This window comes from Pseudomonas sp. dw_612 (assembly GCF_018449725.1).
In the GTDB taxonomy this organism is placed as follows: Bacteria; Pseudomonadota; Gammaproteobacteria; order Pseudomonadales; family Pseudomonadaceae; genus Aquipseudomonas.
Map to the genome: position 1 here is coordinate 459569 of NZ_JAAVVC010000001.1, position 57671 is coordinate 517239.

Genomic DNA, 57671 nt, shown 5'->3' on the forward strand with positions numbered 1-57671 from the left:
CCGGCGTCCACGAATGGGAAAAGGAGATGAACAAGGCAGACGCCAGGTTCGGCCCGATCTTCGCCAAGTTCGCCGCCATGCCGGTGGAAGAAGTGGCCAAGGACCCGCAAGCGCTGAAAATGGGCGGTCGCCTGTTTGCCTCCAATTGCGCGGTGTGCCACGGCTCGGATGCCAAGGGTGCTTTTGGATTTCCGAATCTGGCGGACAGTGATTGGCGCTGGGGCGGCGATGCCGACATGATCAAAACCACGATCATGGGCGGGCGCATGGCAGCGATGCCGGCCTGGGGCGAAATCCTCGGCGAAGCTGGCGTGAAGAACGTCGCCGCGTACGTGCGTCACGATCTGGCCGGCCTGCCACTGCCTGCCGACAGCAACGCCGACGTGCAAGCCGGACAGCAACTGTTCAGCACCACCTGCGTAGCCTGTCATGGGGCAAACGGCCACGGCACTGAAGCCATGGGCGCGCCGAACCTGACGCACCCGGCCGGATTTATCTACGGTTCAAGCCTGGCGCAACTGCAACAAACCATACGTCATGGCCGCCAGGGCCATATGCCGGCGCAGAACGAATTGCTCGGCAACGATAAGGTGCAACTGCTCGCCGCCTACGTCTACAGCCTTTCGAAGGGTGCGGAGCAGTTGAGCGGCAAGCTTCAAGCTACAAGCGACAAGTAACGGCAAAAACAAAAGCTGCAAGCGGCGAGTTCCAACTTGCGGCTTGCAGCTTGCGACTTGAAGCTGCGTCCCTGCTGCTTCTTTTTGTCGCACCCTCATTTAGTCTCCCTTTCGAATCCCCTGATTCGGGTCTACGCTTGCTCGATGCGGACTGGCAACGAGCCGGTTCCAGGTCGACCTTTAGCCGATGTGTTCGACGAATCTGCTCGATGACAGGCCGCAAAGGCTGGTAGATACCGGCTGTCGTGCAAATTGCCTTCTGTCACCCGAACCTTGCGTTTGAACACACCCCGTTACAACTGACCTGAACCCCTCGCCTTTTTCATTCGCTGCGACATTTTGTCCGGGGGCATTTTTGTCCTTACGCGGCGCATGGAAAGGCCGCAGAATCAGCTTCTGAAAGCATTGACCCAGGTCATGGTGCGTTGCAATGCCCCCCTGCTTTCTACATACTTGCGGCCGATTTTTATCCTAATAAAACACCCAAACCGTGGAACCTTAGAATGAGCACAGCAATCAGTCCGACTGCTTATAACTATAAGGTAGTCCGCCAGTTCGCCATCATGACGGTGGTCTGGGGGATCCTTGGCATGGGGCTTGGTGTCTTCATCGCCTCACAGCTTGTATGGCCGGAATTGAACTTCGGTCTGCCGTGGACGACTTTTGGACGCTTACGCCCGCTGCACACCAACCTGGTGATTTTCGCCTTCGGTGGTTGTGCACTGTTTGCCACTTCTTATTACGTCGTGCAGCGAACCTGCCAAACGCGACTGATTTCCGACAGCCTCGCCGCCTTCCACTTCTGGGGTTGGCAAGCGGTGATCATCGGCGCCATCGTTACCTTGCCGCTGGGTTACACCACCACCAAGGAATACGCCGAACTGGAATGGCCCCTGGCTATTCTGCTGGCCATTGTCTGGGTCGTTTACGGTCTGGTGTTCTTCGGCACCATCGTCAAGCGCAAGACCAAGCACATCTATGTCGGTAACTGGTTCTACGGCGCGTTCATCGTCGTGACCGCGATGTTGCACATCGTCAACCACATGTCGCTGCCGGTCAGCCTGTTCAAGTCCTACTCGGCTTACTCGGGTGCGACGGACGCAATGATCCAGTGGTGGTACGGCCACAACGCGGTGGGTTTCTTCCTGACCACCGGCTTCCTGGGGATGATGTACTACTTCGTTCCGAAGCAGGCCGAGCGTCCGATCTACTCCTATCGCCTGTCCATCGTGCACTTCTGGGCGCTGATCACCCTGTACATCTGGGCCGGTCCGCACCACTTGCACTACACCGCACTGCCGGACTGGGCTCAGTCCCTGGGCATGGCGATGTCGATCATCCTGCTCGCGCCAAGCTGGGGCGGCATGATCAACGGCATGATGACCCTGTCGGGCGCCTGGCATAAGCTGCGCACCGACCCGATCCTGCGCTTCCTCGTGGTGTCGCTGGCGTTCTACGGCATGTCGACCTTCGAAGGCCCGATGATGGCCATCAAGACCGTCAACTCGCTGTCGCACTACACCGACTGGACCATCGGCCACGTACACGCCGGCGCGCTCGGCTGGGTAGCGATGATCTCGATCGGCGCGATCTACCACATGATCCCGAAACTGTTCGGTCGCGCGCAGATGCACAGCATCGGCCTGATCAACACGCACTTCTGGCTCGCGACCATCGGTACCGTTCTGTACATCGCATCGATGTGGGTCAACGGCATCACCCAGGGCCTGATGTGGCGCGCAATCAACGACGACGGCACCCTCACCTACTCGTTCGTAGAAGCGCTGCAAGCCAGCCACCCTGGTTTCATCGTTCGCGCCCTGGGCGGTGCGTTCTTTGCCAGCGGCATGCTGTTCATGGCCTACAACGTATTCCGTACCGTACGCGCCTCGAACCCGGTTGAAGCCGAAGCCGCCGCTCAGATTGCCGTAGTTGGAGCTCACTGATGAAGCATGAAGCAGTCGAGAAGAACATTGGCCTGCTGGCCTTCTTCATGGTCATCGCCGTCAGCATCGGCGGCCTGACCCAGATCGTTCCGCTGTTTTTCCAGGACGTCACCAACAAGCCGGTCGAAGGCATGAAGCCTCGTCCCGCGCTTGAAGTCGAAGGACGCGACGTCTTTATCGCCAACGGCTGTGTCGGCTGCCACTCGCAGATGATCCGCCCGTTCCGTGCTGAAACCGAACGCTACGGCCACTACTCGGTCGCCGGTGAAAGCGTCTGGGACCACCCGTTCCTGTGGGGTTCCAAGCGTACCGGTCCGGACCTGGCCCGTGTCGGCGGTCGTTACTCCGATGACTGGCAGCGTGCGCACTTGTACAACCCGCGCAACGTGGTGCCTGAGTCGAAAATGCCGGCCTACCCGTTCCTCGTGGAAAACAAGCTCGACGGCAAAGACACCGCCAAGAAACTGGAAGTCTTGCGCACGCTCGGCGTCCCTTACACCGACGAAGACATCGCCGGCGCCAAGGATGCTGTGAAGGGCAAAACCGAAATGGACGCGCTGGTGGCCTATCTGCAAGGCCTGGGCACCATCATCAAAAGCAAACGGTGATTTAGATGGATATCGGGATGATTCGTGGCCTGGGCACCGTTGTCGTGATGGTGGCCTTCATCGGTCTGGCGTTGTGGGTGTTCAGCCCCAAGCGCAAGTCGGAGTTTGAAGACGCGACCTTGCTGCCTTTCGCGGATGATCCCGAAGCCATCAAGCACGTCGAGCAAGCTTCTAGGAGTAACAAAGAATGACTACGTTCTGGAGTCTGTACGTCACAGTCCTCAGTCTGGGTACTATCTTCGCCCTGACCTGGCTGCTGCTGTCCACCCGCAAGGGCCAGCGCAGCGAAGCCACCGAAGAGACTGTTGGCCACTCCTTCGACGGGATCGAGGAGTACGACAACCCACTGCCAAAATGGTGGTTCATGCTGTTCGTGGGCACCATCATCTTCGCGCTGGGCTACCTGGTGCTGTATCCAGGCCTGGGTAACTGGAAAGGCCTGCTGCCGGGCTACAACTACCTCGATAACGACAAGCAGACCGCGTTCGCCAACGGCCAGACCGGCTGGACCGGTGTGCACGAGTGGGAAAAGGAAATGGCCAAGTCGGACGCCAAGTTCGGCCCGATCTTCGCCAAGTTCGCGTCCATGCCAATCGAAGAAGTCGCCAAGGACCCGCAAGCCCTGAAGATGGGTGGCCGTCTGTTCGCCTCCAACTGCTCGGTCTGCCACGGTTCCGACGCCAAGGGCGCTTATGGCTTCCCGAACCTGACCGACGCCGACTGGCGCTGGGGCGGCGAGCCGGAAACCATCAAGACCACCATCATGGGCGGCCGTCACGCGGTCATGCCGGCGTGGGCTGAAGTGATTGGCGAGCAAGGCGTGGCAGACGTTGCCTCGTTCGTGCTGACCAACCTCGATGGCCGCAAACTGCCGGAAGGCACCAAGGCCGACCCGGTTGCCGGGCAGAAACTGTTCGCCGCCAACTGCGCGGTGTGCCACGGTCCGGAAGGCAAAGGCACCCCGGCAATGGGCGCGCCTAACCTGACCCACCCGGCGGCGTTCATCTACGGTTCGAGCTTCGCTCAACTGCAGCAGACCATCCGTTACGGCCGTCAGGGCCAGATGCCTGCGCAAGAACAGCTGCAAGGCAACGACAAGGTTCACCTGCTGGCCGCTTACGTCTACAGCCTGTCTCACGGTGAGAAGGCTCCGGCGGCGGATGCCCAGTAAGGCAAACGCTTGAAGCAATAAAAACGGCCCCGCCAATGTGAATTGGCGGGGCCGTTTTGTTTATGGCTCCTCATGTCCATGGCGACCAGAGGTAGTGGCTCTCTTCCCTCAAGGCTTGCGAGACCGGCTATTGAGTAGTAACGTTTCTACAAAGCACTTTCAAGAGGGGGCCGCCATGATGGCCATCACCACGATTTCCAGCCGTGAATTCAACCAGGACACAAGCAGTGCCAAAAAAGCCACACGTCAGGGCCCGGTAATCATCACCGACCGTGGCAAGCCTGCTCACGTACTGCTAAGCATTGAGGAGTACCAAAAACTGACCGGTACCAACGCCAATATTGTCGACCTGCTCGTCATGCCAGAAGCAGCAGACATCGACTTTGAAACCGAGCGTGCCGTGATCACTCATCGACCTGTGGACCTGTCTTGATGTTTCTACTCGACACCAATGTGATTTCTGAACTGCGTAAACCCCAGGCTGACGCTAACGTTGTCGCCTGGGCCAAAAGTGTCATCGCACCACGCCTGTTTATTTCGGCGATTACCTTGAAAGAACTGGAGACGGGAATTCTTCGAATAGAGCGTCGTGATCCTGCTCAGGCCAAGGTATTGCGCACTTGGCTAACGCACCACGTCATACCGGCCTTCGATACCAGAATTCTTTCAGTTGATGCCACCGTGGCACTGCGCTGTGCCAGCTTGCACGTTCCGGATCGAGCAAATGAAAGCGACGCCTTGATCGCTGCCACAGCGCTTGTTCATGGCCTGACCGTAGTCACCCGAAACGTCGGTGATTTTCAATCCAGCGGCGTCGCGTTGATCAATCCATGGGATGAATGAACTCGCTGCACGGGCAAAACCGTCCATAATTCACAAGTCAATTGATTCAAGTCATTACACCATCAATTGATTTCCCCCAACGCGACCAAAGGTCGCACCCTTGAGTTAGAGCGACAGGCGTATCATTGCGCCACTGCAACACCTCTTTTTGACCGCGGTCGGCACGTACTGACCGAGGCATTTTTCCACTGCCGTGGGATGCAATGATGAGCAATCAGATTCCGGTACACGACGTTACCCCGCCTGCCAAGAACGCGAACAACAGCGTCGACCTCTACGCCTCTCGAGAAAAGATCTACACCCGCGCCTTCACCGGCCTGTTCCGCAACCTGCGGATGATGGGCGGGGCCGGTTTGTTCCTGCTGTATTTCGGCACGGTATGGCTGAACTGGGGTGGCCACCAGGCCGTCTGGTGGAACCTGCCGGAACGTAAATTCTTCATTTTTGGCGCAACCTTCTGGCCCCAGGATTTCATCCTGCTCTCGGGCCTGCTGATCATCAGCGCCTTCGGCCTGTTCTTCATTACCGTGTACGCCGGGCGCGTGTGGTGCGGCTATACCTGTCCGCAAAGTGTCTGGACCTGGATTTTCATGTGGTGCGAAAAGGTCACCGAAGGCGACCGCAACCAGCGCATCAAGCTCGACAAGACGCCGATGAGCGCCAACAAATTCCTGCGCAAGTTCAGCAAACACAGCCTGTGGCTGCTGATCGGCTTCGTCACCGGCATGACCTTCGTCGGGTACTTCTCGCCCATCCGCGAACTGACCATCGATTTCTTCACCGGCGAGGCCGATGGCTGGTCGTATTTTTGGGTCGGTTTCTTCACCCTCGCCACCTATGGCAATGCCGGCTGGTTGCGCGAGCAGGTGTGCATCTACATGTGTCCGTATGCGCGCTTCCAGAGCGTGATGTTCGACAAGGACACCCTGATCGTTTCCTACGACCCGCGCCGTGGCGAATCCCGTGGCCCGCGCAAGAAAGGCGTGGACTACAAGGCCCAGGGCCTGGGCGATTGCATCGACTGCACCATGTGCGTCCAGGTCTGCCCGACCGGCATCGACATCCGCGACGGCCTGCAAATCGAGTGCATTGGCTGCGCCGCGTGCATTGATGCCTGCGACAGCATCATGGACAAGATGGACTACCCGCGCGGCCTGATCAGCTACACCACCGAACACAACCTGTCCGGCCAGAAAACCCATAAACTGCGCCCGCGCCTGATCGGCTATGCCGTGGTGCTGCTGACCATGATCGGCTTGCTGGTGACCGCGTTCTTCATGCGGTCGCTGGTGGGGTTCGATGTCAGCAAGGACCGCGTGCTGTACCGCGAGAACGCCGAAGGCCGGATCGAGAACGTCTACAGCCTGAAGATCATGAACAAGGACCAGCGCGACCACACTTACCTGCTGGAAGCCAGCGGCCTGCCGGACCTCAAGCTGCAAGGCAAGCGCGAGATCAAAGTCGCCGCCGGGGAAATTTTCAGCCAGCCGGTGGAACTGTCCAGCGCGCCGGAGCAATTGCCATCGAGCACCAATGAGGTGAAATTCACCCTCAAGGATGCCGATGACGACAGCGTCCACGTTGAAGCCAAGAGCCGATTCATCGGCCCACAAATTCGTTGAGAGAAGTGATCATGCCCGCAGCAACTGCCGCAAGCCCCTGGTACAAGCATCTTTGGCCGTGGATCATCATCGGGATTCTCGCCTGTTCGGTGACCCTGACCCTGTCCATGGTGACCATCGCCGTGAACAACCCGGATAACCTGGTCAACGACAACTACTACGAGGCCGGCAAAGGCATCAACCGTTCCCTGGACCGTGAGTTGCTGGCCCAGACCCTGCAACTTCGCGCCAGCGTGCATCTGGATGAGCTGACCGGTGAAGTCGACCTGCGCCTGAGCGGCAACAGCCAGCCCAAGACCGTCGAACTGAACCTGATCTCGCCGACCCAGCCGGAGAAGGACCGCAAGATCACCCTGACCCGCAGCGAAACCGAACAGGGCCGCTACATCGGCCAGATGAGCGACAAGGTCGAAGGCCGTCGTTTTGTCGAATTGCTGGGCGTGCAGGATGACAAGACCTGGCGCATGTTCGAAGAAGAACAAGTCAGCCACGACAAGGACCTGCTGCTGGGCGATGAGCCGCTGCAAGGTGCGGAAGACCTGAAGAGACCGTAAATCCTGCAAACCTGTAGGACCCGTAGGACCCGTAGGAGCTGTCGAGTGAAACGAGGCTGCGATCTTTTGATCTTGCTTTTAAAAACAACATCAAAAGATCGCAGCCTCGTTTCACTCGACAGCTCCTACGGTCCTACGGGGATGAGGCCATCCCGGAAGACATAGATTCACATCATGACCACCCCAACCCCCTGCTACCACTGCGCCCTGCCCGTCCCGGCCGGCAGCCGCTTCACCGCCGTCGTCCTCGGTGAAACCCGCGAGCTGTGCTGCCCGGGTTGCCAGGCGGTGGCCGAAGCCATTGTGGCCGGCGGATTGGAAAGCTATTACCAGCATCGCAGCGAAGCCTCAGCCAACCCCGAATCCTTGCCCGTGCAACTGGTGGACGAACTGGCGCTGTACGACCGCGCCGACGTCCAGCAACCCTTCGTCCGCCACGAAGGCGAACTCGCTGAAACCACGCTGCTCATGGAAGGCATCAGTTGCGCCGCGTGCGGCTGGCTGATCGAGAAACACCTGCGCGGCTTGCCGGCGGTGGCCGAAGCGCGGCTGAACCTGTCCAACCATCGCCTGCACGTGCGCTGGGCTGACGCCCGACTGCCGCTGAGCAAACTGCTCAGTGAACTGCGCCACATCGGCTACGTCGCCCACCCTTATCAGGCCGACCGCGCCAGTGAACAACTGGCCAGCGAAAATCGCCTGGCTCTGCGCCAACTCGGCGTCGCCGGGCTGCTGTGGTTTCAGGCGATGATGGCGACCATGGCCACCTGGCCGGAATTCAATATCGACCTCAGCCCGGAACTGCACACCATCCTGCGCTGGGTCGCGCTGTTCCTGACCACCCCCATCGTGTTCTACAGCTGCGCGCCGTTCTTCAAAGGCGCGATGCGCGACCTGCGCACCCGGCACCTGACCATGGATGTTTCGGTGTCGCTGGCGATCGGCAGCGCTTATCTCGCCGGAATCTGGACGTCGATCACCGGCGTCGGCGAGCTGTATTTCGACGCCGTCGGCATGTTCGCGCTGTTCCTGCTGGCCGGGCGCTACCTGGAACGCCGCGCCCGGGAACGTACCGCCGCCGCGACCGCGCAATTGGTGAATCTGTTGCCCGCCTCGTGCCTGCGTCTGAGCGCCGACGGCCAGAGCGAGCGCATCCTGCTCAGCGAATTGCGCGTCGGCGATCAGGTGCTGGTGCACCCCGGCGCCGTTCTTCCAGCCGATGGCAAGATCCTCGACGGCCAGTCGAGCATCGACGAATCCCTGCTCACCGGCGAGTACCTGCCGCAACCGCGCACCATGGGCGATGCCGTCACCGCCGGGACCTTGAACGTGGAAGGCGCATTGACCGTGGAAGTGCTGGCGCTGGGTCACGACACGCGACTCTCCGCCATCGTCCGCCTGCTGGATCGCGCCCAGGCGGAAAAACCGCGCCTGGCGGAAATCGCCGACCGCGCCGCCCAATGGTTCCTGCTGCTGTCGCTGATCGCGGCCGCCGCCATCGGCCTGTTGTGGTGGGAGCTGGATTCATCGCGAGCGTTCTGGATCGTGCTGGCGATGCTCGTGGCGACCTGCCCGTGCGCCTTGTCCCTGGCCACGCCGACCGCACTGACCGCCGCCACCGGCACGCTGCACAAACTCGGCTTGTTGCTGACTCGCGGCCATGTACTGGAAGGCCTGAATCAGATCGACACGGTGATTTTCGACAAGACCGGCACACTGACGGAGGGTCGGCTGGCCCTGCGTTCGATTCGCCCGCTCGGCGCACTCGGCAGCGATGAATGCCTGGGGCTCGCGGCGGCTTTGGAAAACCGTTCCGAACACCCGATCGCCCGGGCGTTTGGCCGCGCACCCTTGGCCGCCGAAGAAGTGCTCAGTACACCGGGGTTGGGGCTTGAAGGCTTGGTCGGCGAACAACGCCTGCGCATTGGCCAGCCGGGTTTTGTCTGCGAACTCAGTGGCGCCAGCGTGCCGCTGATGCCGAATGAAGCCGGGCAATGGCTGCTGCTCGGCGATAGCTTCGGGCCGCTGGCGTGGTTTGTTCTCGACGACCGCTTGCGCGCCGACGCCCCCGCTCTGCTCGCGGCGTGCAAGGCGCGGGGCTGGCGAACGTTGTTGCTGTCCGGCGACAGCTCGCCGATGGTTGCCAGCGTCGCCGCTGAATTGGGTATCGACGAAGCACGTGGCGGCTTGCGGCCCGATGACAAGTTGCAAGTGCTGCAACAGTTGCACAAGGAAGGCCGCAAGGTGTTGATGCTCGGCGACGGGGTCAACGATGTGCCGGTGTTGGCCGCGGCCGACATCAGCGTGGCCATGGGTTCGGCCACGGACCTGGCGAAAACCAGCGCCGACGCGGTGCTGCTGTCCAACCGCCTCGACGCCCTAGTGCAAGCCTTCAGCCTGGCGCGGCGCACCCGTCGGGTAATCATCGAGAACCTGCTGTGGGCCGGGCTGTACAATGGCCTCATGTTGCCGTTCGCCGCCCTTGGCTGGATCACTCCGGTATGGGCCGCGGTCGGCATGTCGATCAGTTCGTTGACCGTGGTGCTGAACGCCCTGCGCCTGACTCGCATGCCGAGCACGCCCAAGGCCCGCGCCACACCAGAAACCCGCCCGCTGCCGGCCTGAGCCGCGCGGGCATGGAGTCTTCCCATGCCAGCTCTTTACGTGATGATCCCGGCGGCCTTGCTGATCGTGGCCATCGCCGTCTACATCTTCTTCTGGGCGGTCGATAGCGGTCAGTACGACGATCTCGACGGCCCGGCCCACAGTATTCTGTTCGACGACCAGGACCCGAACCACACCGCTGCGGTCGATGAAGCCAGTGGTCATCCGGCCAAGCCGGACGACAAGGCGCCACCCCATGCTTGAACTGGCGCCACTGCTGGTGTCTGCGCTGATCCTCGGCCTGCTCGGCGGCGGGCATTGCCTGGGCATGTGCGGCGGCTTGATGGGCGCGCTGACCCTGGCGATTCCCAAAGAACAACGCAGCCGCCGCTTCCGCTTGTTGCTGGCGTATAACCTGGGGCGAATCCTCAGCTACGCCACCGCGGGCCTGTTGATCGGGCTCGCCGGCTGGGCCGTGGCCAACAGCCCGGCGGCGATGTTCATGCGCATCATCGCCGGGTTGCTGTTGATCAGCATGGGCCTGTACCTGGCCGGCTGGTGGAGCGGCCTGACCCGCATCGAAAGTCTCGGTCGCGGCCTGTGGCGGCATATCCAGCCGATTGCCAACAAACTGCTGCCGGTCTCGAGCCTACCTCGCGCCCTGCTGCTGGGCGCACTCTGGGGCTGGTTGCCGTGCGGGCTGGTTTACAGCACGTTGTTGTGGGCGGCGAGCCAGGGCAATGCGGTCGATAGTGCGTTGTTGATGTTGGCGTTCGGGCTGGGGACCTGGCCGGTTTTATTGGCTACGGGCCTGGCGGCGGAACGGGTCACCGCATTGTTGCGCAAGCGCAGTGTGCGCATGAGTGGCGGGTTGCTGGTGATTCTGTTCGGGATCTGGACATTGCCGGGGCCGCACCAGCATTGGTTGATGGGCCATTAGATCGCAGCCCTGTAGCAGCTGCCGAGCCTGCGAGGCTGCGTTCGGCGGCGAAGCCGTCGTAAACCCTGAGTCCCAGATATTCCTGATACACCGCACTGCATGATTTCACGACGGCTTCGCCGCCGAACGCAGCCTCGCAGGCTCGGCAGCTGCTACAGGGTGATGTCTGGCAATGACACCGTTGATGCAAATCAAGATGCCCCAACGCCGCACCCCATAGACTCGCAGCCACTGCAAGCCTATCCGGGGGAATGCCCGCATGCTCGACGCCATTCGTTGGGACACCGATCTGATTCGCCGTTACGACCTGTCGGGGCCGCGCTATACCTCGTACCCGACCGCCGTTCAATTCACCAGCCAGGTCGGCACCTTCGACCTGTTCCATGCCCTGCGCGACAGCCGCAAAGCGCTGCGGCCACTGTCGTTGTATGTGCACGTGCCGTTCTGCGCGAACATTTGCTACTACTGCGCCTGCAACAAAGTCATCACCAAGGACCGTGGTCGCGCACTCCCCTACTTGCAGCGTCTGGAGCAGGAGATCCAATTGATCGCCTGTCACCTGGACCCGGCGCAGAAAGTCGAGCAACTGCACTTCGGCGGCGGCACCCCGACCTTTCTCAGCCACGACGAACTGCGTCAGTTGATGGCCCAGTTGCGCAAGCATTTCAATCTGCTGGACGACGATTCCGGCGACTACGGCATCGAAATCGATCCCCGAGAAGCCGACTGGTCAACCATGGGCCTGCTGCGCGAGCTGGGTTTCAACCGGGTCAGCATCGGCCTGCAAGACCTCGACCCCGCCGTGCAACGCGCAGTCAATCGCCTGCAAAGCCTGGAAGAAACCCGCGCCGTGATCGACGCCGCGCGGACCTTGCAGTTTCGCTCGATCAACATCGACCTGATTTACGGTTTGCCGCGCCAGACCCCGGAAAACTTCGCCCGCACGGTGGATGAGGTCATTGCCCTGCAACCGGACCGGCTCTCGGTATTCAACTACGCGCACCTGCCGGAACGCTTCATGCCGCAACGCCGGATCAACAGCAACGAGTTGCCAACCCCGGCGCAGAAGCTGGAGATGCTCCAGGGCACCATCGAACAGTTGACCAAGGCTGGCTACCGCTATATCGGCATGGACCACTTCGCCCTGCCCGACGACGAACTGGCGATTGCCCAGGAAGAAGCAACCCTGCAACGCAACTTTCAGGGCTACACCACCCACGGCCACTGCGATTTGATTGGTCTCGGGGTGTCGGCGATCAGCCAGATCGGCGACCTGTACTGCCAGAACACCAGTGATTTGAACCTGTATCAAAACACCCTGGCCTCAGCGCAATTGGCGACCAACCGTGGGCTGCTGTGCAACGCCGATGACCGCTTGCGGCGAGCGGTGATTCAGCAATTGATCTGTCATTTCACTCTGGAATTCGCCGGGATCGAACAGGCGTTCAATATCGATTTCCGTGGCTACTTCGCCGAACTGTGGCCGCAGTTGCAGGCAATGGCCAAGGACGGCCTGATCGAACTGGACAGCGAGCGGATCACTGTTTTACCGGCCGGACGCTTGCTGGTGCGCTCGGTGTGCATGGTGTTCGATGCCTATCTGGAACAACAGAATCGGCAGCGGTTTTCCCGAGTGATTTAGGGGGCGTTCTCCATTAGTTTCCACGCCGCGTTGTCGCCTTAAAGCGGGCCAGGCAAGGCGCAGGCCGCTGGGAATGGTTGTTCCCTTTCCAAGGCCTGCAACGCAGCATGGCCCGCTTTAAGGCACAACCCGAAGGGCCGGGTCTGCTGTTGTGCAGGGCTGCGTTGCTCGAAGCTAATTTGGAATGACCAAACCACGCTTCTCGCGCCTCGCCCTGCACAACAGCAGACCCGGCGCGGCGCGGAAACTAATGGAGAACGCCCCCTAAGACTTCATGACCAGCGACGCCGCTTTGAGAATTTGCTCCGGCGTCAGACCCGATTGTTTCATCGCTTTGCTGAGGGCGTTGTTGGCAACGATCAGACCACCATTGAGGTTGTTGATGAACGCTTGCAAGGCGCCGAGCTTGGCCTTTATTTCTTCCGGGCTCAGCCGTTTATCTTTCATCACGGCCTGCATCTCGGCGAGCTTTTCGGCGATCTGCTGCTGCAACTTGCGAATCATCTTCAGGATCTGCTGAATGTTTTCCGGCAAACCACTTTCTTCGATATCGCTGTTTTCGCCTTTGGCCCCGGCGGCTTTTTCGATGCCGGCGCCAGACAGCGAGACTTTGATGCCTTCGACTTTAGTCGGGGTATCGACACGCTGCGTGACATCCGCGTCATCGACCGACGCAGGTTTCGAAATGTCGAGCAACGACGACAAGCCGCTGTTACCGGGGTTCAGCGTGCCAATGGCGGACATGAATGCGGTTCCTTGCAGGCGATCAGTTGACAGGTTATCGGCCACCCGGACCCTGGCTTTACAAGTCTGCGGCAAAATCGCCGTGCGCTGGCCTGAATGTCCTCCCGTGAGTTACCCTTACGTCTTATGTGTGTTTTTCCCACAAGGATTGAAGAAATGTCCGAGCCAGTAAAGCTGCGCGCTCACAGTCAGGCCCATTGCAAGGATTGCAGCCTGGCCCCCCTCTGCTTACCACTTTCTCTGAATCTGGAAGACATGGATGCGCTGGACGAAATCGTTAAACGTGGACGCCCGCTGAAAAAAGGCGAATTCCTGTTCCGCCAGGGCGACACGTTCGATTCCGTTTATGCAGTACGCTCCGGCGCCCTGAAGACGTTCAGCCTCAGCGATGGCGGCGAAGAACAGCTCACTGGTTTCCACCTGCCGAGCGAACTGGTCGGTCTGTCGGGCATGGACACCGAAAAACACCCGGTGTCGGCGCAAGCGCTGGAGACGACGTCGGTCTGCGAAATCCCTTTCGAACGTCTCGACGAACTGGCCCTGCAACTGCCGCAACTGCGCCGTCAGTTGATGCGTGTCATGAGCCGCGAGATTCGTGACGATCAGCAAATGATGTTGCTGCTGTCGAAGAAAACCGCCGACGAGCGCATCGCCACGTTTCTGGTCAACCTGTCTGCACGCTTCCGTGCGCGCGGCTTCTCGGCCAACCAGTTCCGCCTGAGCATGTCGCGCAACGAAATCGGCAACTACCTGGGCCTGGCGGTGGAAACCGTGTCCCGGGTGTTCACGCGCTTCCAGCAAAACGAGCTGATCGCCGCCGAGGGCAAGGAAATTCATATTCTCGACCCGATCCAGCTCTGTGCCCTGGCCGGCGGCTCCCTCGACTGACTCGTGCAATTGCGGCTGAGCGAAACGGTTCAGCCGCCGTTATACTGCGACGTTTGCAGCCCTGCCAGGACAACTCGACGATGGTCTTCGACTCCTTCGACATCAAATCCCTGATCCGCCCCGTGATCGACTTCCCCAAGCCGGGCGTGATCTTTCGCGACATCACCCCGTTGTTCCAATCGCCCACAGCCCTGCGCCTGGTGATGGACACCTTCGCCCATCGTTACGTCGAGGCCGACTTCACCCACATCGGCGCGATGGACGCCCGTGGCTTCCTGATCGGCTCGGTGTTGGCGTATCAGTTGAACAAGCCGCTGGTGCTGTTTCGCAAGCAAGGCAAACTGCCGGCGGACGTGCTGGCCGAGGGTTACGCAACCGAGTACGGCGAAGCCTTCCTCGAAGTGCATGCCGACAGCCTGTGCGAGGGCGATTCGGTGGTGATGTTCGATGATTTGATCGCCACCGGCGGCACGCTGATCGCGGCGGCGAATCTGATCCGGCGCATGGGTGCGCGGGTGCATGAAGCGGCGGCGATCATTGATCTGCCGGAGCTGGGTGGCTCGCAGCGGTTGGAAGACATGGGCATTCCGACGTTTTGCCTGACGCAGTTTGCGTTGTCGGAACAGTAGTTAGCGCCTGCACTGACGCCTTCGCGAGCAAGCCCGCTCCCACAGTGGATCTCCTGCGTACACAAATACTGTGAACGGCATTGATCACCTGTGGGAGCGGGCTTGCTCGCGAAGACGTCAGCCGCAACACCGCAGGAATCAAAGCCCCATCTGCTTACTGATAATCTCGTTCATCACTTCCCGCGTCCCGCCACCAATCGACAGAATCCGGTTATCCCGATACAACCGCTCCACCAGACTCTCGCGCATATAGCCCAATCCCCCCAGGATCTGCACTGCATCGGTGGTGATGCGATCCGCCGTGTCAGTGGCAAAATTCTTGGCCATGGAAATCTCCTTGATCACACTCTGCCCCGCCGCCATTTTCGCGGCTTGGCGGTAAGTGAACTCCCGTGACACCTCCAGCGCCGTGGCCATTTCGGCGAGGCGATGCTTGAGCACCTGAAACTTGCCGATCGGTTTACCGAAGGCCTCGCGCTGACGCGCCCATTTCAGGCTTTCTTCAAGGGCCAGCTGCGCGGTCATGTTGGCCATCAGCGCCAGGGCCAGGCGTTCGCTCTGGAAGTTGCCCATGATGCAGGCAAAGCCCATGTTCTCGGCGCCGATCAGATTTCCTACAGGTACCAGGCAATTGTCGAAGAACAACTCAGCGGTGTCCGACGCCCACCAGCCCATTTTCTTTAGCTGCCGACCGACGCTGAAACCGGGCGTGTCCTTCTCGATCAACAACAGGCTGATGCCGCCAAACCCCGGCTCACCGGTGCGCACCGCCACGGTGTAGACATCCGCACGCACGCCGCTGGTGATAAAGGTTTTGCTGCCATTGACCCGATAGAAGTCACCGTCGCGCACGGCGCGGGTTTGCAGGTTGGCTACATCCGAACCGCCGCTGGGCTCGGTGATGGCCAGGGCGCTGATCTTCTCGCCGGCCAATACCTGCGGCACCACCCGGTCGCGGACCTCGGGCCGGGCCCACTTGAGGATCGGTGGCAGGCCGATGTCCAGGGAACCGAGGCCCGCCACCACACCGCCGGAGCCACAGCGCATCAGTTCTTCACTGGCGGCGACCTTGGCAAATAGATCACCTTCATGGCTACCGCCCAAGGCTTCGGGGTAACCGATCCCCAGGATGCCGGCGGCACCGGCCTTAAGGTAGAGCTCACGGGGAAAGCTTTCGGCTTCTTCCCACTCATCAATGCCCGGCAGGATCTCGCGCTCGACGAAACGCCTGACGCTGTCGCGGACCAATTGGTGGCTGGGATCGAAGTATTCCTGAAAGGCAGGCATCGGCGAACTCCACTGAAGGGTTCAGCGAAGTTAACCGAGCGCTTGCTTGGTTTTCAACAAAGAATTTCAAGATCAAAAGATCGCAGCCTTCGGCAGCTCCTACAGGGTGTACGTCATCCCAATGTAGGAGCTGCCGAAGGCTGCGATCTTTCGTTGTTATTACAAAGCAATCGGCTTACGCCCCGCAAACGAATGCGCCAACGTCCCGCCATCCACCAATTCCAGCTCGCCACCCAACGGCACGCCATGGGCGATTCGCGAAGCGACCAAACCCTTGTTGCTGAGCAACTGGGCGATGTAATGCGCGGTGGCTTCACCTTCCACGGTCGGGTTGGTGGCCAAGATAACTTCGGTAAACGTGCCCGCTTCTTCGATCCGCGCAAGCAATTGCGGAATGCCGATAGCCTCTGGCCCAAGGCCGTCGAGTGGCGACAAATGGCCCTTGAGCACGAAGTAGCGACCCCGGAAACCGGTCTGCTCCACCGCATAGACGTCCATCGGACCTTCCACCACGCACAGCAAGGTGTCGTCGCGCCGGGTGTCGGCGCATTGTGGGCAGAGGTCGTCTTCGGTCAGCGTGCGGCACAAGCGGCAGTGACCGACCCCTTCCATCGCCTGGCTCAAGGCCAAGGCCAGACGCGAGCCGCCGCTGCGATCGCGTTCGAGCAATTGCAACGCCATGCGCTGGGCGGTTTTCTGACCCACGCCCGGCAACGTTCGCAGGGCATCGATCAGTTGGCGAATCAGAGGGCTGAAGCTCATGGGGAAAAGTCCGACAAAACAACGAGACGCGGTTTATACCCGCGCCTCTGGCCAGCGTCAAATACTCAGTCCTGGGCGACCCGCACCACCAGTTTGCCGAAGTTGCGTCCTTCCAGCAGACCGATGAACGCCTCGGGCGCCTGCTCCAGGCCATCGACGATGTCTTCGCGGAACTTCACCTTGCCCTCACGCACCCACGGCGCCATGGCACTGACGAATTCCGGCTGACGATCACCGTAGTCATCGAACACGATAAAGCCCTGGATACGCACGCGCTTGGTCAGCAAGGTGCGCTGCAATTGCGGCAGGCGATCCGGGCCGCTCGGGGCTTCATGGGCGTTGTAACCGGCAATCAGGCCACAGAGCGGAATCCGCGCTTTCGGGTTGAGCAACGGAATGATCGCGTCGAAGACCTTGCCGCCGACATTCTCGTAATAGATGTCGACGCCTTTGGGACAGGCCAACGCCAGGTCATTGGCGAAGCTTTCGCTTTTGTGATCGACGCAGGCGTCGAAGCCCAACTCGTCGACCACGTAGCGGCACTTCTCGGCACCACCGGCCACGCCGACTACCCGCAAGCCTTTGATCTTCGCGACCTGGCCGACCACCGAACCCACGGCACCGGACGCGGCGGCAACCACCAGGGTTTCACCGGACTTGGGCTGGCCGATGTCCATCAGGCCCATATAAGCGGTCATGCCCGGCATGCCCAGCACGCCCAACGCCATTGATGGGCTCGGCAGCCCGGACGGAATCGGGATGATGTTGCGACCATCGCTGATGCTGTGACTCTGCCAGCCTGTGGAGCCGACCACCCAGTCACCTTCATGGAATTTCGGATTCAGTGAACGCTCGACGCGACTGACCGCGCCACCGGTCATCACTTCGTCGATTTCTACCGGCGCGGCGTAGGACGGCGCGTCACTCATGCGACCGCGCATGTAGGGATCGAGGGACAGGTAAAGGGTCTTGAGCAACACCTGACCGTCGGCCAGGTCCGGTAACGCGACGCGCTCCAGGCGGAAATTCTCCGGGGTCGGCGCGCCCACCGGGCGGGACACCAGGACGATACGTTGGTTGAGGATCAATGCTTGTGGCATGTGAGCGTCTCCTTTGATCGATGAATGTCGCACGTATAGGGAGCAGACCGTTGCGGGCTGGGCGCGTTCGATGTTTATTCAGTGGGACCGAGTCGATTTCTTCGCGAGCAAGCCCGCCCCCACATTTGGAATGCGGTTACCTGTGGGAGCGGGCTTGCTCGCGAAGGCGCCCTCCCAAGCAATACATCTTCAACAGCCAGAAACAAAAATGCCAGGCGCAATGCCTGGCATTTTTTTGTAGCCCATCCGACGCGCCTTGGCGAATCAGAACGGCAGTTTCATACCCGGTGGCAGTTGCATGCCAGCGGTCACGCTGCCCATTTTGTCCTGGCTGTTGGCTTCGATCTTGCGCACGGCATCGTTGACGGCGGCGGCGAATACGGCCTCCAGCATCTCTTTGTCGTCTTCGCTCAGGCCTTCCACCAGGCTTGGGTCGATGGTCACGCGCTTGACGTCGTGACGACCGGTCATTACCACGGTGACCATATCGCCGCCGGCCTTACCGGTGACTTCGGCGTTGGCCAGTTCTTCCTGCATCTTGGCCATTTTTTCCTGCATCTGCTGCGCCTGCTTCATCAGGCCGGCCATGCCACCTTTCATCATGGTAATCACCTCAAAGTACTTGGATAAAAACAGTGTCCGGCGAATGTCGCCGAACGCCTTCAGTTATTAGCCCTGACTGACCAGGGCTTCGACAGGTTCAATAGTATCGTTACGGATCACCGCACCGAACTGCTCCATCATCTGCTGGATGAACGGATCACCGTGGATCGATTCCTCGGCCTCGCGCTGGCGGTTCACACGGCGGCGCGACGCAGCCTGGGCCGGGGTTTCCTGCTCGGGCTTGATCAGCTCCATGCTCAGGTTCAGCGTACGCCCGTGAAACTGGTTGAGCGCATCGTTAAGACGACGTTGCTGGGTCGCATTGAACAAGGCGCTGTGGGCCGGGTCCAGGTGCAACAACCAATTGTCGCCATCGACAGCGATCAGTGTGCAGTTGGCGGCAATGCTGCCGGTCATGCCGGAGATCGGCAGCTTCGGGAACAGCTCCAGCCATTGCAGCGCCAGACCGGTGGCCGGCATCGCGGCCGGTTCTGGTTCGGGCTCCGGCGTCGGCTCGGCGGTGTGTTCGCTGGCCAGTTCGTCGAGGTAGCTGTAGGCCGAGTCGATGTCCGGCTCGATGTAATCCTCGTCCAGCGGCGGCTCGTCATCGTCGCTACCCGGCGTGGCGGCAGCGACCTCGGCCACGGACGGTTCCGGGATCGGCGCAGCGGCCCATTCCGGCGCGTCCGGCACCACGCTGTCCGGCGTAGGGGTCGGCATCGGTGGCAATTCGGGTTGTTCGCTGGTGGTTTCCAGCACCGGCTCGACCGCTGGCTGCTGAACGACTTCCGGTTCAACCGGGTCATTCCACGGCAGGTCGACGACGGCCTCGACCGCTACCGCCTCAACCACAGGCTCGGGCACGACTACAGGCGCGACCGGTTCAGGTTCAGGCGCTGGAACCGGCGCAACTTGTACCGCAACCGGCGCCGCGACAACAGGTGCAACTGCCGCAGGAGCTACCGGCGCGACTTTAGGCGCGGTAGCCACTGAATTTGCGGAATCAACTGTGGCCTGGCTGATCCCCACTGGCTTTAGCGGTTGCCTCGGGGCGTCCGCCGTGTCCGCCGGACGGAACGCAAGCATGCGCAGCAGGACCATTTCAAAACCACCGCGCGGGTCCGGTGCCAGCGGCAAATCGCGGCGCCCGATCAGGCCCATCTGGTAATAAAACTGCACGTCTTCGGCCGGCAAGGCCTGGGCCAGAGCCAACACTCGATCACGGTCGCCGTGACCGTTGTCGACACCTTCAGGCAAGGCCTGGGCGATGGCTACACGGTGCAGCACGTTGAGAATTTCCGAGAGCACGCCGTTCCAGTCCGGGCCTTGTTCGGCCAAATGACGGACGGCTTCGAGCAACGCCTTGGCGTCGCCTTCGATCAGCGAATGCAGGACATCGAATACCTGGCCATGATCCAGCGTGCCGAGCATTGCCCGCACGTCGGCAGCCATGACCTTGCCTTCACCGAAGGCGATGGCCTGGTCGGTGAGGCTCATGGCGTCACGCATCGAACCATCGGCGGCGCGACCGAGCAACCACAGTGCATCGTCTTCGAACGGCACTTGTTCGACACCCAGCACGTGGGTCAAATGCTCGACCACCCGTTCCGGGGTCATGTTCTTCAGGGAGAACTGCAGGCACCGGGAAAGAATCGTTGCCGGAAGTTTCTGCGGATCGGTGGTCGCCAGGATGAACTTGACGTAGGGCGGCGGCTCTTCGAGGGTTTTGAGCAGCGCATTGAAGGAATGGCTGGAGAGCATGTGCACTTCGTCGATCAGGTAGACCTTGAAACGCCCACGGCTCGGGGCGTACTGCACGTTGTCGAGCAGCTCGCGAGTGTCCTCGACCTTGGTCCGGCTCGCGGCGTCGATCTCGATCAGGTCGACAAAGCGCCCTTCATCGATCTCGCGGCACACCGAGCACTCGCCGCAGGGCGTTGAAGTGATACCTGTTTCACAGTTCAGGCATTTGGCGATGATTCGTGCGATGGTGGTCTTGCCAACGCCACGGGTACCGGTAAACAGGTAGGCGTGGTGCAGCCGCTGGCTGTCCAAGGCATTGATCAGAGCCTTGAGCACATGGGTCTGGCCGACCATTTCGCGGAACGAGCGCGGACGCCATTTACGTGCAAGAACCTGATAACTCATCGAAAACCGTCGCAACTAAGGAACAGAAGCGGCTAATGCTAGCGGAGCAGGCCTGAAATTGCATCCGGTGTGCTCGTCTAATCTGACTAAGCTGCAATTTGGGGGGCTATTTTCGGCTCGGGTTTCATCAGTACCGGAGCGTTTATGCGGTTGGCCTTGGGGGCATTGTTGTGGATCAGCCTGAATGTCGCTGCCAGCGATGCGCCGGTGCGCTTCGTGATGGCCGACAGTTGGGCCATGCCGATGGTGCAACTGGAGCGGGGTCGCCCGACCCAAGGCATCCTCTACGACATCATGCTCAGCCTCGCCACTCAGGTCGGCGTGCCGGCCGAGTTTCATGTGCTGCCCCGGGCGCGGGTGCAGAACGCCATGGAGCACGGCGAAGTCGATGTGCGCTGCTATGCCGCACAATCATGGCTACCGAATCAGTCCGGCGATTACATCTGGAGCATTCCACTGTTTCTGCAGCGCGACCTGCTGGTCAGCCGCCAAGATGCACCCGCGTCAGTGGTCCCGGCCAGCCTGAAACATGAATCCATCGGCACGGTGCTCGGCTATATCTACCCGACCCTGCAACCGCTGTTCGATAGCGGCCAGATACAACGCGAAGACGCGCGAAATCAGGAACAGGTGCTGGATAAACTGCTGGTCGGACGCTATCGCTACGCCGTCACTAATCAGTGGACCCTGGACTGGTTCAACCAGCGCCTGATGCCGGGTCGGCAGTTGCAGGCGGTGGCCGTGTTGCAGGAGCAAAATGTTGGCTGCTACGTGCGCAACGACCCGAACGTGCCGGTGCAGCGCATTTTGCGCACGTTGTTGCGGATGAAAATGTCGGGGGAGATTGATGACATTATCGGGCTGTACACGGGCGCGGGGCCGGATACACCTTGAGCCATTCTCCTGATCAACGCTGAAACCCTGTGGGAGCGGGCTTGCTCGCGAATGCGGTGTATCAGTCAACAACATTGCTGAATGACACACCGCATTCGCGAGCAAGCCTGCCCCCACAAGGGGATGGGTGGTAATTACAAAAACTCAGCCAACCTGATCCAACTCTCGCCACTCCACCGGTGCAACAAACCCGGCGACCCAATCCGGCACCTCGGCCGGCGGCATTGGCCTGGCGATGAAATAGCCCTGGGCCACTTCACACCCCAGTTCCAGCAGCAATCGACCGTGCTCGACACTCTCCAGCCCTTCGGCAATCACCTGCCGGCCAAACGCCCGGGCCAGACCAATCACCGCGGTGGTCAGGGCCAAATCGTCACGATCGTGAAGAATGTCGCGGACAAAGGATTTATCAATCTTGATCGTTTGCGTGCGCAGGCGCTTGAGGTAGCTCAGCGACGAATAACCCGTACCGAAATCCCCCAGTGAAAACTGCACCCCGAGCGCCTGACAGGCCTGCAAACAGGCGCTGACATGCTGGATGTTCTCGACGGCCACCGACTCGACGATCTCCAGGTCCAGCAGTTGCGGGGCGACCTGGGCATGCCGGGCGAGCACCTGCCTGAGCCGCTCGACGAAATCCGCGCGCTGGAAATGTCGCGCCGCGATATTAATGCTGATCGGCCAGCCCTGCCCCGCCTGCTGCCAGCGGTGCAACTGCGACAAGACCTGATCCATCACCCATTCGCCGATATCGATGATCAGGTCGGTTTCCTCCACCAACGGCAGGAAATCCCGTGGCGGCACCAGGCCGTTTTGCGGATGCTGCCAACGCAACAACGCCTCGAAACCGACCACCTCGCCACGGCGCATGTTCACCTTGGGTTGGAAATACAGGCGCAATTCGCCAGCGGCCAACGCCTGACGGACGCGCTCAACTGTCTGGTGCGTGACCTTGACCTCTTGATCCCGGGACACATCGAACAGATGAAAACGATTACGCCCGCGCTGCTTGGCCACGTACATCGCCTGATCGGCATGGCGCAACAGGGTTTCGGCATCTTCGTGATCGTAGGGGAACAGCGTCACGCCAATACTGGCGAACACATTGACGTCCTTGCCATGCAGCGAATACGGCGCCGAGATCGCGCCCAGCACTCGATTCAGTGCCGCGCGCAGTTCCGGCAGATCCCGCACGTAACGCAACACCAGCACAAACTCGTCGCCGGCCAGCCGTGCCACCACATCTTCGCCCCGCACAATCGCGCGCAAGCGCTTGGCCACTTCTACGAGCAACAGATCGCCACTGGCGTGGCCATAACCGTCGTTGACGGCTTTAAAGCCATCGAGGTCGAGCATGCACACCGCCAGCGGAATGTTTTCCTGGCGGGAGAACTCCAGCGCCTGGTCCAGCAGGTCCGAAAGGAATGCGCGATTGGGTAGACCGGTCAGCACGTCATGCCCGACCCGCCATTGCAGGGAATGCAGTAACTGGCGTTTTTCGCTGATGTCGAAACGAATCGACAGGTAGCGGTCAACCCGCCCCGTGGCGTCATTAAGTACGGGCACCATGGTGCTCTCGACCCAATACAGGCTGCCATCCTTGGCGCGGTTGCAGATCTCGCCTTTCCACACACTGCCCAGAGCGATGGTGCGCCAGAGGTTGGCGAAGAAGTCAGCAGAGTGCAGGCCGGAATTCAGCAGGCGATGGTTCTGCCCGATCAGTTCCTCGCGGCTGTAGCCGGAAATAGCACAAAACTGATCATTGACGTACGTGATGCGGCCACTCAGATCCGTTTCGGAAAAGATAGCGGCAGCATCCACGGCCCTGCGGTATTTCTCATCCATGAGTCAGGCTCGCTGTCGCTAGCGGTGGTACCGCTCGACCAGCACACAATGCCCGGAAGAGATGTTTTGAGACGGACTGCGCAGAGACACGTGGTTACTCCATGACAGCATTTGATGGCCCCGGGACAGTCGAAGATCAACTAGGCTCAAAGGCCTCGGTGAAATTGGAAACAGTGATCCAGGCAACATTTTGCAAGGCATTCGAGCCACCCGTGGCGTCTCCCCACACCGACACTGGAACGCAATGCTGGCTGTTCCATATCGCCTTAACTTCTGAAAGCAGGTCACCAAATGCCCCCTCTGAGTGGCGATTCTACGAAATGCATCACATTTTGCAAAGCAAGGTGATGGATCATGCAGTTGTCTAATGCAAAAATCTATCGTTAAGTTCTTGATTCTAAATGGGAATTGAGCGATGCAAATTTCAAGTTTGGGTCCGGCCATCCGACGCTATCGCAAGGTCGCGGGGCTTACTCAGGCTGAACTCGGCGAAAAAACCGGTTTTGACCCCAAAACCATCAGCCGCTTCGAAACCGGCACCTATACCCCCAGCGTGGAAGCGTTGTTCCTGCTTGCCGATGTGCTGGGCGTGAAGCTGAAAGCGTTTTTCGCCGATATGGGCGATGAAGACGAACAGCGGGCGTACCTGTTCAGCGTCATACATAAAGCCACCTCAAAGGATCTGGGAAAGCTGATCGCAGCGGTTGACCAGGCCTTGTCCAAGCCTTAGTGCCAGTAATGAAAAAGGCAGATTTGTCGACATCGATAAATCTGCCTTTTCTGCGTCCTGGCGCCTGAAAAACCCGCGCTTTGAGCGTTGAAGGGCGTGCATCGATAGTGGCCATCCGATATTCTCCGCACGAAATTAATTCAAAATGTAAGGGAATACGATGAAACACCTCCGCCCGATCCTCATGGCAGCACTGCTGTGCGCGCTTCACACCCCCGTACAAGCTGCCAGCAATCCTCCGGCGGCACCCGCTGAAGCCGCTCAAGTACAGCAAACACCCGAACAGTTTCTCGCCACCCTCAAAAAACAGCACGGCACCATCACCCTGCCCTCAGGCATTGCCACGCTGAAACTCAACGACGAGTTTTATTACCTGGACCCGAATGACACCGAACGCTTGCTGACCGACGGCTGGGGTAACCCGCCCGGCCACAAGACCCTGGGCATGATCATTCCAAAAGCCGTGAACCCACTGACCGCGAGCGGCTGGGGCGTGATCGTCAGCTACAAGGACGACGGGCATATTTCCGACGAAGATGCGGCAAAAATCGACTATGCCGACCTGCTCAAGCAAATGCAGGAAGAGGATGAGGAAGACAACAAGGAGCGTCAGAAGCAGGGCTATGCCGGCCTGCACCTGCTGGGCTGGGCCGAGCAGCCGCACTACGATGAAACCACCCACAAAATGTACTGGGCCCGGGAATTGAAAGCCGACGATGCCGAAGACAGCACGTTGAACTACAGCATTCGCGTGCTGGGCCGCAAAGGCGTCCTGGAACTGAACGCCGTCGCCGCCATGGCTGACCTGCCGGTGATCAAGCAGGAACTGCCGAAAGTCATCGCCTTCACCAACTTCACCGACGGCAACCTCTACACCGACTACAGCCCCGGCACCGACAAACTGGCCTCTTATGGCCTGGCGGCACTGGTGGGCGGTGGTCTGGCGGCCAAGGCCGGGTTGTTTGCCAAGATCGGCATTTTCCTGCTGGCCGCGAAGAAGTTCTTGATCGTAGGGTTGGTGGTGATCGCAGGGTTTGTGCGCAAGTTGTTCAGTCGCAACAAAGGCTAAGACCATTACCTGTCTGTGCTGCCGGGTGACACTGGCAGCGCAGCATCCACAAACGCCAGACATGACAAAACCGCCGCATCAAACGCAGCAGAGAAACAAAATTCAAGGTTTTTAAAACGAGATGCATCGGAGGGTACTGCGCGCTCAACTCATCGAATCCAAAGAGAGGAGCGTTATGGAGGCAACCCCACCAGCCACACCCCGGCACACAATGTTCCCGCTGTGGCTGCTTCCTTCCGGATCTGACCAGGTTCACGGGTAATCGTTGCGGAGGGACCGATGGAGTCACCATAACGACATTCACCTGACGGCGAACGGCGCCATTGTACCTATCTGAGTCGAAGTTACAACCGTTCGATTCAGATTAAAAATATGAATCAGGTCAAGGACATGCACCGACCCTGAAAAGCCGGGCCTATTGCGCCAACACCTCATCCGCCCTGCCGCCCTCCTGCTGGATCACCAGGTGGATAAAGTGCAGCTTGGCAATCACCGCGGGCGGCAGGACGAACGGATAGAAATCCGGTTGCCCCATGCTGCGCGACAATTCGTTGAGCATGCCCGCCAGTTCAATCCACGCATTGACGAACGACAGGAACGCCGCGCCGCCGGGATGCTGCGGGTCGTAGAGGGTGCTGGAGGGAAATGGCTGGTAATCGAAATCCATTTCCCGGGCACTCATGCCAAAGCCCAGGGCGGTGTCCACCGCGTCCATCATGTGCAGGTAGTGCGCCCAGGTTTCGGCCCAGTCTTCCCACGGGTGCATGGTCGCGTAGGCACTGACGAAATGTTGCGGCCAGTCCAGCGGCGCGCCTTGCTGATAATGCCGCTCAAGGGCGTCGGCGTAGCTGACGCGTTCGTCGCCGAACAGCCCCCGGAACGGTTCCAGCCAATGGCTGTTGGCGATCAATCGATCCCAGTAGTAATGCCCGACTTCGTGGCGAAAATGCCCGAGTAATGTGCGATACGGCTCGTGCATCTGCACCCGGATCTGCTCGCGGTGCGCGTCGTCGGCTTCCTTGATATCGAGGGTGATCAGGCCATTGGCGTGACCGGTGGTGGGCGGCTTGCCTTCGAGGTCGACGCCAATGAAATCGAAGGCCAGGCCGGTTTCTTCGTTCACCGTTTTGGGGATCACCTGCAAACCGAGGCTGACCAGTTGCGCGACCAGTCGCCGCTTGGCCGTTTCGACCTTGCGCCAGCGTTCAGGATTTTCGGGGATCGAGAGATCAGGAATGGTGTGGTTCAGGCTGCACGCAATGCACAACGCATCGTGGTCGTTGGCGGGGAGCAGCCAGTTACACGCAGCCGGGGAATCGAGATTGGCGCAGCGGCGAAACACACCGGCCTCGGGGTCGGCGTCGAGCAGCCAGGTGTCCGCTTGCAGACCGGGTTGCAGCGATGACAAGCGACTCTGTTCCGGCTGATAGCCCAGCGCGGCGGAGCAGGCCAGGCACTGGCTATTGCGAAAGAACAGCGACTGCCCACAACGGCAATGCCAGACCTTGCTGTTGCGCGAGCTCTCGCCGATGAAGGGCGCGGCGATGCGGGAACTGAGCTGTTCGAAGAAACGGTACATGGCGAACTCTCCCTGAGGGGTGCCAAGACTAGATCATTTCAGCCTCGCGATCGTTCCGGTTTTTTGCGCAATGGCCGACATCGCTTTCGCGAGCAAGCCCGCTCCCACAGGATTGCGCGGACCTTGTGGGAGCGGGCTTGCTCGCGAAAGGCGTCACACCGGAATGTCATACTTGCGCAGAAACTCGACAAACGCCTCTTCATCCAGCACTTCCACCCCCAGTTCATTAGCCTTGGCCAATTTGGAACCCGCCCCCGGCCCTGCCACTACGCAATGGGTCTTGGCCGACACCGAACCGGCCACTTTGGCGCCAAGGCTTTCAAGCTTCTCCTTGGCCACATCGCGGCTCATCAACTCAAGCGAACCGGTCAGCACCCAGGCCTGCCCGGCCAGCGGCAGGCCTTCGACGACTTTCTTTTCGCTCTTCCAGTGCATGCCAAAATCACGCAATTGCTTCTCGGCGGCCTCGGCAATCTGCCGATTCTCTGCAACCGCAAAAAACTCGCGAACCGAATTCGCCTGTTTCTCCGGCAATGCCTGACGCATGTCCAGCCAGTCAGCGTTGAACACGCCTTCCAGCGACCCAAACTTGTCCGCAAGCTTCTGCGCCCCGCCCGGCCCTACCGATGGAATGTGCAACTTGTCGAGGAAACCACCGAGCGTAGTACTGGCGGAAAACTCGGCACCCAGTTCGCCCTGATCCTGAATCTGCAAACCGTGCTTGAGCAGTTCTGCAATCACCTGCCGGTTATGCGCATCTGCAAAGAAGCTGTGAATCTCATACGCCACTTCCAGCCCGACATCCGGCAAGTACGTCAAGACTTGCGGCAACGCCTGTTGCACCCGCTCCAGCGAGCCCAGGGAGCGCGCCAGCACCTTGGCTGTCTCTTCGCCGACATCGGGAATGCCGAGGGCGTAGATGAAGCGTGCCAGGCTCGGCTGCCTGCTGTCTTCGATGGCGCTGAGCAGTTTTTTACTCGATAGCTCGGCAAAGCCTTCCAGATCGACAATGTCTTCGAACTTCAGGGCATACAGATCCGCCGGTGAACTCACCAGGCCTTCGTCGACCAGTTGCTCGACGCTCTTGTCGCCCAGGCCTTCGATGTCCATGGCGCGACGGGAGACAAAGTGGATGATCGCCTGCTTCAGTTGTGCGCCACAGGCCAGACGCCCGACGCAGCGATATACCGCGCCTTCGCTGATGGTCTCGCGCCCTTTGCTGCGCTTGACCAGTTGCGTGCGCTCCACATGCGAGCCGCACACCGGGCACTGTTCGGGAATCTGCACTGCCCGGGCATTTTCCGGACGACGTTCAAGGACCACCTGCACCACTTGCGGAATCACATCGCCTGCGCGGCGGATGATCACGGTGTCGCCGATCATCAAGCCCAGACGCGCGACTTCATCCATGTTGTGCAACGTCGCGTTGGCCACGGTCACCCCGGCCACCTTGACCGGTTTCAAGCGTGCGACCGGCGTCACGGCGCCGGTACGGCCGACCTGGAATTCCACGTCGAGCAATTCGGTGAGTTCTTCCATCGCCGGGAATTTGTGGGCAATCGCCCAACGCGGCTCGCGGGCGCGGAACCCCAGTTCACGCTGCGAGGCAATGCTGTTGACCTTGAACACCACACCATCGATTTCATAGCCCAGCGCATTGCGGCGCTCGCCGATGTCGCGGTAGTAATCCAGGCATTCGTCGATGCCGTGGGCCAGTTTCAGCTCATGACTGATCGGCATGCCCCAGACCTGCAACTGTTTGAGATTGCCGATGTGGGTGTCGGCAATGTCCGCCGAAATCTGGCCGATGCCGTAGCAGCAGAATTCCAGTGGGCGGTTGGCGGTGATCTTCGAATCCAGCTGACGCAAGCTGCCGGCCGCCGCGTTACGCGGGTTGGCGAACGTCTTGCCGCCGACTTCCAGTTGCGTGGCGTTGAGCCGTTCGAAACCAGCCTTGGACATGAACACTTCGCCGCGCACTTCCAGGGTCGCCGGCCAGCCGGTGCCGTGCAGCTTGAGCGGAATGTTGCGCACAGTGCGCACGTTGACGCTGATGTCTTCGCCAGTGGTGCCGTCGCCGCGCGTGGCGCCACGTACCAGCACGCCGTCCTGATAAAGCAGGCTGACCGCTAGGCCATCGAGTTTCGGTTCGCAGCTGTATTCCACGGCCGCGCCGCCAGCGAACAGGTCGCCGGCCGGCAGGTCGAGGTCTTCGGTCACGCGGCGATCGAACTCGCGCATGTCGGTTTCTTCGAAGGCGTTGCCGAGGCTGAGCATCGGCACTTCGTGGCGCACCTGAGTGAACGCCGACAGGGCTGCGCTGCCGACGCGCTGGGTCGGCGAGTCGCTGGTGATCAGTTCGGGATTGGCCGCTTCGAGGGCCTTGAGCTCATGGAACAACCGATCGTACTCGGCGTCCGGAATGCTTGGCTCGTCCATCACGTGGTAGCGATAGTTGTGCTGATCCAGCTCAGCGCGCAGCTCTAGAATGCGGGTTTTGGCGGCAGTCATGGGTGTTCTCTCATAAAGCAAAAGAGCAGCCGAGGCTGCTCTATCTGTACAAATCATTGTAGGAGCATGGCTTGCCCGCGATGGCGTCCTTGAGATTGCCATCGCGAGCAAGCTTTGCTCCTACAGGGTGTAGGAGACGCGGCGCGATCTCCCACACATCGCCAGTTAACGTTTCTGGGTCAGGGCGCGACGCTCGAATTCAACGATGCGCTGACGGTAGTGCTCAATCGTCTGGGCGGTCAGCACGCTGCGCTGATCATCCTTCAGCTCGCCGTTCAATTCCTGGGACAGTTTGCGCGCTGCGGCCACCATCACGTCGAAGGCTTGCTTCGGATGACGCGGGCCTGGCAGGCCGAGGAAGAAGCTCACCGCCGGGGTGCTGAAATGGTCGATGTCGTCCAGATCGAAGATGCCCGGCTTGACCGCGTTGGCCATGGAGAACAGCACTTCACCGTTACCCGCCATGCTTTCGTGGCGGTGGAAAATATCCATCTCGCCGAAACGCAGGCCGCTTTCCAGAATGTTCTGCAACAACGCCGGGCCCTTGAAGCCGGCAGCGTCGCGGCAGATCACGCTGATCACCAGCACTTCTTCGGCTTGCGGTTGTTCTTTGTCGCTGACCGACGGCGAAGCCTTGGTGTCATCCGGGAAATCGTCGTCGCGGCTGCTGAAGCTCGGGCCGCCGTCCAGGTCCAGGCTGAGGTTCATGTCGCCCTGGGAAGGCTCGCCATGGCCACGCTTGCCGCGCTTGGAGCCCGACTCACGGGGTTCCCGGGCCGGCATGCTCACCGACGGCAGATCGTGCTCGTCCAGTTGCGGCTCTTTATGCGTGTCCAGCACCCGAGGCGGGCCCAACAGCTCGGCGCTGGTGTCCTCGTCCGGCAGGTTGGACAGACTTCGATCAAGACGGAATTTCAGTTTTCCCTTGCCGCCGCGCATGCGGCGCCAGCCATCGAAAAGAATACCGGCAATGACAATAATGCCGATGACGATCAGCCACTCGCGCAGACCGATTTCCATGTAATCCCGTGCCTCTATAAAAAATGCTGAAAAATAAGGGGTTTACAACGTGCAAACCGCTTTAAAACGTGGCGCCAACTCTATGTTCTGACAGGCGTTTTGCCCACGTATACGAAAAATTGACATTAAACTAGCACGACCAAAGGCTTCGCAGCTACAAGCTTTAAGCTCCAAGCCGCAAGCCGTGTCAACTTGCAGCTTAAAGCTTGCAACTTGCGGCTGGCCGCTAGGCCTCCACCATCGCCATCGCTTCCTCGACATCCACTGCCACCAAACGTGAGCAACCCGGTTCGTGCATCGTCACCCCCATCAGTTGATCGGCCATTTCCATGGCGATCTTGTTGTGGGTGATGTAGATGAACTGCACCGTCTGCGACATCTCCTTGACCAGCCGTGCGTAGCGTCCAACGTTAGCGTCATCCAGTGGCGCGTCAACTTCATCGAGCATGCAGAACGGCGCCGGGTTCAACTTGAAGATCGCAAAAACCAGGGCCAATGCGGTCAGGGCTTTTTCGCCACCGGAGAGCAAATGGATGGTGCTGTTCTTCTTTCCTGGCGGCCGCGCCATGATCGTTACCCCTGTATCGAGTAGATCTTCGCCCGTCAGTTCCAAATACGCGCTGCCGCCACCGAAAACTTTTGGGAAAAGTGCCTGAATTCCGGCATTGATCTGATCAAAGGTATCTTTGAAGCGGTTTCGCGTTTCTTTGTCGATCTTGCGAATCACGTTTTCCAACGTATCCAGCGCTTCCACCAGATCGTCGTTCTGGGCATCCAGATAACGTTTACGCTCGGATTGTTGCGTGTATTCGTCGATGGCCGCGAGGTTGATCGCGCCGAGACGCGCAATGCGCGCAGCAATGCGCTCCAGTTCTTCCTCAGCCTCTTTCTCGTTGGCCTCGGCCACCAGAGTCGCGATCACGCCGTGGAGGTCGTAGCCGTCTTCCAGCAACTGATCTTCCAGGGTCTTGCGCCGCACGGTCAGGGCTTGCCATTCCATGCGCTGATGTTCGAGCTGGCCGCGGATCAATTGCGATTGTTGCTCGGCCTGATTGCGCCGCTTCTCGGCATCGCGCAATTCCCGGTCGGCATCTTCCATGGCCGTTTGCGCGGTCTTGAGTTCTTCGTCGACGGTCATGCGCTTGTCGAGCAACTCTTCGAGTTTCAGGCGCAGCTCTTCCAGCGGTGCCTCGCCCTCCTCCAGATTGAGACTGAGTTGCTCGCGCTTCTCGGTCAGGCGTTCGGACTGCATTTCCAGCCGCTCAAGTGCCTGACGAGTCGAATCATGTTGCGCCTTGAGCGAACCCAGACGCACCGCCAATTGATGCGCATGATCCTTGTGCTGCCGGGCTTCCTGACGCACCCGGTCGAGGCGTTCGCGCAAGCTGTCGCGCTGGGCCAGCAGCAACTCGCGCTGCTCGGTGTCGAGGGCCATGCTGTCGAGGGCTTCCTGCAATTGCAGGCGCGCCTCGCCGATGTTTTCGTGCTCCAGCGCCCGTTGCTCGCTCAGCTCAGTCAGTTCTTCATCGAGACGGGTACGGCGCAGGGTCAGTTGTTCGGCCTTGGCTTTACCGGCGGACAACTGCGCTTTCAATTCACCTTGCTGACGCGCCTCGTCTTGCAGCAGACGGCGCAAATGTTCGCGACCGTTTTCCTGCTGACGCTGTTGCGCCCTGAGATTTTGAAGCTGGGTTTCCAGGGTTTCGACCGTGGCTTCGCGCTCTTCCCGCTCAAGGCCCAGTTGCTGGATTTCCTGACCACGGGCGAGCACGCCACTTTCCGCTTCACTGGCGCGACGCACGCGTAAAAAGTGTCGCCCGACCCAGTAGCCGTCGCGGCTGATCAGGCTTTCACCGGCGGCCAATTGGCCACGCAAGGCCAAGGCCTGCTCAAGACTGTCCACCGGTTTGACCTGCCCCAGCCATGGCGACAAATCGATCTGCGCCTCGACCTTGTCGAGCAAACTCCCGGCCACCCGCACGCCATCGCTGGCAGGGCTGAGCAAGCGCAAATCGCCCTGGGCAAATCCGGCCAGATCGAAATCGCTGAAGTCATCCACCAGCACCGCTTGCAGGTCAGCGCCGAGCACGGTTTCCACCGCCAGCTCCCAACCCGCTTCAACCTTCAGGCCTTCGGCCAGGCGCGGACGCTCTGCCAGATTCTGTTCACGCAACCATTCGGCAGTGCCGGTGCCCGGATCGAGCGCGGCTTGCTGCAAGGCTTCCAGCGACGCGAGACGACCATTAAGGCGCTGCAAATCGCCCTGGGCTTGTTGCTGCGCCGTCAACGCGTGCTGCAATTCCTGACGCAGTTGTTCAAGCTTTTCGACCTGAGCTTGTTCACTGGTCTGCAAATCCTCAAGCGTCGCTTCGGATTCAGCGAGCTGCTCGCTGAGCGCCATGATCGCCGCATCTTCCGGGTCGGCCGAGAGCAACGCGCGCTCCTCGCCCAAACGCTTCTGGCGATCGGCCAAGCGTTCCATGCTGGTTTCCAGCTGCTGGATGCGCGACTGCTGCACTTCGGACTGACGCCGGGGCTCGGCGGCGGTGAGGTTGAAGGTGTCCCACTGCTCCTGCCACGCGTGCATGGTGGTTTCGGACTCTTCCAGCGCGGCGGCGGCTTCTTCAGCGGCGGCGCTGGTGACTTCCTGCTCTGGCGTGAGCATGTCCAGCTCTTCGCCGAGGGTCAGCAGCAAGGTGCGGTCGTGGCCTAGGTGCGACTCGGTTTCCAGGCGGGCGCGCTCGGCTTCCTTCAAATCGTCCTGCAACTGGCGCAAACGCTGCTGGCCGTGCTGGATGCTCTGCTCGACCCGGGCGATGTCGCCGCCGACCGAATAGAAGCGCCCCTGCACCAGATTGAAGCGCTCGGACAGGTCATGGTGACCGTCACGCAGACGTTCAATCGCCGCATCGGCATTGCGTTGTTCGGCAACCAGGGCTTCGAAAGTGATTTCCTGATTGCCAATGATCGCTTCGCGCTGCCCGACCTGCTCGTTCAACGCCTGCCAGCGCAGCGCCGACAACTGGGCCTTGAGCTGACGCTCCTCGCCCTTGTATTCCTGATACTTCTTCGCCGACTCGGCCTGGCGATGCAAGCGCTCGAGTTGACGCTCAAGCTCTTCGCGCAAGTCAGTCAGGCGGGCCAGGTTTTCGTGGGTGCGGCGGATACGGTTTTCAGTCTCGCGCCGGCGCTCCTTGTACTTGGAGATCCCCGCCGCTTCTTCAATAAAGTTACGCAGGTCTTCAGGCTTGGCTTCGATCAGCTTGGAGATCATGCCCTGCTCGATGATCGAGTAGCTGCGCGGGCCCAGGCCGGTGCCGAGGAAGATGTCAGTGATGTCGCGGCGACGGCATTTGGTGCCGTTGAGGTAATAGCTGTTCTGGCTGTCGCGGGTGACTTTGCGGCGAATCGAGATTTCCGCGTAAGCCGCGTATTCGCCGACCAGGGTGCCGTCGGAGTTGTCGAACACCAGCTCGATGCTCGCCTGGCTCACCGGTTTGCGGCTGGTGGAGCCGTTGAAGATGACGTCGGTCATCGACTCGCCGCGCAAGTTTTTGGCCGAGCTCTCGCCCATCACCCAACGCACGGCATCGATAATGTTCGACTTGCCGCAACCATTGGGCCCGACCACCGCCGCCATGTTACTGGGGAAGTTCACCGTGGTCGGGTCGACGAAGGATTTGAACCCCGCCAGTTTGATGCACTTGAGCCGCACGCTTAAGCGACCGTCAGGGCGGAAACCACCAGATCACAGCTGCGCTGGGCATACGCCGTCAGCACCACGCGAATCTGCGGGAAATCACGGGCGATCACCGCTGCGAGCAAGCGCTCGAACAGCTCCAGAAATTCGCTCATCTCGGCCTTGCGCTGTTCCAGGGCGAGGAAATACGCGCGGCTCATGGCCGGCTGCAGATTCTCGACGGTTTCCTGCAAGTACGGGTTGTTGGCGAATGGGTACGCGGCGCGCATCACGCTGAAGCTGTCGTCGACGAACGTGCGGATGTCCTGGCGCTCGTAGCTGCCGACCAGACGCTGCTGGATCTGCACGAACGGCGCGAGGTCGGCCTGGGCTTGCCAACCGTTGGCCACAGCATTGCCGAGCAAGATGTACAACTCGCTCATCAGCGTGCACAGGCTCTGGACCTTGTGCGCGGTGAGTTCGGTCACGTGGGCACCCCGTCGCGGCAGGATCGCGATCAGGTGGCGGCGCTCGAGGATCAGCAACGCCTCACGGACCGAACCGCGGCTGACATTGAGGGCCAGCGTGACCTTCTGTTCCTGAATGCGCTCTCCCGGCTTCATTTCGCCGCGAATGATGCGTTCGGCGAGGTGGTGAGCGATTTGCTCGGCGAGGCTGTCCGGCGCCTTGAACGTCATGGTTGTCCTTCAAACTCTTCGATCTGCACAAGCGGCGCAGTGTAGCGCAATTGGTACGTCATGGCGGAGTGCCCACCCGGCGGTTTTTGGCACGAATCAAGCAAAAAGCAAGCTATCGAGTCAGGGTCAATACTGTTGAAACGCGTTGTTGATCGCCAAAACCGGCTTTCCTGACCTTTAAGTCAGAAAATCATTGACCGAAAAGTCAGACCTGATAAATTCGGTTCCATCGGTTAACAACAATAATGAGTCTGCGAGGCCTTCCGTGATCCAGTTTTTACTAAACCAGGAACTCCGTAGCGAGCACGCCCTGGACCCGAACCTGACCGTGCTCAATTACTTGCGCGACCATGTGGGCAAACCCGGTACCAAAGAAGGCTGCGCCAGCGGCGACTGCGGCGCGTGCACCGTGGTGGTCGGCGAGTTGCAAACGGATGACGACGGCCGCGAACACATTCGCTATCGCAGCCTCAATTCGTGCCTGACGTTCGTGTCGTCGCTGCACGGCAAACAACTGATCAGCGTTGAAGATCTCAAGCACAAGGGCGAACTGCACAGCGTGCAGAAAGCCATGATCGAGTGCCACGGCTCGCAATGCGGCTTCTGCACCCCGGGCTTCGTGATGTCGTTGTTCGCGCTGCAAAAGAACAGCGACGCACCCGACTCGCATAAAGCCCACGAAGCGCTGGCCGGCAACCTCTGCCGTTGCACCGGCTATCGGCCGATACTGCAAGCCGCCGAGCAGTCCTGCTGCGGCAAGCAACCGGATCAGTTCGACGCCCGCGAGGCCGACACCATCGCCCGCCTGAAAGCCATCGCCCCCACCGACATCGGCGAACTCAACAGTGGCGACAAGCGCTGCCTGGTACCCCTGACCGTCGCCGATCTGGCTGACCTCTACGACGCTTATCCACAGGCCCGCCTGCTGGCCGGCGGCACCGATCTCGCGCTGGAAGTCACGCAGTTCCACCGCACCTTGCCGGTGATGATCTACGTCGGCAACGTTGCCGAGATGAAGCGCATCGAAACCTTTGACGACCGCATCGAAATCGGCGCGGCCACCGCACTCTCCGACTGCTACGAAGCGCTGAATGCCGAGTACCCGGACTTCGGCGAACTGCTGCACCGTTTCGCGTCGCTGCAAATCCGCAATCAGGGCACCCTCGGCGGCAATATCGGTAACGCTTCGCCGATTGGTGACTCGCCACCGCTGCTGATTGCGCTCGGCGCGCAGGTTGTGTTGTGCAAGGGTGAAACCCGCCGCACGCTGAACCTCGACGACTACTTCATCGATTACAAAGTGACGGCGCGTCAGGAAAGCGAGTTCATCGAAAAGATCATCGTGCCGCGTGCCAGCGCCGAACAATTGTTCCGTGCATACAAGGTTTCCAAACGACTGGACGACGACATCTCCGCCGTCTGCGCCGCATTCAATCTGCGCGTGGAAAACGGTGTCATCACCGACGCCCGCATCGCTTTCGGCGGCATGGCCGCGATCCCGAAACGCGCCGCCCATTGCGAAACCGTGCTGATCGGCGCGCCGTTCAATAGCGCGCTGGTCGAGCGCGCCTGCGCCGCCCTCGCCGAAGATTTCACGCCGCTCTCGGACTTCCGCGCCAGCAAGGAATATCGCCTGCTCAGCGCGCAAAACCTGCTGCGCAAATACTTCATCGAACTGCAAACGCCGCACATCGAGACTCGGGTGACCGCTTATGTCTAATCATCACGCCGTAGAGAAGACCCAAGCCGAACTGGCTGAACTGTTCGCCAAGGACCTGACCACCGGTGTCGGCCGCAGCGTCAAGCACGACAGCGCCGCCAAACACGTGTCCGGTGAAGCGCAGTACATAGATGACCGGTTGGAATTCCCTAACCAGTTGCACGTTTACGCACGCCTGTCGGACCGCGCCCACGCGAAAATCATCAGCATCGACACCCAGCCCTGCTACGCCTTCGAAGGCGTGCGCATCGCCATCACCCACAAAGACGTGCCGGGTCTGAAAGACATCGGTCCGCTGCTGCCGGGTGATCCGCTGCTGGCCATCGATGACGTGCAATTCGTCGGGCAACCGGTGCTCGCCGTGGCGGCGAAAGACCTGGAAACCGCGCGCAAAGCCGCGATGGCCGCGATCATCGAATATGAAGATCTCGAACCGGTACTGGATGTGGTTGAAGCATTAAGAAAGCGCCACTTTGTACTCGACAGCCACACCCATCAGCGTGGCGATTCGGCCGGTGCATTGGCGACTGCCGAACACCGCATCCAGGGCACGCTGCACATTGGCGGCCAGGAACACTTCTACCTCGAAACCCAGATCTCTTCGGTGATGCCGACCGAAGACGGCGGGATGATCGTCTACTGCTCCACGCAAAACCCCACCGAAGTGCAGAAACTGGTCGCTGAAGTGCTCGACGTGTCGATGAACAAAATCGTGGTCGACATGCGCCGCATGGGCGGTGGTTTCGGCGGCAAGGAAACCCAGGCCGCGAGCCCGGCGTGCCTGTGTGCAGTTATTGCGCACCTGACCGGCCAGCCGACCAAAATGCGCCTGCCCCGGGTCGAAGACATGCTGATGACCGGCAAGCGTCACCCGTTTTACGTCGAGTACGACGTCGGCTTTGACAGCACCGGCCGCCTGCACGGTATCGCGCTGGAACTGGCCGGTAACTGTGGTTGCTCGCCAGACCTGTCGGCGTCGATTGTCGACCGTGCAATGTTCCACGCCGACAACTCTTATTACCTGGGCGACGCGACCATCAACGGTCACCGCTGCAAGACCAACACCGCGTCGAACACCGCTTACCGTGGCTTCGGCGGCCCGCAAGGCATGGTCGCCATCGAAGAAGTGATGGACGCCATCGCCCGGCATCTGGCCCTCGATCCGCTGGCCGTGCGCAAGGCCAACTACTACGGCAAGACCGAGCGCAACGTCACCCACTACTACCAGACCGTCGAGCACAACATGCTCGAGGAAATGACCGCCGAACTGGAAGAAAGCAGCCAGTACGCCGAGCGCCGCGAAGCGATCCGTCGCTACAACGCCAACAGCCCGATCCTGAAAAAAGGCCTGGCGCTGACCCCGGTGAAATTCGGTATTTCGTTCACCGCGAGCTTCCTCAACCAGGCCGGTGCGCTGGTGCACGTCTACACCGACGGCAGCATCCATTTGAACCACGGCGGCACCGAGATGGGCCAGGGCCTGAACACCAAAGTCGCGCAGGTCGTGGCCGAAGTGTTCCAGGTGGAAATGGACCGTGTGCAGATCACCGCGACCAACACCGACAAGGTACCAAACACCTCGCCGACCGCAGCTTCGAGCGGCGCCGACCTTAACGGTAAAGCCGCGCAGAACGCTGCGGAAATCATCAAGCAACGGCTCGTCGAATTCGCCGCGCGCCACTACAAAGTCAGCGAAGAAGACGTGGAGTTCCACAACGGCCACGTGCGGGTTCGCGATCACATCCTGACCTTCGAAGCGCTGATCCAGCAGGCGTATTTCGCCCAGGTTTCGTTGTCGAGCACCGGGTTCTACAAGACCCCGAAAATCTTCTACGACCGCAGCCAGGCCCGGGGACGTCCGTTCTACTACTACGCCTTTGGCGCGGCGTGCTGCGAAGTGATTGTCGACACCCTGACCGGCGAATACAAAATGCTGCGCACCGACATCCTTCACGACGTCGGCGCCTCGCTGAACCCGGCGATCGACATCGGTCAGGTCGAGGGCGGTTTCATTCAGGGCATGGGTTGGCTGACCATGGAAGAACTGGTGTGGAACAACAAAGGCAAACTGATGACCAACGGCCCCGCCAGCTACAAGATCCCGGCGGTTGCCGACATGCCGCTGGACCTGCGGGTGAAGCTGGTGGAAAACCGCAAGAACCCGGAAGACACGGTGTTCCATTCCAAGGCCGTGGGCGAGCCGCCGTTCATGCTCGGTATCGCGTCGTGGTGTGCAATTAAGGATGCGGTGGCGAGCCTCGGTGACTACAAGCATCAACCGAAGATCGATGCGCCGGCGACGCCGGAGCGGGTGTTGTGGGGGTGCGAGCAGATGCGCCAGTTGAAGGTGGCGAAGGCTGTCGAGGCTGAGCCGGAGTTGGCTTCGCTCTAAGACCGAGGCGCGGCCATTCGCGAGCAAGCCCGCTCCCACAGGGGAACGCATTCCAAATGTGGGAGCGGGCTTGCTCGCGAAGATGGCCGAACAGACAACACAGATGTCGAGGTGAAACATGTACAACTGGATCGACGCCCTCGCCGACCTGCAATCCCAGGGTGAACCCTGCGTGTTGGTGACCATCATCGAAGAGCTCGGCTCGACGCCGCGCAATGCCGGTTCGAAAATGGTCATCAGCGCAAGCCAGACCTTCGACACCATCGGTGGCGGGCATCTGGAATACAAGGCCATGCAGATCGGCCGCGAGATGCTCGCCAGCGGCAAGCAAGACACGCACCTGGAGCGCTTCAGCCTCGGCGCCAGCCTCGGCCAGTGCTGTGGCGGCGTGACCGTGTTGCTGTTCGAACCGATGGGCCAGGTCCAGGCGCAGATTGCCGTGTTCGGCGCCGGCCATGTCGGCCGGGCGCTGGTGCCGCTGCTCGCCAGCCTGCCCTGCCGGGTGCGCTGGATCGATTCGCGGGAAGCGGAGTTCCCGGACCAGATCCCCCACGGCGTGCGTAAAATCGTCGCCGAAGAACCGGTGGATGAAATCGACAACCTGCCCGCCGGCAGCTACTGCATCGTCATGACCCACAACCATCAACTCGACCTCGAACTCACCGCCGCGATCCTCAAGCGCAACGATTTCACCTACTTCGGCCTGATCGGTTCGAAGACCAAACGGGTGAAGTTCGAACATCGCCTGCGTGATCGTGGATTCGACAGCGACGTGCTGCAACGCATGCGTTGCCCGATGGGCATCGGCGAAGTCAAAGGCAAGTTGCCTGTGGAAATCGCCATCTCCATCGCCGGCGAAATCATCGCCACCTATAACGCGAATTTCGGCCAGCAGACCGCCAGCGCCGGATCATCGATTGCCAAACTGCTGCCTGCTTCTCGCCGCAGCCAAGCCTCTAATTGATAAGCCTAGAAACCGAGAACCCACATGCCTTTGACTCGCAAAGCCTACCGCGCCGCCATCCTGCACAGCATCGCCGACCCCGCCGAAGTCGGCATCGAAGCCTCTTATGAGTATTTCGAGGACGGCCTGCTGGTGGTCGAGAACGGCCAGATCAGCGCCATCGGCCACGCCAGCGAACTGTTGGCGACCCTGCCGGCGGACATCGAGATCACGCATTACCAGGATGCGCTGATCACTCCGGGCCTGATCGATACCCACATCCACTTGCCGCAAACCGGCATGGTCGGGGCCTACGGCGAGCAGTTGCTGGATTGGCTCAACACGTACACCTTCCCCTGCGAAAGCCAGTTCGCCGACAAGGCCCACGCCGATGAAGTGGCGGACATTTTCATCAAGGAACTGCTGCGCAACGGCACCACCACCGCGCTGGTGTTCGGCAGTGTGCACCCGCAATCGGTGAACTCGTTCTTCGAAGCCGCCCAGCAACTGGACCTGCGCATGATCGCCGGCAAGGTGATGATGGACCGCAACGCGCCGGACTACCTGACCGACACCGCCGAATCCAGCTACGTGGAAAGCAAGGCGCTGATCGAGCGCTGGCACGGCAAGGGCCGCTTGCACTATGCGGTCACCCCGCGCTTCGCCCCGACCAGCACCCCGGAACAACTGACCCTCGCCGGCCAGTTGCTCGGTGAATACCCGGACTTGTATATGCAGACCCACATCAGCGAAAACCTGAAAGAGGTCGAGTGGGTCAAGGAACTGTTCCCGGAGCGCAAGGGCTACCTGGACGTTTACGATCACTACCAGTTGCTGGGCGAGCGCTCGGTGTTTGCCCACGGCGTGCACCTGTGCGACGACGAGTGCGCGCGGCTGGCGGAAACCGGCTCGGCGATCGCCTTCTGCCCGACCTCGAACTTCTTCCTCGGCAGCGGCTTGTTCAACCTGCCGATGGCCGAGAAGCACAAGTTGAATGTCGGTTTGGGTACGGACGTGGGCGGCGGCACCAGTTTCTCGCTGCTGCAAACCTTGAACGAAGCGTACAAAGTCATGCAGTTGCAAGGCGCGCGGCTGAGCCCGTTCAAATCGCTGTACCTGGCGACCCTCGGTGGTGCACGGGCGCTGCGCCTGGAAGACAAGATCGGTACGTTGCACACGGGCACCGATGCCGACTTCCTGGTGCTGGATTACAACGCCACGCCGCTGCTCAGCTATCGCTTGAAACAGGCCAATAACATTGCCGAGACGTTGTTTGTGTTGATGACGCTGGGGGATGACCGGACGGTGTTGCAGACGTATGCGGCGGGGACATTGGTGCATCAGCGCTGAGGTTTCTTCGGGCAAAAAAATCCCCCGCGGCTGTATAGCCCGGGGGATTTTTATTGCATGTCGGCAAGATCAAAAGATCGCAGCCTCGTTTCACTCGACAGCTCCTACATTGGAATTCGTAATCCTGTAGGAGCTGTCGAGTGAAACGAGGCTGCGATCTTTTCAGCTGCACTCGACAATCAGAGCTTCGCGGTGGAGCGCCCAGGCTTCTTGGTCTGCAACAAATGCGAGAACACCGCATGCAAATCATCCGACGCACTTTCTTCGTCGAGGTTGAGTTTGCTGTCGATGTGATCCATGTGATGCATCATCAGGTCCACTGCCAATTCACCGTTGCGCGCTTCGATCGCGTCGATCAACTGGGTGTGTTCATCATAAGAACAGTGCGAGCGGTTGCCGCTTTCGTACTGGGCGATGATCAACGAGGTCTGGGACACGAGGCTGCGCTGGAAGCTGATCAGCGGTGCGTTCTTCGCCGCTTCGGCGAGTTTCAGGTGGAATTCGCCCGACAGACGGATACCGGCGCCGCGATCACCACGGGAAAAGCTGTCGCGTTCGTCGTTGACCATTTGGCGCAATTCAGCGATCTGCTCGGCGGTGGCGTGCTGCACCGCCAGTTCAGTGATCGCCCGCTCCACCAGACGGCGAGCGAGGAACACCTGACGGGCCTCTTCGACGCTCGGGCTGGCGACGACGGCGCCACGGTTCGGCCGCAGCAACACCACGCCTTCGTGGGCCAGACGCGACAGCGCGCGGCGAATGATGGTGCGGCTGACCCCGAAAATTTCCCCCAGCGCTTCTTCGCTCAACTTGGTGCCGGGCGCCAGGCGCTGTTCAAGGATAGCCTCGAAGATATGCGCGTAGACAATATCGTCCTGGGTACCGCTGCGGCCGGCTTTGCCTGCTCGCGGTTGTTTCTTTAGGGGCTGCAACTGTTCGTTCATGGGCACTCGAGTCGGGAGAACTGCGGCGAATAGACCGTGACTGTAATACGGCACAGTGGGTCGCTGGCAAGTATCGCGTAAAAAACACCGCGATTGTACACAATGGATGGTGGCAACACGACTGTATGGCTGATTGCGGCCACGGCTGTATCGCAACGGTCCGTTACCTTTGAGTTTAGGCTTGAACCCGGAATCCGCCGCTGAAACGCGAACCTTTGCGTAGGAGCTGCCGAAGGCTGCGATCTTTTGATCTTGCTTTTAAAGACGAATATCAAAAGATCGCAGCCTTCGGCAGCTCCTACATTGGATTGGGTTGAAGCGGACATCTTCACCAGAACAAGGAACACCGCTGTCATGAACGACGCCACGCACACGCAACTGCGCCCCTTGGCCGACACGTCGCCTTCGGCCATCGTCGCCGGTTTCATCGCCATGATGACCGGCTACACCAGTTCTCTGGTCCTGATGTTCCAGGCCGGACAAGCGGCGGGCCTGACCAGCGGGCAGATTTCCTCGTGGATCTGGGCGATTTCGATTGGGATGGCGATCTGCTCGATCGGCCTGTCCCTGCGTTATCGCACGCCGATCACCATTGCCTGGTCCACGCCCGGCGCGGCGTTGCTGATCACCAGCCTCGGCGGCGTGACCTACGGCGAAGCCATCGGCGCCTATATAACGTGCGCGGTGCTGGTGACCATTTGTGGTTTGACCGGCAGTTTCGAACGGCTGGTGAAAAAGATCCCGGCGTCGCTGGCCGCGGCGCTGCTGGCGGGGATCCTGTTCAAGATCGGCAGCGAGATTTTTGTCGCCGCGCAGCATCGCACCGCGTTGGTGTTGGGGATGTTCTTCACTTACCTGGTGGTCAAGCGCCTGTCGCCGCGTTACGCGGTGCTCGCCGCGCTGTTGATCGGTACGGCGCTGTCGGGGTTCATGGGGCTGCTGGACTTCAGTGGTTTTCATTTGGAACTGGCGACGCCGGTCTGGACCACGCCGCACTTCTCCCTGGCCGCGACCATCAGCATCGGCATTCCGCTGTTCGTGGTGGCAATGACCTCGCAGAACATGCCCGGTATCGCCGTGTTGCGCGCCGACGGCTACACCGTGCCGGCCTCGCCGCTGATCACCACCACCGGCATCGCCTCGTTGCTGCTGGCGCCGTTTGGCTCCCACGGCATCAACCTCGCAGCGATCAGCGCGGCAATCTGCACCGGGCCCCACGCCCATGAAGACCGCAACAAGCGCTACACGGCGGCGGTCTGGTGCGGGATTTTCTACGGGATTGCCGGGGTGTTCGGCGCGACGCTGGCGGCGTTGTTTGCCGCGTTGCCGAAAGAGTTGGTGCTGTCGATTGCGGCGCTGGCGCTGTTCGGCTCGATCATCAATGGCTTGAGCATTGCCATGAGCGAAGTCAAAGAGCGGGAAGCGGCGTTGGTCACGTTCATGGTCACGGCGTCGGGGCTGACGCTGTTTTCCATCGGGTCGGCATTCTGGGGGATTGTGGCGGGGGTGTTGACGTTGGTGATTTTGAATTGGCGTAAAAGTTAAAAGCACGCAGCCTCGTTTCACTCGACAGCTGCTACAGGGCGACGCAATCCATGTAGCAGCTGTCGAGTGAAACGAGGCTGCGATCATTTAATCCGGGCATAAAAAAACGGCGCCCCGTGGGTCGCCGCTTTTTTTAAGACAAAAGCTATGACATCAAGCTACCGGATTGATCGGCTTTTCCGGGTACCAGACGTCGATCAGCGGGCTGACGGTTGCTTCGGTCAGTTCGCTGCGGCCTTTGAGCCAGGCTTCAACAGCTGCACGCTGCTCTTCGGACACCGAGCCACGTTTCTGCAGGCAAACCAGACCGAAGTCGTCGCCGCCAACATAACCCAGACCGTTGGCTTCCATGGCTTCTTTCAGGAACGCGTCGAGGAAAGCATCAATGGCTTCATCAGCCAAATCTTCTTTGAAATCCAGGTTCAGTTCGAAACCCAGCTCTTGAAATTCATCGACGCACAGTTTTTTGCGCAGACGCTGGGAACGGTTAGTCGCCATTGGAACAATCCTCATAAGTAATAACGGGCGGCACTTTAGCAGTTTAAGGCGCCAATTGCCCGCTCCGCGGTGGCGGCCAGCCTACCGTCGGTAAAAAAATAGCGAATTAGAGGGCCGGGGCACGGCACACGCCGCGTCACCTTGGGGCATAATGCCGACACTTTCATGACCACTGAGGGATTTTATCTTCATGCCCTCGCCTTTTTTCCCCTCGCCCGTAGGGTTTTACTTCATATGATCAAATCTTTGCGTCCATTGTTACTCGCCAGTCTTCTTCTGCCCCTGGCTCTCCCGGTTTCCGCTGCTCAGATCAATACCTCGCTGACGCCCAACGTTGAAAAAGCCCTCAAGGCCAGCAAGTTGCAAGACAACGCGCTGTCCCTGGTGATGCTCCCGCTCGACGGCCCCGGCACTCCGACCATTTTCAACGCGGACGTGTCGGTCAACCCGGCCTCGACCATGAAACTGGTCACCACGTACGCGGCCCTGGAAATGCTCGGCCCGAACCACCAGTGGAAAACCGAGTTCTACACCGATGGCACCCTGAGCGGCGGCATCCTTAACGGTAACCTCTACCTCAAGGGTGGCGGCGATCCGAAGCTGAACATGGAAAAACTCTGGCTGCTGATGCGCGACCTGCGGGCCAACGGCGTGACACAAGTCACCGGCAACCTGGTGCTGGATCGCAGCTTCTTCGTGCAGCCGCAACTGCCGCAATTCAATGACGACGGCAATGACGAGAACAAACCGTTCCTGGTCAAGCCTGACTCGCTGATGGTCAACCTCAAGGCCTTGCGCTTTGTGGCGCGCAACGACAACGGCAAGGTGCTGGTGTCGGTGGAGCCGCCGATTGCGACGATTACCATCGACAATCAGGTCAAAGCAGTCAATTCCAAGCAATGCGCCGGTGGCGTGCGCTACAACCCGGTGACTCAGCCCGATGGCAGCGTGACCGTCACGGTCGGCGGCCAGTTGGGTGACGGTTGCAGCTCGCAGACCTACCTGTCGCTGCTCGACCACGCGACCTACACCGCCGGCGCCGTGCGCGCGATCTGGAAAGAACTGGGTGGCAGCATCCAGGGCAAGGATGTGCTGGCACCGACGCCAAAAGATGCCAAGGTGTTGGCGCGGGCGTTCTCGCCGGACCTCGCGGAAATCATTCGCGACATCAATAAATACAGTAACAACACCATGGCCCAGCAGTTGTTCCTGAGCCTGGGCCAGAAGTTTCGCAATGATGCCGACGGCGATGACGCCAAGGCTGCCCAGCGTATCGTTCGCCAGTGGCTGGCCCAGAAAGGCATCACTGCGCCGCACCTGGTGATGGAGAACGGTTCCGGCCTGTCCCGCGCGGAACGGGTGAGCGCCCGTGAAATGGCCGGCATGCTGCAAGCCGCGTGGCACAGCCCGTATGCCGCTGAGTTCATCAGCTCGCTGCCGATTGCCGGCACCGACGGCACCATGCGTAAACGCCTGAAGACCACCGCCATGCGCGGTGAAGCGCACATCAAGACCGGCACCCTGAACACCGTGCGCGCCATCTCGGGCTTTAGCCGCGACGTCAATGGCAACACTTGGGCAGTGGTGGCGATCCTCAACGACAAGGCACCGTTTGGCGCTTCTTCGGTGCTGGATCAGGTGCTGCTGGACCTGTATCGCCAGCCAAAAGTGGCGGCAACGGCTTCGGTACTCTAAAGCACTACAGATCCAACTGTGGGAGCGGGCTTGCTCGCGAAGAGGATGTGTCAGTCGACATCAGTGTTGAATGACGCACCGCTTTCGCGAGCAAGCCCGCTCCCACAGGGGTTCAGCGTTGGACACAATCCTTCTGATCGACCACAGATCAGTGTAGGAGCAAGGCTTGCCCGCGATGACGGCGGCACATTAAACATTGATATGACTTGGCATACCGCAATCGCGGGCAAGCCTTGCTCCTACAAGCGCTGGTTCTCCACCCGATCCCTGCCCGCCTGCTTCGCCGCATAAACCCCCGAGTCCGCCCGCAGCAACAGCGCATCGGCGCCCTCGCCGACTTGCCAACTGGCGATCCCGAAACTCGCGGTCACCGTGCCGACGCCTTCAATCGGCGAGCTGCGCAGCGCTTGCCACAACTGCAAGGCCAGGACATGCGCGTGTTCGCCGTTGATGTCCGGGCACAGCACCATGAATTCTTCACCACCGAGGCGGCAGAACACATCGGTGCGGCGCAGGCGATGGCCGATGCGCTCGCACACGGCTTGCAGCACTCGGTCGCCCACGGCGTGGCCATGCTGGTCGTTGATGCGTTTGAAATGATCGATGTCGAGCATGATCACCGACAACTCGCCGCCGCCGCGTTCGACCCGGGCCATTTCCATGGTCAGGCGCTCCTGGAAATAGCGGCGGTTGTGAATGCCGGTCAGGGAATCCGTCACCGACAGTGCCCGCAATTCTTCTTCAACCCGCTTCAGATCGGAGATGTCCGAGATATAGCCATGCCAGAGCACGCCGCCACCGGGCAGTTCCTCCGGGGTCGCCTCGCCACGCACCCAGCGCAGGCCGCCCACGGGCAGTTGCACGCGGTATTCCTCGCGCCACGGGCTGAGGGTGTCCGCCGAGGCGCGGATCGACGCGCGGACCCGGGTTGAATCCTGTGGATGAATCCGGGTGAAGATCGCTTCGGCGTTGAGCAGCAACACATCCGGTTCAAGTTCGTAGATGTCGCGGATGCCGTCACTGGCGTAAATCACACTGAAACGCCCGTCGAACTCCATCTTGAACTGGTAGATGCCGCCCGGCACATGGGCGCTGAGTTTCTTCAGCAGCAAGTCCCGCGCCGCCAGGGCCTCGTGAACGCGCTTGCGTTCGGTGATGTCGATGCAGATTGCCAGATGCCCGACCCACAACCCCTGCTCGTCCAGCACCGGGGTGGCCAGCATGTTCACCGTCAGGTGACTACCATCCTGGCGCACCAGAGTCCACTCGCGGGCTTCGTGACCACCCTCCTCGCCGCCCTCGACCAGCATCGCCTGGCAGGTCGGGATCAGCTTGCCGTAGCGGGCGCTCAATTCCGCCGAGCGGGCCACCAGTTCCCGGGGGAAATGCAGGTTTTCCAGGGTCATGCGCCCGACCACCTCCGCGGCGCTATAACCGAGCATCTGTTCGGCCCCGGCATTGAAGGTGCTGATGACCCCGCGCAGGTCAGTGGCGATGATCGCCACTTGAGTCGCGGCGTTCAGCACCCCGCGCAACTGACCGTGGGTGCCACGCAACTCTTGCTCGCGGGCACGCAGTTCTTCGGTACGCTGCTCGACCATTTTCAACGCCCGTTGACGCTGGCTGACCAACACGTAGAGCAAGGCACTGAGCAACAGGCTGAGCAAGCCGCCGAGCACCACCAGGCTGCTCACCGAAGAATGGTTGGCCTGCAGAAAGGCCTCGCTGGGCTGAATGTCCACTTGATAGTCGTGGTCGGCCAGGCGCAGCAGGCGACTCGCGGTCAGTTCACTGGCGGCCGGCGGATTCGTCGATTCAAACAGCACTTCGTGTTGATCGCTGGTGGACAGGTCGAGAATACGCACCGACAGATAGTCGCGTCCGGCCTCCGGCAGTCCGTCGGCCAGCAACTGACGCATGCTGATCACCGCCATGACGTAGCCGAGTGGCTTGTCCGCCTTAGTTTCCGCACTTTGCCGATGAATGACCGGCGCCACCAGCAACACACCTCGGGCATAGGTCGGCTCGACACTCACCAGATGCATCGGTTGCGAAACCGCCATGCTGCCCCGATCAGCCCGTTCCAGCGTGGCACGTCGCAACGGTTGGGCCAGCAGGTCGTAACCCAGCGGTGAACCGAGGCGACTTTGCGTCTGACTGTAAAGCACCACCACATATTCATCGCGCTCGGCCGCCAGTTGCAGCTCGCCGGCAGGATTGAGCTCACGAATGGAAAACTCGCTCAACCCTTCCGCGCGCACCTCGCGTTCAAACGCTGGACGCTCGTCGCGGGTCACCCGCTTGGCAAACGAATACGCCTGGGTACGGTGCAATAAAGGTTGGGTGTAACCGTCGAATTCGGCGCGGGACACCGAGTCGGAATTAGCGAAGAACCGGCGCAGGCCATCGAGGCGCTGCTCCTGATCTTCGAAACGTTCTTCGATACGGCTGTAACGCTCACTGGCCAGCAGTTGAAAGCGTTGCCGCAATTGATGGTGAAACAGGTTCAACGTCGCCCAGGCCAGCAATCCCGTGAGAATCCCGCCAGCGAGCAATACCAGCATCGCGACCAGCCAGGCCGAGACGTCTTCGCTGATAAAACCCAGGATCTTGGGGCGCACGGCGTGCAACGACATAAAACGCAACTCAAAACGCCAGGTGCCGGAAAAGCCCATTGGCCATGGGTTGAGTTATAGCTATTAGCCACTAATTTGGCCAGCCCTGAAAAGAATCCAAGAGCCTTTAAAAATCAAGGCTCTGTGGATCCAATCAGGTCAAGTGTCAGCGGGCCGTGATTTTCCAGGCACGATGGATCTTGCCGTTGCGGGCAAAGTCCGGATCGATGGTCTTGTCGGTGATTTCCTCGACCGCGTAACGGGTGGTGAGGTTCTCCTCCAGCACGAACTTGCGGAAGTTGTTGGAGAAGTACAACACGCCGCCCGGTGCGAGTCGCGCCATGGCCAGATCGATCAATTGCACCTGGTCACGCTGCACGTCGAAGATCCCTTCCATGCGCTTGGAGTTGGAGAAGGTCGGCGGGTCGATGAAGATCATGTCGAACTCGTCACGGCAGGCGTCGAGCCAAGCCATCACGTCGCCCTGCTCCAGACGGTTCTTGTCGGAGAAACCGTTCAGCGACAGGTTGCGACGCGCCCAGTCGAGGTAGGTTTTCGACAGGTCGACGCTGGTGGTGCTGCGCGCACCGCCCTTGGCCGCGTGAACACTGGCGGTCGCGGTGTAACTGTACAGATTGAGGAAGCGCTTGCCAGCCGCCTCTTTCTGGATGCGCATACGCATTGGCCGGTGGTCGAGGAACAGACCGGTGTCGAGGTAGTCGGTGAGGTTCACCAGCAACTTGACGCCGCCTTCATTGACCTCGACGAATTTGCCCTGCGCCGCCTGGCGTTCGTACTGCTTGGTGCCGCTCTGGCGCTCGCGACGCTTGACGACGACGCGGCTCTTGTCGATGTTCAAGGCCTGCGGAATCGCCGCCAAGGCATCGAACATGCGCGCCGAGGCTTTTTCCGGATCGATGGATTTCGGCGCGGCGTATTCCTGGACGTGGACCCAATCCTGATACAGGTCGATGGCCATCGAATATTCCGGCATGTCGGCGTCATACACGCGATAGCAGTCGATGCCTTCACGCTTGACCCACTTGCCCAACGCCTTGAGATTCTTTTGCAGGCGGTTGGCGAACATCTGCCCGCCTTCGCTCAAGCGCGGTTGCTCGATCACCACCGGGGCCGGTTTGATCGGGTTGCCGTTCTTGTTGTACTTCTCGTACTTGCCCGGCGCGACGTCGTTGTCTGCGACTTCGACTTCAGCCTGCTCGCGCTCGACCTGACGTTGTTCCGGGGTGCGGCGTTCGCCGGTGACGAACTGATCCGGGGTGACCTTGATCAACAGTAACTTGCACGGCAACGCGCCGTTCCAGAACGAGTACTGTTTATGGCTGCGGATGCCCATGCGCTTGCCCAGGTCCGGGGCGCCGGTGAACACGGCCGCTTCCCAGTTCAGGCAGGCCTGACGCAGACGCTCGCCGAGGTTCTGGTAGAGGTAGAGCAGGCTCGCCTCGTCACCCAGACGCTCGCCGTACGGCGGGTTGCAGATGACCAGGCCTTTCTGGTTCTGGTCCGGACGCGGCTCAAACGTGCCAACTTCGCCCTGATAGATCTTGATCCACTCGCTCAGGCCGGCGCGCTCGACGTTGTTGCGGCCCGGTTGAATCAGGCGCGGATCGGCTTCGTAGCCGCGAATCCACAGCGGTGGCTTGGCCAAGCCAGCGGCGCAACGCTCGGTGGCTTCTTCGTGGAGTTTTTTCCACAGTGCCGGAACGTGGCCGAGCCAGGCGGTGAAGCCCCACTGCTCGCGACGCAGGTTCGGCGCCATATCGGCGGCGATCATTGCCGCTTCGACGAGGAACGTACCCACACCGCACATCGGGTCAGCCAGCGCGCCGCCTTCGGCCGCAATGCGTGGCCAGCCGGAACGAATCAGGATCGCAGCCGCGAGGTTTTCCTTCAGCGGTGCCGCGCCTTGCTGCAAGCGATAGCCGCGCTGGTGGAGGCTGTGGCCGGACAGGTCGAGGGAGAGGATCGCTTCGCCACGGTCCAGGCGCAGGTGAATGCGCAGGTCCGGGTTGAGTTTGTCGATCGACGGACGGTCGCCCTGCGGGGTGCGCAGTTTGTCGACGATGGCGTCCTTGACCTTCAAGGCGCCGAAGTGGGTGTTGTCGATACCCGAGCCGTGACCGCTGAACTCGACGGCCAGCGTGCCGTCGTTGAGCATGTGGTCTTGCCACTCGATATCGAGCACGCCGTGGTACAGGTCTTCGGCGTCCTTCATCGGGAAACGCTTGAGCACCAGCAGCACCCGGTTCGCCAGACGCGACCACAGGCACAGGCGATAAGCGGTTTCCATGGTGGCCATGCCGCGCACGGCCGAGGTGTGTTCACGCGCTTCTTCAAGGCCAAGCCCGACGGCTTCCTCGATGAGCAGGCCTTCAAGACCTTTGGGGCAAGTGAGGAAGATTTCGAATTGATCGGACATTGGAATTTCAGAGCCTTTGGCTGAGTGAACCGACAACGCATTGCCGGTCCGGTTTTCAATCAGGCGCTTTTCTAAAAGAGCGCCCGCGTGGCACGAAGGTGTGCCGTCCCACCCTGACTGCTCGGGTTAAAAGAGCTTAGATGCCAGGGCAGATAAAATAGTTGAAGCAACAAAATGTCTTAAAGCGACCCTTCGTCGAATAGTACCCCAGCGTAAACGTGGGTCATTCTCACTAAAGGATGAAACCGTCATACAGCGCGGAGCTGATCATACCGGGGTTTGGCCAATAAACACGGGGCAAACATCGTGTTACTTATGGCCATAGCATCTTTATAGTTACGTCCTTATGACAAAACGATCATTCCCACGATGTGACGCATTGGTTAGAACTCAACACAGGTTGACGTCGCAACGGCGTCAACACCTTGGCTCGCGACGCCGGCAGCGAGCCGCCAACGGCAGAATTTTTCTGCCAGACCTCGATTGAGGTCGACGCGATAAATACAGTCAACAAGTGAGGGCAACACCCTATGAGAAGACTTAAGCGTGATCCGTTGGAAAGAGCATTTTTGCGCGGATATCAATATGGCGTTGGTGGCAAATCCCGTGAGCTTTGCCCATTTACTCTACCGTCGGTACGCCAAGCCTGGATTAACGGCTGGCGCGAAGGACGCGGCGACAACTGGGACGGTATGACCGGCACTGCGGGAATCCATAGACTCAACGAACTTCACGCCGTTGGCTAACAAAGGGCCTGACACTGCAACACAATCATCTGATTACGTAACACCTTAACCACGCACGTCCCATCCGGACGGCGGGCTCCGGCCCAGGGGCACCTTCGAGGTGCCCTTTTTTATGCCTGTTCCCTGGCTAACCACAATCCCTGTAGGAGCTGCCGAAGGCTGCGATCTTTTGATCTTGCTTCTCGGCCATGTTCAGGTAGCCCAAAATCAAGATCAAAAGATCGCAGCCTTCGGCAGCTCCTACCGGGGATTAGCGCAAAGCGGCTATGGCGTCGACGGATTCACGGATGAGCGCCGGGCCCTTATAGATGAAGCCCGAATACAGTTGCACCAGGCTCGCGCCCGCAGCGATTTTCTCAGCCGCGTGCTTGCCTTCGGTGATGCCACCCACGGCGATGATCGGCAAACGGCCGGCCAACTCTGCCGCCAGGACCTTCACGGTGTTCGTGCTCTTGTCGCGAACCGGCGCGCCGGACAGACCGCCCGCCTCGTCACCATGTTCCATGCCTTCAACGCCGACACGGCTCAGGGTGGTGTTGGTGGCGATCACTGCGTCCATGCCGGTTTCGATCAGCGCCTGGGCCACTTGCGCGGTTTCTTCGTCGGTCATGTCCGGGGCGATCTTGATCGCCAGCGGCACATGTTTGCCGTGACGCAGCGCCAGTTCGGCCCGGCGCTGGGCGAGGTCAGCGAGCAATTGCTTGAGCGAATCGCCGAACTGCAGACTGCGCAGGCCCGGGGTGTTCGGCGAGCTGACGTTGACCGTCACATAGCTGGCGTGGGCGTAGACCTTGTCCAGGCAGATCAGATAGTCGTCTACCGCCCGCTCAACCGGGGTATCGAAGTTCTTGCCGATGTTGATACCGAGCACGCCCTTGTACTTGGCGGCCGCGACGCGAGCCAGCAGGTGATCGACGCCGAGGTTGTTGAAACCCATGCGGTTGATGATCGCCTCGGCTTCCGGCAAGCGGAAAATCCGTGGTTTCGGGTTGCCTGGCTGCGGACGCGGCGTAATGGTGCCGATTTCGACGAAACCAAAACCCAACTGGGCAAATCCGTCGATGGCCGCACCGTTCTTGTCCAGACCGGCCGCCAGACCCACCGGGTTCGGGAACTCCAGGCCCATGACCTTCACCGGCATTTTCGCCGGCGCCTTGCACAGCAAGCCGTTGAGGCCCAAACGCCCGCCCGCGCCGATCAGGTCCAAAGACAGATCGTGGGAGGTTTCCGGGGAAAGTTTGAACAACAGCTGACGGGCCAGGGTGTACATGGGCGGGCTTGACTCGGATGGCGGCGAAATGAGGCGGCGATTATACCCGGGCATCGGGGTCGCAAGCGAGGCGCACACACAAATCAACGTTCGATGGCATATGCCTTGCACCGGCATAGGCATCAGCACTCATGCCAACGAAGGGATGAGTCGACGGACAACGGCGTCGTCACCCGGTTCTGCACATGCGGCGACCTGGGACGACGCTTTTTTTTGCAAGGTGTTTATCGATGAATGAAACCACAGTCGGCCCGCTGGCCTGGGTCAATGGCAGCGATGCCCCGGAAAAATCCGCGATCAATGTCGGCTTCATGGCCCTGAGCGACTGCGCCTCGGTGGTGGTCGCCGCCACCCAGGGCTTTGCCCAACCCTACGGCCTGACCCTGAACCTCAAGCGCCAATCGTCCTGGGCCAACCTGCGGGACAAACTGGTCAGCGGTGAGCTTGATGCCGCCCACAGCCTTTACGGCCTGATTTACGCCGTGCACCTGGGCATCGGCGGCGTCGCACCCACAGACATGGCGGTGCTGATGGGCCTGAACCAGAACGGTCAGAGCATCAACCTGTCCCACGGTTTGCAAGCGCTGGGGGTGACCAGTCCTGAGGCACTGGACCGGCACGTGCACCAAACTCGCCCAAAACTGACCTTCGCTCAGACCTTTCCCACCGGCACCCACGCCATGTGGCTGTATTACTGGCTGGCGAGTCAGGGCATTCATCCGTTGCAAGATGTCGACAGCGTGGTGGTACCACCGCCGCAAATGGTCGCGCACCTGCAAGCCGGGCGGATCGACGGTTTCTGCGTCGGCGAGCCGTGGTCCGCCAGCGCGGTCAATCAGAACCTCGGCTTTACCCTGGCGACCACCCAGACCATCTGGCCCGATCACCCGGAAAAAGTCCTCGGCTGCACCCGCGCCTTCGTCGAGCAATACCCCAACACCGCGCGGGCGCTGGTGATGGCGATCCTCGAAGCCAGCCGTTTCATCGAAGAAAGCCCGGAAAACCGCCGCAGCACCGCGCAGTTGTTGAGTGCTCCCGAGTATCTCGATGCGCCTCTGGAGTGCATTGAGCCGCGACTGCTGGGGGATTACGCCGATGGCCTGGGCAATCGCTGGCAAGACCCGCACGCCTTGCGCTTCCACGGGGGTGGCGAGGTCAATCTGCCGTACTTGTCCGATGGCATGTGGTTCATGACCCAGTTCCGCCGCTGGGGTTTGCTGCGCGAGGACCCGGACTATCTCGGCGTGGCCCGCAAGGTCCAGCAACTAGACTTATACCGTGAGGCCGCGACAGCGGTGGGCGTCGCCGCCTGGGGTCAGGAAATGCGCAGCAGTCAGTTGATCGACGGCAAAGTCTGGGACGGCTCGGACCCGGCCGGCTATGCCCGTGGTTTCAAGCTCCACGCCATGAGCGACAGCTCGCCCCTTCTCGCCAGCCGCTGACAGGAGCCTTCAAATATGTTGCGTATCCTGCTGATCAACGACACCGCGAAGAAAGTCGGACGGCTCAAAGCCGCTCTGACCGAGGCCGGGTTCGAGGTCATCGACGAATCCGGCCTGACCATCGACCTGCCCGCGCGCGTCGAAACGGTGCGCCCGGACGTGATTCTGATCGATACCGAGTCACCGAGCCGCGACGTGATGGAGCAAGTGGTGCTGGTCACCCGCGACCAGCCACGCCCGATCGTGATGTTCACCGACGAACACGACCCCGGGGTGATGCGCCAGGCGATCAAGTCCGGAGTCAGTGCCTACATCGTCGAAGGCATCCACGCACAACGCTTGCAGCCGATTCTCGACGTGGCCATGGCGCGGTTTGAAAGCGACCAGGCGCTGCGCGCCCAGCTCCACGCCCGGGACCAGCAACTGGCCGAGCGCAAGCGCATCGAGCTGGCCAAGGGGCTGCTGATGAAAATGAAGGACTGCAACGAGGAAGAGGCCTACACCCTGATGCGCCGCCAGGCCATGAGCCGCCAGCAGAAGCTGATTCAGGTAGCGGAGCAGATTATTGCCATGAGTGAGTTGTTGGGTTGAAAAGCAAAAGATCGCAGCCTTCGGCAGCTCCTACAGGGTGTACGCATTCCAACAGTAGGAGCTGCCGAAGGCTGCGATCTTTTCAGCTCCACCACAAATCCCGGATGTGGCACAAATCTGGCTAAGTAATCCACACAGGTAACCAACGGCGGTTGCCCCACCTACGACAAAGACGTCGCTCACCTCGTTCGCCCACGGCGGATCAGGTAGCGGCGTTTTTTTGTTTTGGCCCCAGAGACCGGGGCCGGTGGTGCGGCCGTTGCGGCGCCCCACCTGCAAGCTCATGACTCCTTCTCGAGACTCCCAACAGCTGAGGTGCGCGATGAATTCAAGCTTCTGGAAATCCGGCCATACCCCGACATTATTTTCGGCCTTCCTCTATTTCGACCTGAGTTTCATGGTCTGGTACCTGCTCGGCCCGCTGGCGGTGCAAATCGCCGCCGACCTGCACTTGACCACCCAACAGCGCGGGATGGTGGTGGCCACGCCGATTTTGGCCGGGGCGGTACTTCGCTTTGCGATGGGCCTGCTGGCTGATCGCCTGTCGCCAAAAACTGCCGGGATAATCGGCCAGGTGATCGTGATCTGCGCACTGTTCGGCGCCTGGAAACTCGGCATCCACAGCTACGAACAGGCGTTGGTACTCGGCCTGTTCCTGGGCATGGCTGGCGCGTCCTTCGCCGTCGCCCTGCCGTTGGCATCGCAATGGTATCCGCCGCAGCATCAAGGCAAGGCCATGGGCATCGCCGGCGCCGGTAACTCGGGCACCGTCCTCGCGGCGCTGATCGCCCCCTTGCTCGCGGCATCGTTCGGCTGGAGCAACGTTTTCGGCTTCGCCCTGATCCCGCTGATCCTGACGCTGATCGTCTTCGCCTGGCTGGCCAAAAACGCCCCGGAACGACCGAAAGCCAAGTCCATGGCCGACTACCTCAAGGCCCTGGGTGACCGCGACAGCTGGTGGTTCATGTTTTTCTACAGCGTGACCTTCGGTGGCTTCATCGGCCTGGCCAGCGCCCTGCCCGGCTACTTCAACGACCAATATGGCCTGAGCCCGGTGACCGCCGGTTACTACACCGCGGCCTGCGTGTTCGGCGGCAGTCTGATGCGCCCATTGGGCGGTGCACTGGCCGACCGTTTTGGCGGTATCCGCACGCTGCTCGGGATGTACACGGTGGCGGCGATCTGCATCGCGGCGGTGGGTTTCAACCTGCCAAGTTCCTACGCGGCGCTGGCCCTTTTCGTCTGCACCATGCTCGGTTTGGGTGCGGGTAACGGCGCGGTTTTCCAACTGGTGCCACAGCGTTTTCGCCGGGAGATCGGCGTGATGACAGGGCTGATCGGCATGGCCGGCGGCATCGGTGGCTTCGCTCTCGCGGCGGGCATGGGCGCGATCAAGCAAAGCACCGGCAGTTATCAAATGGCCTTGTGGTTGTTCGCCAGCCTTGGCGTCCTGGCCTGGTTCGGTCTGCACGGCGTGAAACGTCGCTGGAGAACCACCTGGGGTTCGGCAGCCGTGACAGCGGCGCGGGTCTGAGGCCGCAATGAGCCTGCAACTGAGTTTCGCTGAAGCCAGCGCCATTGGCCCGCGCGAGGAAAACCAGGACGCCCTGCGCCTGGTTACGCCGGCCCCGGCGTTGGCGGCGAGCAAGGGCTACCTGTTCGCCATCGCCGACGGTGTCAGCCAGTGCGCCGATGGCGGTCTCGCCGCCCGTTCGACCTTGCAGGCGCTGGCGCTGGACTACTACGCCACCCCGGAAACCTGGGGCGTGGCCCAAGCGCTGGATCGCCTGCTATCAGCACAGAATCGCTGGTTGCAGGCCAACGGCGGTGGGCAGCCGTTGCTGACCACTGTCAGCGCTCTGGTCATGCGCGGCAGGCGTTTTACCCTGGCCCATGTCGGCGATTGCCGGGTGTATCGCTGGCACGCCGACCAGTTGCAGCGGGTCAGCGAGGATCACGTCTGGGATCAACAGGGCATGCAACATGTGCTCAAGCGGGCTCTGGGACTTGATCAGCATCTGGTGCTGGATTTTCTGGATGGCGAACTGCTGCTCGATGAGAGCTTCGTTTTGCTCAGCGACGGGGTCTGGGCGGTATTGGGCGACACCGCCATTGCCGGCATCTTGCGTGACCAGCCTGATCTGCAGAGCGCCGCACAAACCCTGGTCAACGCCGCGCATCTGGCCGGCAGTCAGGACAATGCCAGCGCCCTGCTGGTGCGGGTCGATGCCCTCGGTGAAACGAACATCGGCGATGCGCTGATTCATTTGCAGCAATGGCCCCTGCCGCCGGTGCTGAAGCCGGGGCAATTCTTCGAAGGCTGGCAGGTCGAGGGGATCCTCGGCCAGAGCCAGCAATCGCTGCTGTATCGGGTGCGGGACATGCAGCAGCAACCCTGGCTCCTGAAAACCTTGCCCGGCCATTTGCACGACGACCATCAGGCCGGGCAAGCATTGCTGTCGGAGGAATGGTTTCTCAAACGCGTCGCCGGACGGCATTTTCCTGAAGTCCATACCGTCAGCCAGCGTCAGCATTTGTACTACGTGATGCGCGAATATTCGGGACAGACCCTGGCTGAATTGCAGGACCGCACCGGACCGATGCCGCTGGCGCAGTGGCAGGAACTGGCCGAACGCCTGCTGCGCGCGGTGGGCATGCTGCATCGACGGCAGATTCTGCATCGCGACATC

General features: G+C 60.5%; 46 protein-coding genes and 1 other RNA gene (2 of these 47 running past the window's edge). 29 read left to right on the forward strand and 18 right to left on the reverse strand.

Annotated elements, in window-relative coordinates; genetic code table 11:
* The 13 genes from ccoP (HB680_RS02120) to hemN form a co-directional block, all read left to right on the forward strand.
* Positions 1-677, forward strand: the 3' portion of a protein-coding gene (gene ccoP, locus HB680_RS02120) for a cytochrome-c oxidase, cbb3-type subunit III (protein WP_213936929.1). The gene continues 280 nt to the left of window position 1, outside the view; 677 of the gene's 957 nt are visible here — the last part of the coding sequence; its start codon lies beyond the left edge, outside the window; it ends in the stop codon at positions 675-677.
* A gap of 503 nt (positions 678-1180) precedes the next feature.
* Entirely contained in the window at positions 1181-2623 is a 1443-nt protein-coding gene (gene ccoN, locus HB680_RS02125) for a cytochrome-c oxidase, cbb3-type subunit I (protein WP_213936930.1), read from the forward strand.
* Positions 2623-3231: a cytochrome-c oxidase, cbb3-type subunit II gene (ccoO, locus tag HB680_RS02130; protein WP_054054085.1), complete on the forward strand. Its 609-nt coding sequence runs from the start codon at positions 2623-2625 to the stop codon at positions 3229-3231. Before ccoN ends, ccoO begins: the two co-directional genes overlap by 1 nt.
* A 5-nt stretch (positions 3232-3236) precedes the next feature.
* Positions 3237-3422 (forward strand): CcoQ/FixQ family Cbb3-type cytochrome c oxidase assembly chaperone, encoded by a 186-nt coding sequence (locus HB680_RS02135; protein WP_003175465.1) that lies wholly within the window; start codon positions 3237-3239, stop codon positions 3420-3422.
* Positions 3419-4402, forward strand: coding sequence for a cytochrome-c oxidase, cbb3-type subunit III (gene ccoP / locus HB680_RS02140; protein ID WP_123599364.1), 984 nt, complete (start codon positions 3419-3421; stop codon positions 4400-4402). Before HB680_RS02135 ends, ccoP (HB680_RS02140) begins: the two co-directional genes overlap by 4 nt.
* Positions 4403-4580: 178 nt before the next feature.
* On the forward strand, positions 4581-4835 hold the full coding sequence (locus tag HB680_RS02145; protein WP_213937104.1) for a type II toxin-antitoxin system Phd/YefM family antitoxin: 255 nt from the start codon (positions 4581-4583) through the stop codon (positions 4833-4835).
* Positions 4835-5245, forward strand: coding sequence for a type II toxin-antitoxin system VapC family toxin (locus HB680_RS02150; protein WP_213936931.1), 411 nt, complete (start codon positions 4835-4837; stop codon positions 5243-5245). The genes HB680_RS02145 and HB680_RS02150 overlap by 1 nt, the downstream gene beginning before the upstream one ends.
* Before the next feature lie 206 nt (positions 5246-5451).
* Positions 5452-6867: a cytochrome c oxidase accessory protein CcoG gene (gene ccoG / locus HB680_RS02155; RefSeq protein WP_213936932.1), complete on the forward strand. Its 1416-nt coding sequence runs from the start codon at positions 5452-5454 to the stop codon at positions 6865-6867.
* A gap of 11 nt (positions 6868-6878) precedes the next feature.
* Positions 6879-7421 (forward strand): FixH family protein, encoded by a 543-nt coding sequence (locus tag HB680_RS02160; protein WP_213936933.1) that lies wholly within the window; start codon positions 6879-6881, stop codon positions 7419-7421.
* A gap of 174 nt (positions 7422-7595) precedes the next feature.
* On the forward strand, positions 7596-10046 hold the full coding sequence (locus HB680_RS02165; protein WP_213936934.1) for a heavy metal translocating P-type ATPase: 2451 nt from the start codon (positions 7596-7598) through the stop codon (positions 10044-10046).
* A gap of 24 nt (positions 10047-10070) precedes the next feature.
* Positions 10071-10289: a cbb3-type cytochrome oxidase assembly protein CcoS gene (gene ccoS / locus HB680_RS02170; protein ID WP_047531427.1), complete on the forward strand. Its 219-nt coding sequence runs from the start codon at positions 10071-10073 to the stop codon at positions 10287-10289.
* Positions 10282-10965, forward strand: a complete 684-nt coding sequence (locus HB680_RS02175) for a sulfite exporter TauE/SafE family protein (RefSeq protein ID WP_213936935.1) — start codon at positions 10282-10284, stop codon at positions 10963-10965. The genes ccoS and HB680_RS02175 overlap by 8 nt, the downstream gene beginning before the upstream one ends.
* A 259-nt stretch (positions 10966-11224) precedes the next feature.
* Positions 11225-12607 (forward strand): oxygen-independent coproporphyrinogen III oxidase, encoded by a 1383-nt coding sequence (gene hemN, locus HB680_RS02180; RefSeq protein WP_213936936.1) that lies wholly within the window; start codon positions 11225-11227, stop codon positions 12605-12607.
* Between the two features lie 264 nt (positions 12608-12871).
* Here the strand turns inward: hemN and HB680_RS02185 are convergent, their stop codons facing one another.
* Positions 12872-13351, reverse strand: a complete 480-nt coding sequence (locus HB680_RS02185; RefSeq protein WP_213936937.1) for a hypothetical protein — start codon at positions 13349-13351, stop codon at positions 12872-12874.
* Positions 13352-13507: 156 nt separating this feature from the next.
* On the opposite strand from HB680_RS02185, the gene fnr reads away from it, so the two are divergent.
* Together fnr and HB680_RS02195 are read left to right on the forward strand one after the other, a co-directional pair.
* Positions 13508-14239: a fumarate/nitrate reduction transcriptional regulator Fnr gene (fnr, locus tag HB680_RS02190; RefSeq protein WP_123512190.1), complete on the forward strand. Its 732-nt coding sequence runs from the start codon at positions 13508-13510 to the stop codon at positions 14237-14239.
* An 80-nt stretch (positions 14240-14319) separates the two neighbouring features.
* Positions 14320-14868 carry an adenine phosphoribosyltransferase gene (locus HB680_RS02195; protein WP_133836729.1) on the forward strand — a complete coding sequence of 183 codons (549 nt, stop codon included), beginning with the start codon at positions 14320-14322 and terminating at the stop codon, positions 14866-14868.
* Between the two features lie 138 nt (positions 14869-15006).
* Here HB680_RS02195 and HB680_RS02200 read toward each other — a convergent pair whose 3' ends face one another.
* The 5 genes from HB680_RS02200 to dnaX all read right to left on the reverse strand — a co-directional run bounded on the left by HB680_RS02200 (position 15007) and on the right by dnaX (position 20768).
* Positions 15007-16155 (reverse strand): acyl-CoA dehydrogenase family protein, encoded by a 1149-nt coding sequence (locus tag HB680_RS02200; RefSeq protein ID WP_213936938.1) that lies wholly within the window; start codon positions 16153-16155, stop codon positions 15007-15009.
* 159 nt (positions 16156-16314) lie between these two features.
* Positions 16315-16917: a recombination mediator RecR gene (recR, locus tag HB680_RS02205; protein ID WP_163909218.1), complete on the reverse strand. Its 603-nt coding sequence runs from the start codon at positions 16915-16917 to the stop codon at positions 16315-16317.
* 65 nt (positions 16918-16982) lie between these two features.
* The gene (locus HB680_RS02210) at positions 16983-18017 is read right to left on the reverse strand and encodes an NADP-dependent oxidoreductase (RefSeq protein ID WP_213936939.1); all 1035 of its coding nucleotides are present in this window, start codon (positions 18015-18017) and stop codon (positions 16983-16985) included.
* Between the two features lie 264 nt (positions 18018-18281).
* Positions 18282-18620: a YbaB/EbfC family nucleoid-associated protein gene (locus tag HB680_RS02215; protein WP_123403312.1), complete on the reverse strand. Its 339-nt coding sequence runs from the start codon at positions 18618-18620 to the stop codon at positions 18282-18284.
* Positions 18621-18686: 66 nt separating this feature from the next.
* Positions 18687-20768 carry a DNA polymerase III subunit gamma/tau gene (gene dnaX, locus HB680_RS02220; RefSeq protein WP_213936940.1) on the reverse strand — a complete coding sequence of 694 codons (2082 nt, stop codon included), beginning with the start codon at positions 20766-20768 and terminating at the stop codon, positions 18687-18689.
* A 144-nt stretch (positions 20769-20912) separates the two neighbouring features.
* Here dnaX and HB680_RS02225 point away from each other — a divergent pair, with 144 nt between their 5' ends.
* On the forward strand, positions 20913-21662 hold the full coding sequence (locus HB680_RS02225; protein ID WP_213936941.1) for a transporter substrate-binding domain-containing protein: 750 nt from the start codon (positions 20913-20915) through the stop codon (positions 21660-21662).
* Between the two features lie 144 nt (positions 21663-21806).
* On the opposite strand, the gene HB680_RS02230 is transcribed toward HB680_RS02225, so the two are convergent.
* Entirely contained in the window at positions 21807-23507 is a 1701-nt protein-coding gene (locus HB680_RS02230; RefSeq protein ID WP_213936942.1) for a GGDEF and EAL domain-containing protein, read from the reverse strand.
* Positions 23508-23922: 415 nt separating this feature from the next.
* On the opposite strand from HB680_RS02230, the gene HB680_RS02235 reads away from it, so the two are divergent.
* On the forward strand, positions 23923-24237 hold the full coding sequence (locus HB680_RS02235) for a helix-turn-helix transcriptional regulator (protein ID WP_054054050.1): 315 nt from the start codon (positions 23923-23925) through the stop codon (positions 24235-24237).
* Positions 24238-24397: 160 nt separating this feature from the next.
* Complete coding sequence (locus HB680_RS02240; RefSeq protein ID WP_213936943.1) at positions 24398-25306, forward strand: DUF2167 domain-containing protein; 909 nt, start codon at positions 24398-24400, stop codon at positions 25304-25306.
* A gap of 185 nt (positions 25307-25491) precedes the next feature.
* Here the strand turns inward: HB680_RS02240 and ffs are convergent.
* The 6 genes from ffs to HB680_RS02270 all read right to left on the reverse strand — a co-directional run bounded on the left by ffs (position 25492) and on the right by HB680_RS02270 (position 34793).
* Positions 25492-25588, reverse strand: an RNA gene (ffs, locus tag HB680_RS02245) — signal recognition particle sRNA small type.
* Between the two features lie 133 nt (positions 25589-25721).
* On the reverse strand, positions 25722-26885 hold the full coding sequence (locus HB680_RS02250) for a putative zinc-binding metallopeptidase (RefSeq protein WP_213936944.1): 1164 nt from the start codon (positions 26883-26885) through the stop codon (positions 25722-25724).
* Positions 26886-27038: 153 nt separating this feature from the next.
* Positions 27039-29396 (reverse strand): NAD-dependent DNA ligase LigA, encoded by a 2358-nt coding sequence (gene ligA / locus HB680_RS02255; protein WP_213936945.1) that lies wholly within the window; start codon positions 29394-29396, stop codon positions 27039-27041.
* A 165-nt stretch (positions 29397-29561) separates the two neighbouring features.
* Complete coding sequence (zipA, locus tag HB680_RS02260; protein ID WP_017337515.1) at positions 29562-30416, reverse strand: cell division protein ZipA; 855 nt, start codon at positions 30414-30416, stop codon at positions 29562-29564.
* 226 nt (positions 30417-30642) lie between these two features.
* A complete protein-coding gene (gene smc, locus HB680_RS02265) occupies positions 30643-34131 on the reverse strand; it encodes a chromosome segregation protein SMC (protein WP_213936946.1) in 3489 nt (1162 codons plus the stop codon).
* A gap of 2 nt (positions 34132-34133) precedes the next feature.
* Positions 34134-34793, reverse strand: a complete 660-nt coding sequence (locus HB680_RS02270) for a GntR family transcriptional regulator (protein WP_213936947.1) — start codon at positions 34791-34793, stop codon at positions 34134-34136.
* A gap of 265 nt (positions 34794-35058) precedes the next feature.
* Between HB680_RS02270 and xdhA the strand changes: the two genes are divergently transcribed.
* The 4 genes from xdhA (at position 35059) to guaD (ending at position 41198) form a co-directional block, all read left to right on the forward strand.
* The gene (gene xdhA / locus HB680_RS02275) at positions 35059-36513 is read left to right on the forward strand and encodes a xanthine dehydrogenase small subunit (RefSeq protein ID WP_213936948.1); all 1455 of its coding nucleotides are present in this window, start codon (positions 35059-35061) and stop codon (positions 36511-36513) included.
* Positions 36506-38905 (forward strand): xanthine dehydrogenase molybdopterin binding subunit, encoded by a 2400-nt coding sequence (gene xdhB / locus HB680_RS02280; RefSeq protein ID WP_213936949.1) that lies wholly within the window; start codon positions 36506-36508, stop codon positions 38903-38905. The genes xdhA and xdhB overlap by 8 nt, the downstream gene beginning before the upstream one ends.
* 118 nt (positions 38906-39023) lie before the next feature.
* The gene (gene xdhC, locus HB680_RS02285; protein ID WP_213936950.1) at positions 39024-39869 is read left to right on the forward strand and encodes a xanthine dehydrogenase accessory protein XdhC; all 846 of its coding nucleotides are present in this window, start codon (positions 39024-39026) and stop codon (positions 39867-39869) included.
* Between the two features lie 24 nt (positions 39870-39893).
* Entirely contained in the window at positions 39894-41198 is a 1305-nt protein-coding gene (gene guaD / locus HB680_RS02290; RefSeq protein ID WP_213936951.1) for a guanine deaminase, read from the forward strand.
* A gap of 179 nt (positions 41199-41377) precedes the next feature.
* Here the strand turns inward: guaD and HB680_RS02295 are convergent, their stop codons facing one another.
* Positions 41378-42142 (reverse strand): GntR family transcriptional regulator, encoded by a 765-nt coding sequence (locus HB680_RS02295; protein WP_054054029.1) that lies wholly within the window; start codon positions 42140-42142, stop codon positions 41378-41380.
* Positions 42143-42496: 354 nt separating this feature from the next.
* On the opposite strand from HB680_RS02295, the gene HB680_RS02300 reads away from it, so the two are divergent.
* Entirely contained in the window at positions 42497-43687 is a 1191-nt protein-coding gene (locus HB680_RS02300) for a benzoate/H(+) symporter BenE family transporter (RefSeq protein ID WP_213936952.1), read from the forward strand.
* Positions 43688-43840: 153 nt separating this feature from the next.
* On the opposite strand, the gene HB680_RS02305 is transcribed toward HB680_RS02300, so the two are convergent.
* On the reverse strand, positions 43841-44185 hold the full coding sequence (locus tag HB680_RS02305) for a YggL family protein (protein ID WP_007896965.1): 345 nt from the start codon (positions 44183-44185) through the stop codon (positions 43841-43843).
* 234 nt (positions 44186-44419) lie between these two features.
* On the opposite strand from HB680_RS02305, the gene dacB reads away from it, so the two are divergent.
* The gene (gene dacB, locus HB680_RS02310; RefSeq protein WP_213936953.1) at positions 44420-45880 is read left to right on the forward strand and encodes a D-alanyl-D-alanine carboxypeptidase/D-alanyl-D-alanine-endopeptidase; all 1461 of its coding nucleotides are present in this window, start codon (positions 44420-44422) and stop codon (positions 45878-45880) included.
* Positions 45881-46119: 239 nt separating this feature from the next.
* Here dacB and HB680_RS02315 read toward each other — a convergent pair whose 3' ends face one another.
* Together HB680_RS02315 and rlmKL are read right to left on the reverse strand one after the other, a co-directional pair.
* Entirely contained in the window at positions 46120-48516 is a 2397-nt protein-coding gene (locus tag HB680_RS02315; protein WP_213936954.1) for a diguanylate cyclase, read from the reverse strand.
* A 145-nt stretch (positions 48517-48661) separates the two neighbouring features.
* Entirely contained in the window at positions 48662-50932 is a 2271-nt protein-coding gene (gene rlmKL, locus HB680_RS02320; protein ID WP_213936955.1) for a bifunctional 23S rRNA (guanine(2069)-N(7))-methyltransferase RlmK/23S rRNA (guanine(2445)-N(2))-methyltransferase RlmL, read from the reverse strand.
* A 530-nt stretch (positions 50933-51462) separates the two neighbouring features.
* On the opposite strand from rlmKL, the gene HB680_RS02325 reads away from it, so the two are divergent.
* Positions 51463-51678 (forward strand): ribosome modulation factor, encoded by a 216-nt coding sequence (locus tag HB680_RS02325; RefSeq protein ID WP_003223300.1) that lies wholly within the window; start codon positions 51463-51465, stop codon positions 51676-51678.
* 250 nt (positions 51679-51928) lie between these two features.
* Here HB680_RS02325 and HB680_RS02330 read toward each other — a convergent pair whose 3' ends face one another.
* The gene (locus tag HB680_RS02330; protein ID WP_123403271.1) at positions 51929-52948 is read right to left on the reverse strand and encodes a quinone-dependent dihydroorotate dehydrogenase; all 1020 of its coding nucleotides are present in this window, start codon (positions 52946-52948) and stop codon (positions 51929-51931) included.
* Positions 52949-53178: 230 nt separating this feature from the next.
* On the opposite strand from HB680_RS02330, the gene HB680_RS02335 reads away from it, so the two are divergent.
* The 4 genes from HB680_RS02335 to HB680_RS02350 form a co-directional block, all read left to right on the forward strand.
* Positions 53179-54390, forward strand: coding sequence for a CmpA/NrtA family ABC transporter substrate-binding protein (locus HB680_RS02335; RefSeq protein ID WP_213936956.1), 1212 nt, complete (start codon positions 53179-53181; stop codon positions 54388-54390).
* A 15-nt stretch (positions 54391-54405) separates the two neighbouring features.
* The gene (locus HB680_RS02340) at positions 54406-54981 is read left to right on the forward strand and encodes an ANTAR domain-containing protein (RefSeq protein ID WP_018925269.1); all 576 of its coding nucleotides are present in this window, start codon (positions 54406-54408) and stop codon (positions 54979-54981) included.
* A gap of 322 nt (positions 54982-55303) precedes the next feature.
* Positions 55304-56515 (forward strand): nitrate/nitrite transporter, encoded by a 1212-nt coding sequence (locus tag HB680_RS02345; RefSeq protein WP_213936957.1) that lies wholly within the window; start codon positions 55304-55306, stop codon positions 56513-56515.
* A 7-nt stretch (positions 56516-56522) separates the two neighbouring features.
* Positions 56523-57671, forward strand: the 5' portion of a protein-coding gene (locus tag HB680_RS02350) for a bifunctional protein-serine/threonine kinase/phosphatase (RefSeq protein ID WP_213936958.1). The gene runs 522 nt beyond the window's last position; the window shows 1149 of its 1671 coding nt (coding positions 1-1149); it begins with the start codon at positions 56523-56525; its stop codon lies off the right edge, out of view.

What these genes read in the sequence shown, in the direction of transcription:
- ccoN (WP_213936930.1), top strand. Translation starts at nt 1,181, where the DNA reads ATGAGCACAGCAATCAGTCCGACTGCTTATAACTATAAGGTAGTCCGC.
- ccoO (WP_054054085.1), top strand. Translation starts at nt 2,623, where the DNA reads ATGAAGCATGAAGCAGTCGAGAAGAACATTGGCCTGCTGGCCTTCTTC.
- HB680_RS02135 (WP_003175465.1), top strand. Translation starts at nt 3,237, where the DNA reads ATGGATATCGGGATGATTCGTGGCCTGGGCACCGTTGTCGTGATGGTG.
- ccoP (WP_123599364.1), top strand. Translation starts at nt 3,419, where the DNA reads ATGACTACGTTCTGGAGTCTGTACGTCACAGTCCTCAGTCTGGGTACT.
- HB680_RS02145 (WP_213937104.1), top strand. Translation starts at nt 4,581, where the DNA reads ATGGCCATCACCACGATTTCCAGCCGTGAATTCAACCAGGACACAAGC.
- HB680_RS02150 (WP_213936931.1), top strand. Translation starts at nt 4,835, where the DNA reads ATGTTTCTACTCGACACCAATGTGATTTCTGAACTGCGTAAACCCCAG.
- ccoG (WP_213936932.1), top strand. Translation starts at nt 5,452, where the DNA reads ATGAGCAATCAGATTCCGGTACACGACGTTACCCCGCCTGCCAAGAAC.
- HB680_RS02160 (WP_213936933.1), top strand. Translation starts at nt 6,879, where the DNA reads ATGCCCGCAGCAACTGCCGCAAGCCCCTGGTACAAGCATCTTTGGCCG.
- HB680_RS02165 (WP_213936934.1), top strand. Translation starts at nt 7,596, where the DNA reads ATGACCACCCCAACCCCCTGCTACCACTGCGCCCTGCCCGTCCCGGCC.
- ccoS (WP_047531427.1), top strand. Translation starts at nt 10,071, where the DNA reads ATGCCAGCTCTTTACGTGATGATCCCGGCGGCCTTGCTGATCGTGGCC.
- HB680_RS02175 (WP_213936935.1), top strand. Translation starts at nt 10,282, where the DNA reads ATGCTTGAACTGGCGCCACTGCTGGTGTCTGCGCTGATCCTCGGCCTG.
- hemN (WP_213936936.1), top strand. Translation starts at nt 11,225, where the DNA reads ATGCTCGACGCCATTCGTTGGGACACCGATCTGATTCGCCGTTACGAC.
- HB680_RS02185 (WP_213936937.1), bottom strand. Translation starts at nt 13,351, where the DNA reads ATGTCCGCCATTGGCACGCTGAACCCCGGTAACAGCGGCTTGTCGTCG.
- fnr (WP_123512190.1), top strand. Translation starts at nt 13,508, where the DNA reads ATGTCCGAGCCAGTAAAGCTGCGCGCTCACAGTCAGGCCCATTGCAAG.
- HB680_RS02195 (WP_133836729.1), top strand. Translation starts at nt 14,320, where the DNA reads ATGGTCTTCGACTCCTTCGACATCAAATCCCTGATCCGCCCCGTGATC.
- HB680_RS02200 (WP_213936938.1), bottom strand. Translation starts at nt 16,155, where the DNA reads ATGCCTGCCTTTCAGGAATACTTCGATCCCAGCCACCAATTGGTCCGC.
- recR (WP_163909218.1), bottom strand. Translation starts at nt 16,917, where the DNA reads ATGAGCTTCAGCCCTCTGATTCGCCAACTGATCGATGCCCTGCGAACG.
- HB680_RS02210 (WP_213936939.1), bottom strand. Translation starts at nt 18,017, where the DNA reads ATGCCACAAGCATTGATCCTCAACCAACGTATCGTCCTGGTGTCCCGC.
- HB680_RS02215 (WP_123403312.1), bottom strand. Translation starts at nt 18,620, where the DNA reads ATGATGAAAGGTGGCATGGCCGGCCTGATGAAGCAGGCGCAGCAGATG.
- dnaX (WP_213936940.1), bottom strand. Translation starts at nt 20,768, where the DNA reads ATGAGTTATCAGGTTCTTGCACGTAAATGGCGTCCGCGCTCGTTCCGC.
- HB680_RS02225 (WP_213936941.1), top strand. Translation starts at nt 20,913, where the DNA reads ATGCGGTTGGCCTTGGGGGCATTGTTGTGGATCAGCCTGAATGTCGCT.
- HB680_RS02230 (WP_213936942.1), bottom strand. Translation starts at nt 23,507, where the DNA reads ATGGATGAGAAATACCGCAGGGCCGTGGATGCTGCCGCTATCTTTTCC.
- HB680_RS02235 (WP_054054050.1), top strand. Translation starts at nt 23,923, where the DNA reads ATGCAAATTTCAAGTTTGGGTCCGGCCATCCGACGCTATCGCAAGGTC.
- HB680_RS02240 (WP_213936943.1), top strand. Translation starts at nt 24,398, where the DNA reads ATGAAACACCTCCGCCCGATCCTCATGGCAGCACTGCTGTGCGCGCTT.
- HB680_RS02250 (WP_213936944.1), bottom strand. Translation starts at nt 26,885, where the DNA reads ATGTACCGTTTCTTCGAACAGCTCAGTTCCCGCATCGCCGCGCCCTTC.
- ligA (WP_213936945.1), bottom strand. Translation starts at nt 29,396, where the DNA reads ATGACTGCCGCCAAAACCCGCATTCTAGAGCTGCGCGCTGAGCTGGAT.
- zipA (WP_017337515.1), bottom strand. Translation starts at nt 30,416, where the DNA reads ATGGAAATCGGTCTGCGCGAGTGGCTGATCGTCATCGGCATTATTGTC.
- HB680_RS02270 (WP_213936947.1), bottom strand. Translation starts at nt 34,793, where the DNA reads ATGACGTTCAAGGCGCCGGACAGCCTCGCCGAGCAAATCGCTCACCAC.
- xdhB (WP_213936949.1), top strand. Translation starts at nt 36,506, where the DNA reads ATGTCTAATCATCACGCCGTAGAGAAGACCCAAGCCGAACTGGCTGAA.
- xdhC (WP_213936950.1), top strand. Translation starts at nt 39,024, where the DNA reads ATGTACAACTGGATCGACGCCCTCGCCGACCTGCAATCCCAGGGTGAA.
- guaD (WP_213936951.1), top strand. Translation starts at nt 39,894, where the DNA reads ATGCCTTTGACTCGCAAAGCCTACCGCGCCGCCATCCTGCACAGCATC.
- HB680_RS02295 (WP_054054029.1), bottom strand. Translation starts at nt 42,142, where the DNA reads ATGAACGAACAGTTGCAGCCCCTAAAGAAACAACCGCGAGCAGGCAAA.
- HB680_RS02300 (WP_213936952.1), top strand. Translation starts at nt 42,497, where the DNA reads ATGAACGACGCCACGCACACGCAACTGCGCCCCTTGGCCGACACGTCG.
- HB680_RS02305 (WP_007896965.1), bottom strand. Translation starts at nt 44,185, where the DNA reads ATGGCGACTAACCGTTCCCAGCGTCTGCGCAAAAAACTGTGCGTCGAT.
- dacB (WP_213936953.1), top strand. Translation starts at nt 44,420, where the DNA reads ATGATCAAATCTTTGCGTCCATTGTTACTCGCCAGTCTTCTTCTGCCC.
- HB680_RS02315 (WP_213936954.1), bottom strand. Translation starts at nt 48,516, where the DNA reads ATGTCGTTGCACGCCGTGCGCCCCAAGATCCTGGGTTTTATCAGCGAA.
- rlmKL (WP_213936955.1), bottom strand. Translation starts at nt 50,932, where the DNA reads ATGTCCGATCAATTCGAAATCTTCCTCACTTGCCCCAAAGGTCTTGAA.
- HB680_RS02325 (WP_003223300.1), top strand. Translation starts at nt 51,463, where the DNA reads ATGAGAAGACTTAAGCGTGATCCGTTGGAAAGAGCATTTTTGCGCGGA.
- HB680_RS02330 (WP_123403271.1), bottom strand. Translation starts at nt 52,948, where the DNA reads ATGTACACCCTGGCCCGTCAGCTGTTGTTCAAACTTTCCCCGGAAACC.
- HB680_RS02335 (WP_213936956.1), top strand. Translation starts at nt 53,179, where the DNA reads ATGAATGAAACCACAGTCGGCCCGCTGGCCTGGGTCAATGGCAGCGAT.
- HB680_RS02340 (WP_018925269.1), top strand. Translation starts at nt 54,406, where the DNA reads ATGTTGCGTATCCTGCTGATCAACGACACCGCGAAGAAAGTCGGACGG.
- HB680_RS02345 (WP_213936957.1), top strand. Translation starts at nt 55,304, where the DNA reads ATGAATTCAAGCTTCTGGAAATCCGGCCATACCCCGACATTATTTTCG.